The sequence below is a fragment of the Streptomyces sp. NPDC001606 genome (assembly GCF_053596835.1).
Genome location: NZ_JBSFHC010000020.1, coordinates 1 through 55415 on the forward strand (window position 1 = coordinate 1; position 55415 = coordinate 55415).

Consider the following 55415-nt stretch of genomic DNA (forward strand, 5'->3'; position numbering starts at 1 on the left):
TCGTGGCGCCTGGCGACGTCCTCAAGACAAGCAGCCCGCACAGCCGTCCGCAATGACCCCTTTTACTAGTTGTGGCCGGATCGAGCGGAAATATCAGCTCTGTGGCGTGGGTCTCAAAGTGCAGGTCAGAAGGGGTGCCCGAAAGGATGTATCGGACATTTAGGGCTACGGCCTCGGGTCGTAGGTGACCTGCGTCATGTGGGGTGCTTCACCGTCTCGCTCACGGCCCGCACGGAACCCGTCACCCACAGGTCGCCGCCCGGGACCCTCGAATGTGACCGCGGTCTCGAACGCGGCCCGCCGGGTGGCCCGGCGGGCCGCCCACACCGTGCCGCTAGCCGGCGGCACGGCGGACCGGAAGGCAAGGCGCCCACCACAACCATCAGCATGACGACCGCAAGCATCAGAGCCCCGTCACCGGGCCACCCGCCCCATCGGGACCGCGATGCGCTCCCCCCTCCCCCCGATCTCCGGCACCCCGTTGGCCTGGATCGGATCGTCTCGGCCGCCTCCACGATCGTGCGCGCGCACCAGAATGCGGCCGGAGGCCCGTCGAAAAGGGGCCCGGGCGACGAGCCAGGCCATCACACCATCGGACGCTCCCGCGGCGGACTGACCACCAAGATCCGCCTGGCCGCGGACGGCCGGTGCCGCCCGCTGTGCTTAATCCGAACACGTCATGGTCGCCCTACGCGTCCCCGGGCCATCGGCCATCCACGCACCTGGCCCCTCGCCGTCCTGGCCGACCGGGCCTACTCGTCGCGGGCCATCCGCCAGCACCTGCCCGCGGAGTCCGGGCGGTGATCCCGCAGCCTGCCGACCAGATCGCCAACCGCAAGCGCAAGGGCCGACGAGTCGGTCGTCCACGGCCCCTTCGTAAGCCGTCGGTACTCCCGGAATTCGGCGTAAGACCCGAACTTCGCGACGCTGCGGCTACGCTTCTGAGCACGGACAAGTGCCGTGGCCATCCCGTGGGCCGGTGTTGCTCAGCCGGCCGTCGTCCGCAGAGCCGCTTCGGCCTGGTGGATACGCCATTCCTCCACCGTGTCCTGCTGTCGTCGGGCCCGCTCCAGCAGCCTGTCGAGCAGGGCTGGATCGAGACGCTCCTGCGTCCCGGTGAGCCGGCGCAGGGTCTGCCATCCGGCTGCCTTGCCTTCCACGCCCAGCCGCAGCGCCTCCAGCTCCAGCAAGGTGCTCAGCGGTGAGCGTCGCACCAGGCGGCCGTTGCCCTTCAGCCGTGCCAGTTTTTCCGCGGCCCAGCCTGCGCACACCTTGTAGCGGTGTATGGGGACACCCAGGTCCCGCATGATGCTGACAAGCGCCCTACGGTCCTCGGCGATGTCGGCGGCGACAGGACCGAGCGCCCGGCCGAGCGCGGACCCGCGGGCGGCTCGGGCCAGGTGGCCGGCCCGCTGAGTGCCTGCTGTGGCGCCGGCGAGGTGGTCGTTCAGATAGATGGTGAGCAGCTTCATGTCAGCGCCGTGTGCCGGCACGCGGCGCCGAGACGAGGTCCGTGGCAGGGTGTTCATCAAAAGCCTCCTTCGTGTGCGCGTGATTCCCGGGGAGACAGGGACGACGAGAGTTCGGGTGTGTGCGGTGTGCTCACCGTCGTCGTGACGCGTACGAGGCAGGGCCTGCGGGGCGTGGAGCCGAAACCGAACCGTACGGGCGGGGCCACTACGGCAAGGGAGCCGGCGTCCTGCTCCCCGAGGACGGCGGTCGCCGCGGTGATCAGGTGCAGATCGCGGGCGCCGTACCACTCGTGTCGGCCGCCTCCGGCCGTGCCATGTGTGCGCACGCCCAGGAGGAGGCGGGCGACCGGATCCGTCACCGCCGTCCAGAAGGGCTGGGCGGCCAGGGCACCGGGGACCGCCCGCAGCATCAGCCCCACGGGGCTGCGCCGGCCGGCGGTGAACCGCAGGTCGAGCAGCGGGCCTGCGGTGACCGTCCAGTCGTCACCGCTGACGTGGACGCGTACGGGTGCGATGCGGACCTCGTCGAAGGAGTAGGTGACGGCGATGAAGTCCGCCGTCCGCCGGGTGGGAGCCAACAACAGGCGGTGGCCGTCGGCCTGTTCGAGCATGACGTCGCTGAACGGCCCGAAGGAGGAGCGGGGCCAGTGGCCGAGGATCAGGCGGGCGCCGCAGGACGTACCGATGCCGGCGATCCAGCCGTCGAAGCGCCACCGGGTGGTCCGGGGGGATCGGCGCATCAGGGTGCCTCGGTCGCGGTGCGGTTCGTCCGCGGTGCGGACCGCCCGAGGCGGCCGCATCGGCGCCATGCCAGCAGCCATCCGGCCTGCATCGCCGCGTCCAGAAGGTAGGTCGGACGGAGCCGGCCCACGGGCACGTACACCAGGTCGACCGCCAGAAGGGTCACGGCCGTGCCGAGGCCCGTGCGGCGGGCCTGGCGCACTCCGCCGGGCGTGGCCGCGGTGAACAGCATGCTCCAGCCCGCCGTGGCCAGCAGCCCGGCCGTGGTGTACTGGAGCCACTCCTCGGATTTGGGTCCGAAGACCCACTCGAAGCTGCGCAGGTGCAGCAGCGGCCAGCCGCCGCCGACCAGGTTGAACAGCCCCTGGGCCCGCGCCACGAGCACCGGGTTCATCGCCGTCTCCTCACTGCCGGCCGCACCGGGCGCGAGACACCGAAGCGGACCTTGTGGATCCCGTCGGAGAAGTGCACGAGCGGCTCCTGCGCAGGTGGCGGCAGCCCGGCCGCCCGAGTGAGGGTCTCCTCGAGATCTTCCAGGTGCGCAGCCCGCAGCGGCCAGGGTTCGTGCTCGACGGGCGTCTCCCAGAGCACGCCGCAGCCCCGCGTGAAGGCCCGCCACCGCGACGTCAGCCACACGTCCCGGCCGCTCGGCCGGAGCGGCTCGCCGGGACGGACCACCATGCGGTACGACGGCCCGCCACGCCCCCGCGCCCCTGTGTAGGTCAGTGCATCACCGCCGTGCGACAGCGTCAGGTGCCCGAGGTGGTACGGCGCTCCGATCGCACGGGCGGCCAGCATGAGCGGGTGGCCCACCTCGATGGACAGGAACCACAGCCCGTCCCGGCCGTCCCGCTCGCGCACGTATGTGCGCAGGTTGGTCTCCGGGAAGTCGGGCAGGGCGGCAGGGACACCCGGCGGGCGCACACCGGCCATCACAAACGGCGTCAGGCTGACCCACGCCCGCTGATCGCAGGTGTCCACCGTCAGCCCCTCCGGCAGCAGGCGCTGGACCTGGTCGGCTGAGTAGGGCCAGTGCACGAACGTCTGGGTGAGCCAGCGGGCGCGCAGTTCTGGCAGGTACACGTGCTGCTCGGGTCCATACGACACCACGCGCACCGACTCCCCAGGACGTCCGCGCCGAAACTTGGCATGACACCGAGCGGTCCTCACCCTGCGTCCGGGGGCGATGGCCAAGCCGTCACAGTGGGCCAGCAGCCCGCCGCCACATTCCAGAGTTCCAGCCGGTCCTGGAGCGCATCCGGGTACCGCGCATGGGTGTCGGCAGGCCGCGCTGCCGACCGGACCGGGTCCGGGCCGACAAGGTCTACGGCTCCCGAGTCAACCGCGGCTACCTGCGCAGTCGCGGTATCCGCTGCACGATTCCGGGCGGCGCGACGGCGGCCTGCAACTGTGGGACGTGCCGACCGGGCAACCGATCGTGGGGCTGCTCACCACTCCAGGAAACGCGGTGTACACCCTCGCGTTCGACGCCCGCGGCACCACCCTGTACGCGGGCAGCGCCCATCACCCCCTCCAGCGATACGACCTCGGCCCCGCCCACGCCTTGTCGCGAGTGTGCGCCGCACAGGCGGGACCGGCCTGCACCCGGCCCGGTGGCAGACCTACGTTCCTGACGCCCCGTCCCGGCGGGTGTGCAGCCCCGCGTGTGGATCAGCGGCCTCTGCGTTCCCGAACACGCTGGGGGGCTCCCTCCGGCAGGAGCGGATCTGGGCTGGAGCGAGGGAGGGTGTCAGCTGCTGGGTCAGACGGCGGAGGACACCGTCGGACGGCCCGTGACCGACCTGCCGGCCGGAGCTACGGCATCCGCACGACCCCCTCCGGGCTCATCTGCCTCGTCACCGGGACGGATCGTCGGTGGACGCCGTGGTGACGACGCACTGGTGGACAGCCGCGAGCGCGCCGTCGACCGGGAAATCACTGAACTGCTGCGGATCCTGCATCACACGATCACCATCCTCCCCGATCACCGCACCGGCGACGCCGGTCTGCTACTCGCTCGCACTCACGCGCTGCCACGGTGTGCGGGACGGTAGTGCGGACCCGTCCCGCGCATCGCGGGATGTCCGGGGCGCAGTCCCGGACGGCTGCTGAGGTGCGGTGGCGTCAGCCGAGTTTCCACTGCTGGTTGCTTTGTCCGGTGCAGGTCCACAGTTCGAGCTTGGCGCCGTCGGCGGTGGACGCCCCGGTCACATCGAGACAGAGCCCTGACTGCTTACCGGTGATGGTGCCGTCGGCGTTGAGGATCCACTGCTGGTTGGCGCCGCCGTTGCAGTCCCAGATCTCCACCGGGGTGCCGGGGGTCGTCTGGTTGTTGGCGGCGTCCAGGCACTTCGCGCCGCCGTAGACCGTGAGCTGGTTGGTCCCGGTGTGCGTCCAGGTTTGGTTGCTGCCGCCGTTGCAGTCCCATGTCTGCGCCACTGTCCCGTTGGTCTGCGTTGCGCCGGGCACGTCCAGGCACTTGTCCGCGCCGACCGCGTGGATGGGGCCGGTGGTGGCGCCGCCTGCACCGCCTGCGCCCCAGCCGTACTGAAGCCGGTCGAGGCCGGATTGGTTGTTGATGCTGAGCGTGTAGTTCGGCGCGCTGCCCTGGAGGGAGGTGATCGCGCAGGAGGCGTTCTCGCACGGGCCTGGACCCTGGGTCTGGTCGGCGAACTTCACGCCGGCCCACAGGATCGAGCCCATGCCCTGCTTGCGCACGGTGTCGGTGAGCGCGTAGAGGTAGGACACGTCGTTGACGCCGTCGCGTGGCCCGTTGTAGTTCACACCGGTGTTCATCGGGACGCCGAACTCGGTGAGTACGGCGCGGCTGTCGTATCCGCAGACGTTCTTCTCGAAGCTGGTGACCCATTCGGCCTCGGTGGGGTGGGTCTCTCCGCCGAGGGTGTAGTCGTGGAGCGACAGCAGGGTGCCGTCGAGGCGGGAGTCGGCGCCCACGGCGCACAGGTTCCCCTCCCAGGCGCCGGGCACCAGGATGCGCCCGCGGGGTACCTGGGAGAAGTGCGCCACCCAGGCCGCCGCGATGTTGTCCTCGTCGGTGGTGCTGTAGCCCCATGGCTCGTTCATGATGCCGAAGTACACCCGGCTGTTGCCCAGGTACTTGTTGATCACTGTGTTCCACATCGCGTAGAACGAGTTGGTGTCGCCGATCACACCGTTCTGCAGCCAGGGGGTGAGCACGACGTTCATGCCCAGCGCGGTGGCCGCGTCGAACGCGGCGGTATAGCTGTTCCACCACTTGCCGTTGACGGTCGCCTGGTTGAACGCCATGCGCACGGTGTTGGCTCCCAGCGCCTGGAAGCCCTTGAGGATGGAGGTGGCCTTCGCGTACGTCGTCGAGTAGCTGTCCGTGTTCGACAGGCCGACCGGCGTGATGTCCCCGGTGACGAAGTTGTCGTTGGGGTCGGCCCAGTTCACGCCGTGGAACTGGTTGGTGGCGGCGTGCGCTGCGGTCCCGGTGGCCGCCTGCAGTCCGAGCAGGCTCAGCAGCATCGCGACGACCAGGCCGACCGGGGTCAAGCGCCGGAGCTGGCTTCCACAGGTTTTCATGCACTCTCCTTCGGAAACAGGGTTCGCATTGCTCGGTGCGGGCTCCTCTGAAGGCGCGGCTCACCTACCGTGTCGTCGCAGCGGCCGGGCAGCGGGACCCGGACCGCGCCAACGTCACCGCGGCCAGACCTGAGCGCCAGGAGGTACTGCTGCCGGAGTGCCGGCGCCTGGGCGGGTCTGGCCGCGGGCCGCGTCGAACGCGCAGAAGTGGGTCGGGCAAGACCCTCGGAGTCGGCTGCCCGCCGGAGCCACGCTTCCGCAGCTGCGTCATTGCCGTCGGAGGCGCTGGGAGCGTGCCATACCGAAGCGGACAGTGAATGCTCGCGCGCGGGCCACGACCCGCGGGATGCCGGTCATGCCTTGCCACCGGTCGGCGTAGCGCGTGGGTACGCGCCGCACCGCTCGCATCTCCCCCAGCGCCGTGCCGCTTCGATCCGGACTCGTCCCCGGGCTCCGGGCCGGGGGCTGACTCTGTCGTTGAAACTCCTGTTCTGCGTGGGACAGCCGGTTCCGGCGGCAAGGCCCTCGTGGACACTGCGCGCGGCTCTGCTGTCATGTTTCCTCATGTTTGATTTTGCCTGTCGCGTTGCAGTGCTTCCCAAGAGACATCAGCCGCGATGGCGTGGATGACGAAGTCGATACATGGGATGAATGCAGTGAGGGCCGACCAGCCAACCCTCGGTGTGCGGTCCGGCGTGCCAGGCTCTGGGACAGCTGATAAGCAGGATGAGCATGCCCCGATCGAACGGGACGGTCAAGGGGTGCCGCGCAGACTGCTGAGGCCTACACATGGGGTGTCTCGCTCACTCAGGCGTTCGCGGCTCGTTGTCCGCTGGGCGCAGAAGAAAGGGCTGCCGAAACCCTTGACTGTGCACTTCTGGAAGTAGTTCGCTGCTCCAGCGTTTGATTGTGAGCCATTGTGATCGGATATGGTTGGCCGTAGTTGGCGGCCTGCGCAGCTCCATCGTGGCCAGCCTGCGGGCGCCCCGACTGCCGACGACCACGAGGATGGTGGCCCTTCTGTCGCTGGCACCCGGTGCGCGGAAGGCGTGCGAGCACCGGGCGCGGTGGCTTGGTCAGGTGGGCTGGGGGCGGCCGAAGAGCAGGTCGTAGCCTGCGGGGAGCTGGAGCAGCACCTGGCCCAGGAGGTCGTCGCCTGCGGCGTCGGCGACGGTGCTGAGCACGGCACTGACGTCCCAGGCCGCGGTCTGCTCGGTGGCTCCCTCGATCCAGGCTGCCGTCGCCCGCACGAACCTCTCCGGCGACAGCGGCTCCGCGCTCTGCAGGGGATTGAGCAGGATCAGGGCGAAGTCGTCGGGCAGGCGCGCCGCCAGCTGGGCGCGCACTTCGCCGACCAGATGGGCGCCCAGGAGGGCGAGGACCACGCGCGCCGCACGCTGTGCTTCCTGCTCGGTTTCGTACTCACCGCGTTCCTTCACCTGGCCGAGGAACGCTTCGCGTCGCAAGGCCACGTCGGCTACCACCCTTCTTCGGCATCTTGGCTGCGGGCGTGCGGGCGGGGGGAGATCAGGTGCCCGGGCACGGAAGCCCCTCAGCTCCGTGCGACAGGCAACGGCGGCCTCTTGGCCGGGGCCGATGCCTCCCGCAGGCCGCGCTCCGGCGCCGATCCGCTCCTTGCCGGCGGAGCCGGCCCGGTCACCTCCACCGCGGCCGGGCGCAGCAGGCTCTCGCCCAGGCGGTAGCCGGGGCGCAGGACCGCCGAGCACACCAGCCGCTCCGCGTCGGGGGCGACATGGTGTGTCAGGGCGTCGTGGCAGGCGGGGTCGAACTGGTCGCCGACCTCACCGAACGCCGTGACGCCCAGCGAGCCGAGCTGCTCGCGCAGGCTGTCGGCGATGTCCCTCAGACCGGGCGTGAGCGGCTCGTTGGCCAACGCCCGGTCGACGGCGTCCAGCACGGGCAGCAGCGCCTTGAGCACATTGGCCACCGCGATCTCGCACACGGCCAGGCGGTCCCGCCGCACCCGTTTGCGGTAGTTGTCGTACTCGGCCTTGACCCGCTGTAGGTCGGCGGTCCGCTCCTGAACCAGGCGCCGCAGCTGCTCGAGTTCGGCGCTTGGCGGCCCGCTGCTGGTCATATTCAGCCAGCCTCCGGTTTGTCGTCGTCGACGATCTCGGCATCCACCACTTCGTCCTCGTGCCCGCCGGCCACACCGCCCGGTGACGCTCCGGGCGTGCCCGCCGGTTGCTCGGCCTGGGCCTGCTGGTACAGGGCCGTGCCGATCTTCTGCGCGGCCTGCGCGGTGCGGTCGATGGCCTGCCGGATCGCGGCGGTGTCCTCGCCCTTCAGCGTCTCCTTCAGCTCCGTCAGCGCCGTCTCCGTCTCGCTCCTGGCATCGGCCGGGATCTTGCCGTCGTTGTCCTTCAGCAGCTTCTCGGTGGAGTAGACCAGCTGCTCGCCCTGGTTGCGGGTCTCCGCCGCCTCGCGCCGCTTGCGGTCTTCCTCGGCGTGCTGCTCGGCCTCGCGAACCATGCGGTCGATGTCGTCCCTGGGCAGCGCGGACCCACCCGTGACGGTCATCTTCTGCTCCTTGCCGGTGCCGAGGTCCTTGGCGGAGACGTGCATGATGCCGTTGGCGTCGATGTCGAACGCGACCTCGATCTGCGGCACCCCGCGCGGCGCCGGTGCGATGCCGGTCAGCTCGAACATGCCGAGCTTCTTGTTGTAGGCGGCGATCTCCCGCTCGCCCTGGTAGACCTGCACGGTCACGGAGGGCTGGTTGTCCTCGGCGGTGGTGAAGATCTCCGAACGCCGGGTCGGGATCGTGGTGTTGCGCTCGATCAGCTTGGTCATGATGCCGCCCTTGGTCTCGATACCCAGGGACAGCGGGGTGACGTCCAGCAGCAGGACGTCCTTGACCTCGCCCTTGAGCACACCGGCCTGGAGGGAGGCACCCACGGCGACGACCTCGTCAGGGTTCACGCCCTTGTGCGGGTCCTTTCCGGTCAGCTCCTTCACCAGCTCGGTCACGGCCGGCATCCGGGTCGAGCCTCCCACCAGGACCACGTGGTCGATGTCGGACACCTTGATCCCGGCATCCTTGACCGCGTTGTGGAACGGCGCCTTGCACCGCTCCAGCAGATCGGAGGTCAGCTGCTGGAACTGGGCCCGGGTCAGCTTCTCGTCCAGGTGCAGCGGCCCTTCGGCCGAGGCGGTGATGTAGGGCAGGTTGATCGTCGTCTCGGTGGACGACGACAGCTCGACCTTTGCCTTCTCCGCCGCCTCCCTCAGGCGCTGCACGGCCATCTTGTCCTTGGCCAGGTCGACGCCGTAGTGGTTCTTGAACTGCTTCACCAGGTGGTCGACGATCCGCTGGTCCCAGTCGTCACCGCCCAGATGTGTGTCACCGTTGGTGGCCTTGACCTCGATGACACCTTCACCCATCTCCAGCAGCGACACGTCGAACGTGCCGCCGCCCAGGTCGAAGACGAGGACCGTCTGGTCGTTCTCCTTGTCCAGGCCGTAGGCCAGTGCGGCCGCCGTCGGCTCGTTGATGATCCGCAGCACGTTCAGGCCCGCGATCTCGCCAGCCTCCTTGGTGGCCTGCCGCTGGGCGTCGTCGAAGTACGCGGGCACAGTGATCACCGCGTCGGTGACGTCCTCGCCCAGGTAGGACTCCGCGTCCCGCTTCAGCTTCTGCAACACCCGCGCGGAGATCTCCTGCGCGGTGTACCGCTTGCCGTCGACGTCCCCGTGGTCCGGGAACCGCCAGGCGTGGTCGCCGATGTGCCGCTTCACGGACCGCGCGGTGCGCTCCACGTTCGTCACGGCCTGCCGCTTGGCCACCTCGCCGACCAGCACCTCGCCATTCTTGGAGAACGCCACCACCGACGGGGTCGTCCGCGCGCCCTCGGTATTGGTGATGACGGTGGGCTCGCCGCCCTCCAGGACCGAGACCACCGAGTTCGTCGTACCCAGGTCGATACCAACCGCGCGTGCCATCTTTGGTCTCCCTCCTCGTCCTCACCTCGTTCTTCGTCTCACCGGCCCGGAATCCACCGGACCGGACCCGCACGCAGCGGCGGCTCGAGGCGGACGTCCTCGAACACCGCGGCGTGCCGCCACTCGGGGCGCGCGGGCTCCGAGGAGGCCACGTCCCGGCAGGACACCGGCGCCGGCTGGTGCTCGTCGCGCTGGTCGTAGGCCGCCCGCAGGACCGGATCGCGCAGTGTCTCGTACGCCGCCCGCACCTCGCCGAACCGGGCTGCGGTGGCCGCGTCCACGCGGGTGTCGGGACGCAGCTCCCGCACCCGGGCGCGGAACGCGGAGGTGATCTTCTCGGCCGTCGCCGAAGACTGCACCCCCAGCACTGCGTAGAGATCGGATTCCGGTTCCCGCACCGACACGTCCGGCCACCTCCTCGCCCGGGGTGAGCTGTGGTTTCTCCTCGACTTGCCTGCCTTCTGAGATAAAACCTGAGCCTTGTCCTGTCAAGTCGGGGCGAGGTATATCGGGAGGTGCCCCGAGTGCTCCGGGGACCCGGGACTGGCGGGGGCAGTACCGGTGGACGAAGCGGTCGGACGAGACAGTCGGCCGCCGGCGTGGCGGTCCGTGCGGGTACGGAGAGGCACCTCCTTGGACGCAACTGTGCCACCGCCCCGGACCGCGCCCGTAGACCGGATGGGAGGTGCAGTGCAGTGATCACCGAACTCGCTGTCGAACGCGTGGAATTCACCTGCGGCTCGTGCTGGCACAGCTGGAGCGTGGACTACGACGTACAGCGCTACCGAGATGCTCTCGACGCCGAGTGGGAGGTCTTCTACCGCGACAACACCGCCGTACCCTCCCCCTACACACCGCAGGGCGCACCACCGTGCGAGCACTGCGGCCGCCGCTGGGTCGGGCGCCTGGTAGCGCGCCGCCCCGTGCCGCTGCCCGGTGACACCGAAGCGCCCCGCAGCCGCGTACCGGCCGAGGGCGGCCACCGTCACGAGCGGCACACCGCGCCGATGCTGCACGCTGACGGTCACCCGCAGCCGCCGGCCGGTGCGCAGGCATCCCAGGCGACTGAGCCGCCCGGTTGATGCGCGTGGCCACGCGCCCTCCTTGCCAGGCGTGCGCGTATGTGTGCCAGAAGGCGGAGCGCGGCGTTGTGCGGCCCGCGGCGCCATGGCGCCGCGGGCCTTTTCAGACAATGGCGGACATCACGATCGACCCTGACGTGAACTGCGACATTGTCGGCTCCCATGACCGGCCCCCACCATGACCCGACAGTGATGTCAAAGAAAGCAGCTCCTCATGGGTGAACATGTGCACGTGCGGCTCAGCCAGGGGCTGAGTGTGTCGGCCGACGGAGAACTGATCGAGCACTCCCGCTGTCAGTGCGGGGCCACCTTCACGAAGGTGTTCGATGCCGGCAGTGGGGAGCCCGAACGTCCTGCCGGCTCGTGATGCGATGTGCGTCCGCTGCGGCACAGTGAGGCTGAGCGGCCGCCGCGGGCCTTGGACGGCTTCAGGGCCCCGGGCTGATGCCCGGGGCCCTGAAGCGATGGTGTCGCCGTGGGGTCAGCTACCCAGTTCCTTGCGGTCGCTGCCGCCACTGATGGCGATCTTGCGGGGCTTGGCCTGCTCCGCGACCGGGATGCGCAGCTTCAGCACACCGGCCTCGTAGGAGGCTTCGATCTTCTCGGTGTCGAGAGTCTCGCCGAGGAACAGCTGCCGGCTGAACGTCCCCGCGGGCCGCTCGGTGACCACCGTTTCGGTGTTCTCGCCGTACGTCGGCTTGCGGTCGGCCTTCACTGTCAGGACGTTGCGCTCGACATCGAGATCGATGGACTCCGGGTCCACGCCGGGCAGGTCCAGCTCCACGAAGAACGTCTCACCCTCACGCCAGGCGTCCAACGGCATGCCTGCCGGGTGTGCGGCCGTGCCCCAGACCCGCTCGACGAGCCGGTCAAGCTCGCGGAAGGGATCCGTACGCATCAGCATCTGTCGTCCCTCCTTCACGTCGTTCCCCCATCCACTTCGCTCTTCTTCTGATGTACCACTACGCCGGAAAGTTGACAACCCACGGCTCAAGTTTTCGGCGCGCCTTGGACGCGGGTGGTCATGGCGGGCGCCTGGGCCATCGTGACGGGCTGGAGTTGTGGGGCGCCCCGCGGTTACGGCACGAGCTCCACATGTGTGGTGTGGCGAGAAGGCGGTCGGTGATCGTCGTTTCGTCATCGGACTACGTGGAAAGTCACGGCTTCGGCACCAGACCTGTCGACGCCGATGATTCCCGGCCCGTGCGGGAGTCTGTCGTTCGACAGCGATCTTCTGGAAGGTGGCCTCATGACGACCCTGCACGACTTGCTCGAAGCCTACGTCCGTGCCGGTGCGCTGTCGGGAGCGGTCGGCCTCGTGGCCCGGGGTGACCAGGTCGAGGTGGCGGCCGTCGGTGCGCAGGACGCCGGCGCCGGCGCCCCGATGGCGAGGGACTCCATCTTCCGGGTCGCCTCGATCACCAAGTCCGTCACCGCCGCCGCACTGCTGATCCTCGTGGAGGAGGGCAGGATCGCATTGGACGACCCGATCGGGCCGTGGCTGCCGGAGCTGGCGAAGCCGGTGGTCGTACGCACGCCGGCGAGCCCGGTGGACGACGTGGTGCCGGCCGACCGGCCCATCACCGTATTCGACGTGCTGGCCTCCCAGGCCGGGTACGGATTCCCCTCCGACTTCACACTGCCGGCGGTGCAGGAGTTGTTCACGGTGCAAAAGGACGGCCGGGTGCCGAGCACCTTCCCGCCGGCCGATGAGTGGATGGCGGCGCTCGGCCGCATCCCGCTGCTGTACCAACCGGGCGCTGCCTGGCTGTACGACACCTGCTCCGTCCTGCAAGGGGTACTGATTTCGCGGGTCACCGGACAGCCGCTGCCGGAGTTCCTGACGGAGCGGATCTTCGGGCCGCTGGGCATGGTGGACACCGGTTTCGAGGTGCCGGCCGCCAAGCGGGGCCGGTTCACCAGCTTCTACAGGCCAGGCGACGACGGCAGCCTGGAGCTCGCCGACGGCCCGGACGGCGAGTGGAGCAGCCTGCCCGCGCTACCGCTCGGCAATGGCGGGCTGGCCTCGACCGCCGACGACTGGCTGGCCTTCTGCCGGATGTTGCTGGCGGGCGGGGTGGCGGCCGACGGCCGCCGGGTGCTGTCGGCCGACTCCGTGCGCATGATGACCACCGACCACACGAATCCGGCGCAGCGCGACATCGGCCGGCTGTTCCTGGAGGGTCAGGGCTGGGGCTTCGGCGGCTCGGTCGACATCGTCCGGACCAACCCGTGGAATGCCCCCGGCCGTTACGGCTGGATCGGCGGCACGGGCACAGCGGCGCACGTCATCCCGGCCACGGGTGCGGTCACCATTCTGCTGACTCAGGTGGCAGCGATGGGTCCCGTGCCGGCACCGGTGATCAGGGAGTTCTGGCGGTACGCGGCGAACGCCTGACACACGCATCTCACGCCCTGGATCAGCAGGTGAAGGGCTGGCCGAGCCTGGTGGGGCGGGTCGTGGCCGTCAGGGGTGACCTGCCAGGGACGGCCTCGCGCCCATCGAGGGTCCAGGCAGGCCAGACCCGATCCGCCGCAAACATCTCACCGTGAGAGCCCTGCCAACCTGGGCGTGCCCGGCTGTCAGCTGAAGATGTCCAGGAGATCCGGCCAGGAGCCTGTGTCGGCGGCGGGGCGGGGGCGCATCGGGCGCGGCTCCGGGTAGGTCGCCGCTGCGGCCCTCGCCCGGACGATGTCGGCACCGCCGCATGCCTCGACCGCGAAGGCGCCGAAGACCTTGGCGAAGGCGGCCGGGTCGCGGAATTCCACTCCCAGCGCCCGGCCGTCGAGCAGCGGCACCCAGACCACCCGGTCGAGCCGTCGCCACTCCCCCACCGGCTGGTCGTCCGCGGTCGAGCGGCCCTCCAGCCACAGCTGCGCCGCGTGCAGCAGGTTCACCTTCTCCATGGGCAGCCGCTTACGCCGTACCCGCAGTTCACGCGCGGTCAGCTCGACGCGTTGGTCCTTCTTCGGGTACCAGACGACACCGATCCCGAACGGCACCCACAGCAGGATCCCGATCATCGGCCAGACCAGAGCGTCGCCCCACGAACGGAACAGCCCGCCGTCCAGCAGGTACAGGACCCCGAAGACCAGAACCCACTTCGCCGTCATCCGCCAGAACCCGGTGCCCTGCCGATACAGGATCCGTCGCTTGCCCGTCATCACGCCAACACGCTATCGCCGCCCTGACCTGGAGCACGACCCGCTCTTGTCGAGGGGCGGGGAAGCATCGCCGATCGCGCAGGCCACGGGCGGCCGAGGGGCCGATGGGGCCGGCACCCTCCGCCCTCCGAGGCTCCCCGCCCCGGGCCTCGCGGAGCGCGGACTGCCGCGCAGCCTCCCATGCCGTGGCCAGTTCGGCGAACAACTCGCCGGAATGTGCGCGTGAGACGCCGGACAGGGCAGGATGGGAACTGGCCGTACGGGCCCAGGTCAGTGTCACAACTCACCCAACCCGTGCGGCCCTTCTCATGTCACGGCCCGATCGGGACGATCACCATGTCCGCCGAGACCGTACAGCTACCCGGCCTGGATGGCGTCTGCCGGGACCTCGAAGATGATCGTGAGTCCGTCGCGCTCGTCCCCCTGCTCGCCGATGCGCGTGAAGCCGAAGCCCTCGATGCACGCCAGGGAGGCGGTGTTGTCGGATCCGATCCTGGCGCGCACGGTCCTGACGTCGGGGTCGGCCGCGGCCCTGACGAGCAACGCCCTCAGCATGGCGCGGGCATAGCCCTGGCGGCGGTACCCGGGCACGACGGTATAGCCAACCTCGACCATGCCGGCCTCATCGGGCGGCCCGTGGAACCCGGCGTCGCCGACGACGACCCCGTCCGGCTCGGACACCGCGGCACGCGTGATCCAGGGTGCGGCAGAGGGGTCCTTGGCGAGCTGGTCGGCGCGGTAGCCGAAGATCCAGCGGGCTCGCTCACCGACGAAGTGTTCGTCAAGGGCGACCCCGGCCTCGGCGCTGCCGCCGGCGAGGTCACCGTCGGCAAGCGCCCGCAGTGCCTTTGCGCTGAGCTCGACGAATCGGACGCGTTTGGGGGCGGAGAGGGGTTCGTTGTTCATCGCGGTGATGCTCACCCAGAGCCGGAGAGCTGTCCACCGGTTTATGGGGACGAGCACCGAACTCGTCCTCGTCCGCGACACCGCCTGCTGATCACCTACCAGCCCAGCACGCCCGAGGCTTCCCCAGGGCCCGTTAGCCTGGCCCGGATCAGGTCAGCGCCGACGCGATGTGAGGAGAGGTATGTCGGAGCCTGTCATCGAGGTCCTTGCGGACGCCGACGACGCCGTGGTCGGGGCGTTCCGGCGGCTGCTGCCCCAATTGGGTAAGGAACTGCCCGAGTTGACTGCGGAGTATGTCCGGGGCGTCGTGACGCATCCGGCGAACCTGGTGCTCGCGGCGCGTACCGGGCAAGGTGTGGTGGGGCTGCTCACCCTGGTCGTTCTCGTGCTGCCGACCGGGATCACCGCCCGCTTCGAGGACGTGGTCGTCGACGAGTCGGCGCGCGGCAGAGGCATCGGTCTCGCCCTCGTACGGCGGGGACTGGAGCTGGCTCGGTCGCAGGGGGCCCGGCAGGTCGACCTGACATCCCGGCCGAGCCGTGCGGCCGCCCACCGTCTGTACGAGAAGGCCGGTTTCGTGCGGCGGGAGACACATGTGTTCCGCCATCACCTCGAGCACACCGCCGCCGCGGTTCAGTCCGCCACGGGAGTCAGCTCGAACAGGTAGCCGTTGGGCGGAACGGTGGTCGGCCGGACGGTCCGGCACTCCCAGCCGGACTCCTGGAACGCCTCCCGCCACTGGTCGAGGGTGGGGAGGTAGTCGCCCATCAGTGCGTGTACGGCCTCGAAGCCGAGGGTGAAGAGGGTCGTGTCCGGGCCGGGCAGTTCGCTGGTCCGTACGACGTCGCAGATGAACAGGCGGCGGGCCGCCGGAAACGCGGTGCGCAGCCTGCGCAGGGTGCGCACGCAGCTGTCGTACGGCCAGAAGTCGTGTCCCATGAAGACGCAGGTGACGGTGTCCACGTCGGCGAACTCGGGGCGCGGTTCGAGATGGAGGACGTCGCCCTGGAGCAGGGTGATCCGGTCGGTGAGACCGGCGGCCTCGACGGACTCGCCGGCCAGCTGCACCGCCGCGGGGGATATGTCGACGCCGACTCCGCGTGCGCCGGGGTGGTTGCCGAGGATCCGGATGAGCCGCTGCCCGGACCCGCAGCCGAGGTCGGCGACCTTGCCGACGGGCGGGTCGGCCAGGATGCGGTCGAACAGCGGCTCGACCTCCTCGTCCCCGATCAGCCGGGAGCCGATGGCCACGGCCCGCATGTCGCGATGGTAGAAGTCGCCGGTCCTGCGCTCGGTGCGGGCCACGTCGGGGGCGATGCTGAAGAGCTCGCCGCAGCCTTTGACCAGCCAGTAGAAGTAGCCGCGGGCCGCGTACGCCTCGGTGAAGAGCGCGCCGGGGATCACCACCTCGTCGTCCTTGACCTCGACGACCCGCGCCCAGTGCAGGGTGCGGTGCACGGCGCGGACCACGGTGTCGGAGAGGCTCTCGTCGCCGCCGTTGCCGAAGGGCGCCTGACCGTGCTCGGCGAGTCGGTCGAGGATGCCGAGCTGGTGGGCGGCGGACAGGGCGGCGGTGGCGACGTAGGACGAGAAGAGATCGGCGACCGGTCCGCGGACCCAGTCCGCCGGCGCCGGCGAGGCTTCCTTCGGTGAAGGCATGACGTTTCCCCCTCTTGTTCTGGTCGGTCCTTTGCTTCCGGCGTGTGTGCCTGGCGTGGTCAGTCGACGGGTGACACCACGGGGGTCATGTGCCGGCCCACGTGGTCGAGGCGCCGGATCACCTCGTCCTCGGAGTCACCGCGTACGGAGACGATCGCCACGGCGTCGTTGCAGTTCTCGGGGCGGGTCAGGCGGTCGCCGGGCCGGGCGAGCACCTGGCACTCCAGCACCCATGGCTCGTCCGGGGGCGTCAGGGGCCGCTGGAGGACGCCGGCGCCCGCGTAGAGGACGGTGAATCCGGTGAGATGGCGGGCGGGGGCGGCGGGTACGGGTACGGTCCCCTCCAGCTGTGCCTGGATGACGGCCTCGTCCAGGTTGACGCCGGTCCGGGAGAGGAAGCCGGCGATGACCCCGCCGCCGCCCGCCCGGGCCCCGATCTCGCAGAAGACGAGCTCGCCGTCACGTACGAACATCTCGTGGTGGGTGACGCCTGTGAAGCCCGGGTGGGCCGCCAGGACGCGCTCGTTGAACTCCAGCAGCGCGTCGAGCAGGGGGCCGGGGCTCACGGCCACGTCACGGCAGGGGCGCAGTTGGGTGTAGGAGGTGGTCTTGTCGATGTACCGGGCGGCGACGGCTCCGAGCACCTTGGAGTCCTGGACGACGCTGTCGACGTGGAAGAGTTCGCCGTCGATGAACTCCTCGACCTCGAACTCGTCGATGCGGCCGGCCTGTTCGCCGGTGAAGGAGGCGACGTCGGCCGGATCCCGCAGGACGAAGATGTCCCGCGCGCCGCTGCCCAGCCGGGGCTTGGCGACCACGGCGCCGGTCCGGGACAGCAGTTCCAGGGCGGCGGCCTCGTCGAACGGAGCGAACTCCGGGACGCGGATGCCGTGCGCGCTCAGGTGCTCCTTCATGCGGACCTTGTCGCGGAAGAGCAGTGCCTCCCGTACGGTCTGGCCCGGCAGGCCGTGCTCCTCGCGGAGTTCGGCGGCGCGGAGCAGGAGCCGTTCGGTGATGGCCACCAGCCGTTCCGCTCTGCGCCCGTTGAGGCCGATCTGGTGCTGGACCGCGTCGGCGAGCGCGCGGTTGTCGTAGACATCGGCCGCGACCACGGATTCCAGTTCTTCTCCGGTGGCTTCGCCGACCTTGTCGGGGGAGGTGACCAGACGTACCGAGTAGCGGTCTTCCGGCAGAAATCTGCGTCCGTCTCTGTCCCGGTAGAAGGAATAGCCGATCCGGTCGAGCAGAAGGACGGGAATCCTATGCCGTGGATCACTCATGTTTGTCACTGCCCCCGGTTTGAGTGCGCATGCGGCCGTATGTGCCTGGTATGTGCCGCGCAAGTTATTTCGGGTGCCTCGGGAAGTCCGCGTCCATCCGGTCGGACGGCTGCCCGCAGAAGTGGACGGAGAAGTGGAGAGGCATGACATCGAAAACCGGAGCCCACCGTAGGCAGGCGACTCGGCCAGTGTCCAGCCCTCATTACCGAAGGCGGAAAACTGCGGGGTACTTCCTTGGGCAGTGCCATCCTTTGTCTGGTTTGCGGACGGCGATTCGCGCGGGCTGCCGCTGGTTAAGCGTACAGTTTCAGCCAGTTTCTTGGTCAAGATCGTGTCATCTTGACGACCGGTTGTCTGCGTGTTTTGATCGGTGAATCTCTGCTGAACACAAGGAACGCCGTGGGTTTTTCCGACGGTGCACGGGGCCTTGACCCGGGTCTTCCGGGCATGGCGGAGAAGGGGGAACGTGGTTCTCGTGGAACGTATTTGGTCTGCCCTGGAGCAACCCCGGACGGATGTGCCGGGAGACTTACCCGGCTGGGTTCCACACGCATACGAGACCTTCACGGCAAAGCTGCTTGATCAGGAACGCCCGTATCCCTGTTACTTCGGAGTGCAGGGTCAGCAGCGTGGAAACAATTGGTTCACCGTATTCGACCCCTCTTTTCCGGAAGAGCACGGGGTACGCGCCCTGGCCGACGCCCTGGTGGAATTCCGTGAGCGGGCCCGGCGGGGACCCAAGCGGCAGACGCTGATCGTTTTCGCGGGTGCGCCCGAGCCGCACGCGGAGCTGGCCGATCACCAGGCGGCGTTCTGGACGCTGCTGAGAGAGCTGAGCGCCCTCGACACCGAACCGTGGCCGGAGGGCTTTCCCACCGACACCGCGGACCCCGCCTGGCAGTGGTGTTTCGCGGGCGAGCCGTGGTTCACCTTCATGGCCAGCCCCGGCTACCACCACCGCGACAGCCGCAATCTGGGCCCCTGCCTGACGCTGGTCTTCCAGACCCGGCGCGTCTTCGAGGGCCTCAGCGGCTCCACGGTGGCCGGTCAGGCCGCCAAGCGGCGCATCCGGGCGGACCTGGAGCGCTACGACACGATCCCGCCGCATCCCTATCTCGGCGACCCGATGTACTCCTCGGTCCACAAATGGCGGCAGTACGCGCTGCCGGACGACCAGTCGGTGGGCAGACCCGAGAAGTGCCCCTTCGCCGGCTGACGCCGTCCTCCGCCCGGCCCCGTCAGCACGCGTCGTGAACCCGCCCGCGTGCCGACCCGGCAGCGCCGCACCGCGTCGCATGCCTGCCTCCTGAGTGCTCCTCTCCGATCCGACCGGTCGAAAGGTGACTCCGCCGTGCCCGACTCCGACTTCTGGTCCCGTCATGTCTTCGTGCTCCTCAGCTCCGACGCGCCCTACCGGAGCGTTCACACGGACATGGTCAAGCGGCTGCGCAAGGAGGGATTCCCGCCCGTCGCCGCACGCGCCCTGCACGCCGACCCCGAGCTGATCGACGACCTGTACGCGGACCTCATCGCCGGCCAGTGGCAGACCTGGCGGTACCGGCTGGTGGACGCGGTCCTCGCGCTCGGCCCGGCCATGGCCCTGATCTGCCGGTACGAGGGGGACACCGGACCCGGACCGGACGGCGGCGGTGCCCATGACCTCCTCGCCCTGCGCAAGGGCTACCAGCACCCCGAGCAAGCGGAACACGGCACCCTGCGCCGGGACTTCGGCGCCATCAACAGCATCGTCGGGCTGATGCACAGCTCCGACGGGCCGGTGGAGTCCGAGCGCGAGGCCGCCATCTTCGGGCTGACCGCGGCGGACGCCGCCGCCGATCCGGAGGCCGCCGCGGCCGAGATCGACTACCTGTGCCAGGTGATCACCCCGCACACACCCGAACACCGGGACTTCGACCAGGTGCTCGCCGCCGTCCGCACCCGGGTGCTGGCCGCCCTGTGGCAGGACCTGCCCCTGGACGTCCGCCACCGAGTCCGGGACCGGTTCCCGGAGACCGCCCGGCTGGGCGACGTGGGCGCGGGAGCCGAACTGGCGGCGCTGCTCGCAGGCCACGCCCCCGAGCCGCTGCTGCCCTTCCTCGCCTGCGAGTTCGAGCCCTCCGCGGCCGGCGACATGCGCATGTCGGTGGCCGAGCAGGCGCTGCGGACCACGGGGGTGGTCCTCGACGCCTGGGAGCGGGTGGTGCTGGAGTCCTCGCTGCACTTCCAGCCACTGCGCGCGAGCCGGCAGGCCGTCCGATGACGGTCACCGGCGCCGGCGCACGGATCCGGATCACCGTCACGGACTCCCTCGACTCCGTGGGCCGCGAGGCCTGGACCGAGCTGGCGGCCGCCTGCGACGCCAGTGTCTTCCAGTCCTACAACTTCCTGCGCAGCGTCGAGTCCGACCCGCTGACGTACCCATCGACCGCGTCCTACCTGCTGGCGCGCACCGACGCGGGCGAGCTGGTCGCGGCCCTGCCCGTCTACCTCCAGCGCACCCGCGATCCGTTCGCGACCGGCCCCGGTGCCGACGCCGTACTGAACGCCCTGATCGGACACGTCTGGCACTGTTACGACACCCGCCTGCTGCACCGCGGGGAGCTGACGGCCTGGCTCGTCGAGCAGTTCTGGCAGGCGCTCGGGGACCTGGCGGCCGAGCACCGGGCCGAGATGTGGGGTCTGGTCAACGTGCCGCTGAGGGAGCCGCTGGCGCAGCAGCTCAAGGCCATCGGCGTACCGGTGGAGGAGACGGCGTCGCGCTACCGGCTGCCCATCGCGGGCGGACCGGCGACCCTGGACGAGCACCTGGCCGGCATCGGCCGGGCCTCGCGCAGGTCGCTGCGGCAGTACGCGCGCCGGGCCGAACGCTCCGGCGCGCGGATCACCCTGCGCACCGGCCGCGACGTCCTCGACCAGGACGTGCTCGATCTGTGCCTCGGCACGGCCAACAAGCACGCACCGGGCTACTACCCGCCCGACCGGCTCGGCGCACTGATCGAGCGGCTGGGGGATGCCTGCCGGATCCTGCGCATCGATCTGGACGGCACGCTCCTGGCCACCTCCATCTGCCTGTACGACGACACGCGTATGCACGCCTGGGCCGGCGGCTGCCTGTATCCGGCGGAACTCAACTGGAGCCCGCAGTACGTCCTGTTCGAGGCAGAACTCAGAGCGGGCTTCGGCTCGGGTCGGCCGGTCCTCGAATGCGGCCGGCGCAACGACGAGTTCAAGCTCCGCTACGGCCTCCAGGCGTACCCCCTCGGCCGCGCCGTGCAGCGCGGCTGAGCAGGGGCCTTCGTCCGACGACCCGGAGACCCGGAACTCCGGGCCTCAGCCAACGACTTGGGATTCGGGGAACCACACCATGTCAGCCTCAGTGGGAGAGGGATTCGACCGCAGGGCCGGCGCACTGCTGCGCGCCGCGGCCAACGACCTCAAACGCGACGACGACAACGCCGAACGCGACCTCGGCCTGGCACCGGGCACCTTCGCCGAGTACACCTCCGGGCGGCGGCCGGTCGACTGGGCCCTGCTGCGCCGGGCTGCCGAGGTCTGGCCGCTCAACGAGCGGGACCTGCTGCCCGTCCACGACGACTGCCCGACCGGTCTGACCGTCCTGCGGGCCAAGGAGTCGCTGGCTAGCTCCCGGGTGCTGGCCCGGGGCGGCACGGACTACTACGAGTACCGCGACACGGCCATGTCCCGGATCGCCTCCTACCGGCCGGAGTGGATCCGGATGCTCCAGGTGGTGGAGGACGACCGGGCGGACAACCCGAAGGTGCAGTGGAACCGCGGGCACCTGCTGTACCAGTTCACCTATTTCGTCGGCCCCGTCAACTACTACTACCGCTGGCAGGGCGAGTCGTACTGCGTCCCCATGCGGACCGGGGACTCGGTGTGGGGCCTGCCCTTCGCCCCGCACTCCTTCACCGCCCGCAGCGACGCCGAGCCGGCCTACATCCTCGCCCTCACCTACGGCGGCGGCCTGACCGGGGACGCCCAGCGGGAACTGGCGGTGCTCGGTCGGCGGGCGGCCCACGACCTGGCCCTGCCCGTCACGCCGGACGCCTCGTCCGTCGCCGGACCGGTCCGCTCCTTCATGGCGGCGGGCTGCGTCACACCCGCCGAACTCGCCGCCCGCACCGGCCTCGCGCCCGAGCGGATCCGGCAGCTGACCGACACCGGCCCGGACGCCGCGCCCACATCGGAGGAACTCGCCGTACTCGCCGAAGCGCTGGGGGTCTCCGTACGGGACCTGCTGCCGCCGCGCAGCACCGCGCGGCACGGTGTGGCCATCCAGCACGCCCGCGACGCGCGCAGCTGGGTGTATCCGGACGACGGCCGGCCCGCCTACCGGCTCACCCGGCTCGCGGGCGACCCGCTGCACCCCCACACCTCCTCCCTCCAGCTCGACGTGCTCGCCACGGCGGACGCCGGCAGCGCCCCGCTGGCCACGTACCAGCACCAGTACCTGTTCGTGCTCGGTGACGCGCCCGTGCGGGTCGGCTGGGAGCGGGACGGTGAGCGCCGTACCGACGTCCTCGAACCGGGCGACTCCGCCTACACCGAGCCGCTGGTCCCCGTCACGTTCTCGGCTGTCACCGGCACCGCCCCGCGGGTCCTGCTGCTCCGCATCGGCGGACATGTCACCCCCGAGGTGCGCCATGCGCTGGGCGCCATGGCCGAGGGGGGAATCGACCGCTACATCGCCGAAGACCGCCTGTGGTACAGCAAGGAAGGAAACTGATCGCCGTGCCGGACACTCAGCCGATCCAGGCCCAGGGCTCCAAGGCCGCCCGGCTGCGCGCGCTGCTCGCCGGAACCTCCGTGATCCGCGCGGTGGGCGCGCACGATGGCCTGACCGCCAAACTGGTGCAGCGCGCCGGGTTCGAGGCCGTGTGGGCCTCCAGCTTCGAGATCTCGGCGAGTCACGGGCTGCCGGACGCGAGCCTGGTGACCATGACGCAGTACCTGGATGCCGCGGTCGCGATGGACGCGGTCACCGACATCCCGGTCATCGCCGACTGCGACACCGGTTTCGGCGGCCCGATGAACGCCGCCTACGCGATGCAGCGCTACGAGCGGGCGGGCATCGCCGCGCTCTGCATCGAGGACAAGCTCTTCCCGAAGATCAACAGCTTCGCCGACGCCGCCCAGGACCTGCTGCCCACCGAGGACTTCGCCCTGAAGATCAAGAACGCCAAGGAGGTGCAGTCCGACCCCGACACCGTGCTGATCGCCCGCACCGAGGCGCTGATCGCCGGGCATCCGGTGGCGGAGGCGCTGGAGCGCGCGCACGCCTACGTCGCGGCGGGCGCCGACGCGGTCCTCGTGCACAGCAAGAGCCGCCGTCCCGAGGAGGTGCTGGAGTTCGCCTCCCGCTGGCAGTCGCCGGTGCCGCTGGTCGCCGTACCGACCACCTACAACACCGTGACCGAGAGCGAGCTGTACGACGCCGGGTACCGCCTGGTGATCTACGCGAACCAGGGCCTGCGGGCCGCGGTCAAGGGCGTGCAGGAGGTCCTGAAGGATCTCGGCGGGGCCGACCGGGCCGCCGCGATCGAGGAGCGCATCGCGCCGATGGCCGAGGTCTTCGCGCTCCAGGGCATGCCGTCGACGTTCCGCACGAAGCCGTGACCGGCCGGGTGGCCGGCGGGTCCGAGGCCTTCCTCGCCGGGCTGGAGGACATCGGGGTCTCGCTGGTGTCCGGGGTGCCCTGTTCCTACTTCAAGGGGCCGATCCGGCGCCTGGAGCGGCACCCCCGGATCCGCTACGTCCCGGCGGTGAACGAGGGCAGCGCGCTGGCGATCGCCGCCGGTACCCGGCTCACCGGCGAACCGGCCGCGGTGGTCGCGCAGAACTCCGGTTTCGGCAACCTGGTCAACCCGCTCACCTCGCTGGTGCTGCCGTACCGCATCCCCCTGCTGGTCTTCGTCAGCATGCGGGGCTGGCCCGAGGCCGACGCGGGCGAGCCGCAGCACCACTGGATGGGCAAGGTCGTGCCCGCCTGGCTTGACTCGCTGGAGGTGCCGTACTGGTGGCTGACCGCCGACGGCCCCTCGCCCGACGCCGTCGTCAAGGAGGCGGGCGCCGCCCTGGACGCCGGGCGCAGCGCGTTCGTCCTGGTGGGCAAGGGCGCCCTCGCGGACACCGCCGCGGCGCCGGAGGCGGCCGCGGCCGACGCCTCGCTCCCCGACCGTGACGACCTGGTGGACGCGGTCCTCGCCGAGGTGCGCGGGGAACGGATCCTGTCCACCACCGGATACCTCTCCCGCACCCTGTACAACCGGGGCGGCCGGCCCGGGAACTTCTACATGCAGGGCTCGATGGGACACATCGCGGGCCTCGCCCTCGGCGCGGCGCTGGCCCGGCCCGAGGAGCGGTTCGTGGTCCTGGACGGCGACGGCTCGGCCCTGATGCACCTGGGCTCGCTCGCCACCGTCGGCCACTGCGCGCCCGCCAACCTGGTCCATGTCGTCTTCGACAACCAGGCGTACGACTCCACCGGCGGGCAGCCCACCACGTCCGGCACCACCGACTTCGCCGCGGTCGCCCGCGCCGTGGGCTACCGGCAGGTGCGCCGGGTGGGGACGAGGGCCGGGCTGCGCCCTGCTCTGCGGGCGCTGCTGGACGCGCCGGGGCCCGGCCTGCTGGCGGTGGACGGGAAGGTCGGCGGGGCGCCGGGGGAGCGGGCCTCCAGCAGTCTGTCCGTCGCGGACATCGCGGCGCGCTTCACCGCCGGGCTCACGGCGGCCGTTCCGCCCGGCGGCCACCGGGAGGAGGCGTGACCAGCACGACGCTGCCGGCGCTCCCCGGCACCTGGCCCGGACTGACCCGGCTGCCCGGCCACCCGGCGGCCCATATCGGCCCGGGCGCCGCGGCGCGGCTGGGCGACGCGCTTGCCGCGCTCGGCGCCGAACGGGTGCTCGTGGTGCACGGCAGGACCTCCTACCTGTGCTCCGGCGTCGACCGGAGCGTGGCGGCCCTGCCGGAGCGTCACACGGTGGAGCACTTCGACGGAGTGCGCCCCAACCCGCGCATCGAGCAGATCCGGGCCGGCATCGACGTCGTACGGCGCTTCGCGCCCCACGCGGTCGTCGGTATCGGCGGCGGCAGCAGCCTGGACGTGGCGAAGGCCATCGCCGTGCTGGCCGCCCAGCGGCACGACGCCGAGGAGTGCCTGCGCCACCCCGAGGCTGTGACCGAACGCCGGGAGTGCGCCCTCGTGCTGCTGCCCACCACCGCCGGATCCGGCAGCGAGATGACCCGCTTCGCCACCGTCTACATCGAAGGGCGCAAGCACTCGCTCGATGTCGACCAGGCCCGGGCCGACCTGGTCCTGGTCGACACGTACCTGACCGCGTCGCTCCCGCTGGGCGACTCGGTGGCCAGCGGCCTGGACGCGCTGAGTCAGGCCGTCGAGTCGTACTGGTCCGTCGCGGCCACCGGCGCCTCCCGGGAGCTGGCCCTCGCGGCCCTGGACCGGCTCGTGCCGGCCCTGGCCCGGGCGGCCGACACGGGCACCTTCACGGACCCGGCGATCCGCGTCGGCACCGCGCACGGGGCCTCCCTGGCGGGCGCGGCGATCGACCTCACCCGCACCACGGCGGCGCACGCCCTGTCGTACGACCTGACGGCGCGCCTGGGGCTGGCCCATGGCACCGCCGTGGCCCTGCATCTGCCCTGGCTGCTGGAGCGGCACGCGGCGGCCGACGCGTCCGACTGCCGCCATCCGCTGGGCGCCGCGGCGGTGCGGGACGCCGTGGCCGTCGTCGAGGACACCACCCGTACCCGCGGCGGCCGGAGCGTACGGCAGCTGGTGGAGCAACTGCTGACCCGCGCCGGGCAGCCGGCCCGGATCGAGGACCTGGCGCTGCCCGCCGAGCACTGGCGCGAGCCCATGACGAAGGCACTCACCTCCGGCCGGGCAGCCAACAACCCCTGCGTACTGACCGAAGCCGACGTGCTTCGGCTGCTCCGCTGAAGCCGCACGCACGAAGCGTGACGAACACACCATCTGACGCACGGTCTGACGCATGACAGACACACGACTGACGTACGACGAAAGGCGGACGACGATGGCCACTGGCCGCGTGCTGTACACCGACCCCGCGTGGCTCGTGGAGGACGGCACCTGGAGCCGCGAACGGGCCACGGTGGAACGGGAGATCCTCGGACCGGACGTGGAGTTGCGCTTCGGCCCGTACGAGAACGGCCGCTACCTGGTCGACAGCCCGGCGATGCGCGAAGCCGCTACCGGGTGCGACGTGCTGGTGGTCTACCGGACCCAGGTCACCGGGGAACTCCTCGACGCCGCCGGGGACCGGTTGCGCATGGTCGTGCGCCAGGGCGTCGGCGTGGACAACCTCAACGCCGATCTGCTCGCCGCCCGCGGCATCCCCGCGTACAACGTGCCCGACTACTGCGTGGACGAGGTCGCCGCCCACACCTCGGCGCTCGCCCTGGCGCTGGAGCGGCAGCTGATCCCGCAGCACCGCACGCTGACCGGGGGCACCTTCGACATCTACGCCGGCGGCGTCCCGCACCGCACCAACCGGCGCACCCTCGGCATCGTCGGCTTCGGCCGGATCGGCCGCGCCGTCGCCCGGCGCCTCGGCTCCTTCTACGGCGAGGTCCGGGTCTACGACCCCTACCTCGGCCGCGACCTCGCCGAGGGCTACGGCGCCCGCGCCGCCGACACCCTCGAGGAACTGCTCGCCGAGTCGGACCTGGTGACCCTGCACTGCCCGCTGACCCCCGAGACCGAGCGGCTGATGGACGCCGACGCGCTGCGCGCCATGAAGCCGGGCGCCTTCCTGGTCAACGCGGCCCGCGGCAAGCTGGTGGACCCCGAGGCGCTGGGCAAGGCGCTGGAGCAGGAGTGGATCGCGGGCGCCGCCCTCGACGTCTTCTTCCCCGAGAACCCCCATCACGACCCCCGGTGGGAGCCGGTGCTCCGGCATCCCCGGGTCGTGGTCACCAGCCACCGCGCCTTCCTGTCCGAGGAGGCCGAGGCCAGCAGCCGCCGCCGGGTGGCCGAGCTGGTGCGGGCGGCCCTGGTCGGACGCGTCGACGGCCACCCCGGGCGGGTCCCGGGACAGGGGGCGGGCCGGTGACCGCCCTCTCCCCCACGGCCGCCGGGGCCCACAGTCAGGACGTCGTCGTCCTGTCCACCGGCGACGTACGCGTCCCGGTGCACCCGGCCGCCTCCGCCGTACGGGTACGGCGGGCCGACCAGCACTACCGGACCCCCGCGGGCGACCCCGACCTCAGGTCCCTCATCGCCCGCCACGCCACCCCGGAGGGCGCCTCGGCCCCCTCGGCCGAGCAGGTTCTCGTGGCGCCAGGGGCCAGGCAGGCCCTGGTCGCGGTGCTCGGCGCGGTCCTGGGCGAGCGCCGCGAGGTGCTCTTCGCGACGCCGTACTGGGCCAGTTACCCGCACCTCGTGGAACTCGTCGGGGGCATCCCCGTGCCGGTGCCGGGACGGGCCGGCGAGGACGCCCTCGACCTGGAGGCGTGGGAGGCGCGGCGCACGCCGGACACGGCCGCCGTCATCGTCAACTCGCCCCGCAACCCCGACGGTGCCGTCATCCCCGAGGACGCGCTGTGCGCCCTGGTCGAGTGGGCCGGCCGGCACGGGCTGACCGTGATCTGCGACGAGGTCTACCGGGGGGTGCCCCTCGGCGGCCGGACGGCGCCCTCGGTGCGGGACGTGTTCCCGGAGCTGCCGGAGCACTGCGTGGTCGTCGACGGGCTGTCCAAGAGCCACGCCCTGGCGGGGTTGCGGCTGGGCTGGGCGATCGCCCCGGCGGACATCCACGCCCGCGCCGTCGCCGTGGCCTCCCATCTCATCGGCAACACCAGCAGCCTGGTGCAGGACGCGGCGGCCGTCGTACTGGCCGAAGGAGAGCCGGAGCGGCAGCGGGTCGGCGCCGAACTCACCGCGAACCTGGATCTGGCGATGAAGGTCCTCGACTCCGTCGAGGGGCTCGTCTGCCCCCGTCCGCGGGGCGGCATCTTCCTCTTTCCCGACATCCGGACGCCGCTCGCCGGCCTCGGTCGGCTCGGTGAGCCGGGGGACGAGGCACGCCGTGCGCCGGCCGCCTGGCTGAGGGACCGGCACCGGGTCGCGGTCGTGGACGGCTCGGCGTTCGGCGCGCCGGGCCATCTGCGGCTGTCGTTCGCCCTCCCCGCCGAGCAGCTCACCACCGGACTGGAACGGCTGCGGCACGCGCTGACCACCGCGTGAACCGCGCCCGACCTACCGACGCCCCAACCCGTTCTGATCCTTACTGGCCGCTGTGATCAGTCATGACCCACAGTGATCTATCGTGAGAGGAAGCCCTTTCGTGGATGTCTCCGTGCTGGATCGGCTGCCCGCCCCGGTACGGGCCGAGCTCGACCGGCGGCAGGCCGCGCTGCCCGCGATAGCGGCCCTGGTGGAGGCCGACGAGGACGAACCCGTGCTGCTCGCCGGCTCCTACGCGACCGGGGAGTGGAACCCCACCTCCGATCTCGACCTGCTGGTCCTCACCCGACGGCACCGCCCGCGCCGGACGCCCGGCACCACCAACCACCCGTCGATCCTCGGGGACAGCTTCGACGGACGGGCGGGCGATCTGCCGGTCAACGTCGAGTACGTCTCCGCGGAGCGCCTGCACGACCTCGCCCGGATGCTGGAGGACGCCGCCGGGGACGGCGGCACGGTCGACCTGCCGAATCTCCAGGGACTCGAAATACGGCTCGTGCAGCGCGTGCACCAGGGCATCGTGCTGAGCGGTGCCGGGGAGCTGGACCGGCTGCGTGCGGGCCTCGACCTCGACGCGGTCCGCTCCGCGGCCACCGCCCTCGCCTTCGTCGGCACGCTCAGCCTGCTCGAGGACACGACGGTCCTGGCGAGCCCGACCCGTGAGCTGATGTGCCGGGGCGCGGCGGAGTCCCTGCTGATGTCGGCGGTGAACGCCTTCGGCCCGCTCACCCACGACGGCAAACACCTGCTCACGCGGGCGGCCCGGATCGCCGAAACGCCCCGTGCGCCGCGGCTGTTCGGGCGGATCGAGCCCCTGCTGTTCGCGGAACGCCTGCCGCACGAAGAGGCGCTCGGCCTGGTCCTGGACCTGGCCCAGGACCTGTACCGCTCGTTCACCGACCCGCGCTGCCCCTCGCGCGTGCTCCCGATGCTCGAGCCGTTCGTCCCGTCCTGGGCGTGGACGGGACGAAGGTGGGCGGCGACGGGACACGGCCTGGCGGGGACGGAGCGGGCCTTCGCGGAAGAGGGCGCGTGACGGGCGGCGGCACCGGCCGGGCGGCCGACGAGGCGTGGGGGCTGCTGGACCCCGATCCGCCGCTGTTCGCGTCCCAGGTGTGGCTGGAGCTCATGGCCGGCCGGATCGAGGGCACCCACCGCCGCTTCGTCAGCGCGTCCGGAACGCCCGATGCCACCGGCTTCTTCGGCACCGTCGTCGACAGCGGGGTGTCCGAGAGCAAGAACCCCTGGCAGCTGTTGTTCGAGCCGTGCAGTGTGCGGACGCTGGCCCCCGGGGCCGCGGCGGCGCAGGCCGCGGCCCGGGCCGGAGGACCGCCCCGCGAGGCCTGGTTTCCCTCTCTGGTGCTGACGTACCCGGGCCTCGAATGCTTCCCGGCCGGTCCGGGCCGCCACCGCCCTGCCGCGCTCGACCGCGCGGTCGCGGCCCTTGTCGGTCAGGCCCGGGACGAGGGCCTGAGGTCGGTGGCCTTTCTATATGTGCAGCCGGAGGAGCAGGTGCTCGCGGGGGCGCTGCGCCGCGCCGGGTTCGTGGAGTTCCCGCTCGCCCTGCGCTGCAACCTGCGCCCGCCCGGGACCTCGTTCGCCGACTACCGGGCCATGCTGAGCCGCAGCGCGGTGCACAGCATGGACCGTGTCCGCCGCCGCATGGCCGAACGGGGCGTGTCCTTCGGCCGGTTCTCCCTGAGTGAACTCGACGACACGGGCGTCGAACGGCTCGTCGACCTGCGACTCCAGCACCGCGCCAAGTACGGCCGCCGCCCCGACCCCTCCGGCGAGCGGGACCAACTGACCGTCCTGCGACGTCATTTCGGTGAAAGGGCGGAGGTCGTGGCTGCCCTGGCCGACGAGCGGATCATCGGGTTCTGTCTGTTCCTCGATGCCGGAGACGTACGGCACGCATGGTCGAACGGCACCGACTACACCGAAAGCCGTTCCAAGGACACCTACTTCGAGGTGTGTTACTACCGGCCGGTCGAGGACGCCTATCGCACCGGCCGCAAGGAGCTGTCCTTCAGCTACGGCGCGGAGAGCACCAAACTGGAGCGGGGCTGCCGCCTGGACGAGGTGAGCGGCTTCGTCCTCCCGCTGGACGACGGCGACCTGGAGGCGGCGCGCCGCGCGGCGCAGGCCCTCGCCGGGGGGCTCGCCCGTCCGGGCACGGGGACGCACCGTACGACGACAGGAGAGTGATGGACGCCGACGCCGGCAACGCCCGCAAGGGGCTGGGCATCTTGCGGGAGCGGGGCTTCCGGTACTACTGGACGGCCCGCGCCCTGTCCCTGATCGGGGACTACGCCTTCCGTACCGCCTTCGCCACGTACATCATCAGCGTCAGCGGCTCGGCGTCCACGCTGGCCACCGCGACGGCCGTGCTGCTGGTGCCCTCACTGGTGTTCTACCTGGTGGGCGGCGCCGTCGGGGATCGGACAGGGTCCCGGCGGGCGGTCATGGTCGGGGCTGACATCGCCCGGTTCGTGATCCTGCTGCTGATCGCTGGGGTGACCTACTGGACGTCCAGCGTGACGCTGCTCGTCGTCCTCGCGGTGCTGATCGGCGTGGCGGACGGCTTCTTCCAGCCCGTGTCCTTCGCGTACATGCTGGAGATCACGCCCAAGGAGCAGCTCGTCGCCGCGAACTCGGCACTCTCCGTCGGCCAGCAGATCGGACTCATCGGCGGCCCGCTCGTCGGCGGGTTCATGGTGAGCATGGCGGGTGCCTCCGCGACGTTCGCGTTCGACGCCGCCACCTTCCTGCTCTCGGCGGTCCTGCTCCTGCTCGTCCGCACGTCCCGGAACACCGGCGGGGAACGCGGCTCCGGCACCACGCAGCCGGACCCTTTGGCCGAGGACGGCGCGGCCGACGAACCGGTGACCGGTGTCCACCGGCTCCGGCAGGTCGGCGCGGACGTCGCCCAGGCGGGCCGGTATGTGGCCGGGCTGCGCTGGCTGCTGGTCTCCCTGGTGGTCGGTGCCTGCACCAACGCCGTGTACGCGGGCGTCCTCGATGTGTCGGTGCCGCTGATCATGGCACCGGGAGGAACGTCCGAGGGCCGGTCGCTGGGCATGTTCTACGCGCTCCAGGGCATCGGCGCGCTGGCCGGCGCGGTGGTACTGGTCAGACTGACGGTGCGCAGGACGGGTCCGGCCCTGTTCCTCATGCTGGCCCTCATGGCGCTGGCCCTCGCGGCGACCGGCGTGATCGGCCGCGGGGGCGCGCTGGCGATGGCCTTCGTCTACGGCATCGGCCTGCACTTCTTCAATTCGCTCTTCCCCAGCCTGTTGCAGGAACAGGTGCCGGAGTCCCTGCTCAGCCGCGTGGGCAGCCTGGCGTTTCTCGGGTTCAACGGCCTGATGCCGCTCGGCGCCCTGCTGATGGGCCCGCTGGTGGCCGCGCTCGACGCCCGTGGCGCGGCCACCGCAGCGGGTCTCGCCGCCGCTGTCGCGAGTCTTGCCGCCCTGCTGTCCGGGGATGTACGCGACCTCACCGCACGCGGCGCGAAGCCGGACACGGATGCGCGGCCGGATCCCGCCGACGGCGACAAGGACACCGTCGGCAGGGTCTGAGCCCTCCGTCCTCAGGTGCCGAACCCGACAAGAAGAGGAAGATCATGCACAGGACGGAAGTGACCCCGCTGTCCGGGCCGTTCGACGGCGCCGGATGGGACCGGCTGGGCCCGGGCGCTGCGGTCCAGGGCAGCCGCTGGCTGCGATCGATGATCAGCCGGCTGCCGGGCGAGCCGGTGACGGTGCGGTACGACGGCCCGAACGGCGCGCTCGCCTTCACCGGTGCCGTGGTCCGCGACGGCGACGCGTACGAGGCGTACAACCCCTGGGCGATCCTGCGCCGCAAGGACCCCGTCTTCCCCGAGGCGGAGTGCTCGGCCCGACGCGTCCTGCCGCAACTCGGCGACGGACAGGAGGAGATACTGCCGGGACTGCTGCTGGTGGCACCCGGGTACCTCGGGGATCCGGTGGGGCCGGCCGCGCACCACCCCGAGAGCATGCGGCAGTGCCTCGCCGACGTCTGCGCCTGGGCGCGCGGGGCGGGCCTGACCACCGTGTCGGTGCTGTACACCACACCGGCCGCCTCCCGGGTCCTGGCCCCGGCGGTCGGCGCCCTGGGCGGTGACAGTTTCGATCTGACGACGCGTTCGATGATGCCCGTGACATGGGACGACGAGGAGGGCCTCGCAGCCGTCCGGTCGAGGCGGCGGCGCTTCGAGGTGCAGCGTCAGCTGCGCCGCCTCGCGGAACACGGTTGTGTCATCGGGCCGGGAGACCCCGACGAACTGTTCGACGAGGTCGTCGAGGCCAGGTGTGCCCTCCTGCGCTGGTACGGGCAGCCTGCCGACGAAGCAGCCGAGCGGCGCCGACTGCGCACCCTCATCGACTCCTTCGGCAAGGACCTGTTGCTCTACACCGCCCACCATGACGGCCGGCTGATCGCCCACGCGCTGTTCGTGTCCGACATGAGGACATTGCAGAACGTGTACACCGGTACCACCGAGGCCGGCCGCGCCATCCCGTACGCGCCGCTGGCCGTGACCTATCACGAACCGATGCGGTGTGCCACGCGGGAGCGCTACGACTGGATCGACTACGGGATCGGCCATGGAGACACCAAGCGGTTGCAGGGCTGTGACGCCGTACCGCTGACGGGACATGTGATCCCGCTGTAGTGGCGACCGTCAAGGTGGTGGACGTTCACACACCGACAGAGCTGCCCCCGCGGGCGAGTTCCCCGACCGGCGCCAGCACATGTCCGTCGTTGCCGGCGCACCACCACACAACCTCGCCGTCCCGCTCCGCACCATGGACGCCGAGGCCATGCCGGGGACACACCGGCCAGACCTGCCAGGTCAGTTCGAGCAGGCTCTCCTGAATCAGGATCGTCAGGCTGGTCAGTGCCGTGGTCAGGTCGTCGCACATGTTCGGCAGGATGGGGCCGTCCCAGTTGAGCCTCGTACCGTCGGGGAGACGGACACCGGCCCCCACCGGAAACAGATCATCCAGGACCTCGATCTGCGGTGCACCTTCGATGCCACGTGTGCGCAGGTCGCGGGCCACGATCCGCAACGCGTCGCGCAGCGTCTCCAACCGCTCGGGGGCGAGGTCGAAGCCCGGCTCGAAGCCCACGTCGTCCAGGATGCGCCAGGCCAACGCCGCCATCTCCGTGCGGGACACCTCGGCCGGATCCCGCTGGACGACCTCCAGGATGGCGTCGGTGTAGTGGAACCAGTCGAGCAGTTCGCAGGCGAGGGCAACGACGTGGTGTGGATCGAGGCGGTCCTCACGCAGGCCGAGGTAGACCCTTTGCATCAACTGCTGAGTATTCGCTTCGTGCTCGGCCGTGGTGTTGCTCATCGGCACAGTATGGAGGCGGCATCCTTGCCGGTTGCGCCGAGGCCCAGCGTCAACTCACTTCCGACGGGCAGAGAGTCGGCGGCAAGGCCGAGGTATTCGGCAACCAAGTAAAGGGAGTGGAGGTGCCCACGGTCGTCGGCGGAGAGGTGGACCACGGCCTCCACCCCCGGCCCTCAGATCTCCACCCGATGACCAACCCAGGGGTCGAGGTCGGGGCACGGCGTCGCGGCGAGGGTGGGTGCATGACAGCGAACATCGTGATCATGCAGTTGGCGATCCTGGCCGTGGTGCTCGAGTCCGATCTCGGCCGCCGCAGGATCGGCTGGTTCCGGGTGGGACGGCCGATCATCGGCGTCGCCCTGATCGTGCCCTTCTTCTTCACCTCGCTTCCCACCGGCGGCAACGACCTGCTGCTGCAGGGTGCCGGCGCGGTGGCCGGAGCGGCGCTCGGCCTCTTCTCGGTCTGCCCGCTGCTGGTGTCCGTCGACTGCGCCCCGGAGTGGCGGCGCCGTTGGCCGCGCACCTCGCCCACCCCGGGCAAGCCCGTCGCGATCAGCCGCTCGGGGGCCGGTTACGCCGCGGTCTGGATCGCCGTGACCACCGCACGGCTCGGCTTCGCCTACGGCGCTCAGCACGCTTTTCCAGTAGGGCTCGGCGTGTTCCTGACCACCCATCATCTCAGTGGCACCGGCCTGTCGAACGGCTTCATCTTCCTCTCCGTGAGCATGAGCCTGTGTCGCAGCCTGGGGCTGTGGGTGCGAGGCCGAGCGCGCCTCGCCCAGGCTATGACCGTCCTGGACACCACGCGGGCGACGGAAGCCGCGCGGTGATCCGCATCGCGCGGCTCGCCCCCGGTCATCCGAACCGTCCGCAGCCCCGTGCCACCCGCGTCCTTCGTGCCGAAGCTTCTGGCACGCGTCCTGGATAATCAGAGCCGATGAGCATCGTCAGAAGGTTCAGCCCGGCTGCGGAGCACCCAGGGGTCGGCCTGAGCGGCATGATCCAAGCCCCCCGGGCGCGCGCAGTGGCCATGCTGGTAGGCCTGGGCGTGACCGTCCTCATCAACGTTGCCGCGCTCCCCACCGACCCCGGAATCGTGGCACCTGCGGCCCTGGCTGCCGCCGCGCTGGCCTGGCTGGGCACGATCGCCGGAATCAGAGGTACCCGGGTGGCCGGGGTCGTCGCCGTGATGGGCGCGGCCGGGGCTGTGCTCACCATCACGGATACCAACGGGCTGATCTTCACCGGCGTCGCGGCGAGCACGGCCGCCGTCGCATTTGATCCCGTGGCCGCCCTCATGCTTTCCACCGCCGGCCCCTTGGCCTACTGCCTCGCAGCGATCCCTCGCGGGCCCTTCCCTGGACACCTACTCGCCACCGCCACCGTGGCCCTCGCCGGACTGGCGGCCGGTGCGAGCCGACGCGAGATCGATTTACGCGCCCGGCACAGGACCCTGGTCGCCACCGAACGCCGGCGTGCCGAGCTCGCCCGAGCCGAGACAGAACTCGCCAGTGAGCGCATCCGACTCGGCCGCGAGCTGCACGACGTGCTTGCCCATACCCTGGGTGCCCTGTCCATCCAGCTCACCGCGATCGACACCCTCGCCCGCACCGACGCGCCGCGCGAAACGCTCATCACCCAGATCGAAGTCGGTCACGAGCTGGTCGGCACCGGCCTGGACGAGGCGCGCCAGGCGGTGCGCGCGCTGCGCGGTGAAGGCGAACCACTGGCCCAGCGGCTCGGCCGCCTCTGCGCACTGCACCAGGCTGAATTCGCGTTGAAGGGTGACTGTCGGGAACTCGATGCCGATACGACGCTCACCCTCTACCGACTCGTCCAGGAAGCGCTGACCAACGCGGCCAAACACGCCCCCGGCGCACACGTGAGCGTGCGCATTGGCTTCGGCCCCGAAGAGGTGACCGTGAAGGTCGCCAACACCCGCCCCGCACCGGCCCCGTGTCCGGATGCCCCGGTGCCGCACGCCTTGGACCCGGAGGCTGCTGCGGCGCCGCGCACGTGCGGAGGGCGGTTCGGGATCCAGGGCATGAGGGAACGCGTCCAGCAGGCGGGCGGCGACCTCCAGATCGGCCCCACGCCCGACGGCGGCTGGCTGGTCGCCGCACGCGTCCCCTACCGACACGGCAACCTGGCCCAGCACAACGCCGAGAGTGACGGGAGCGACCGATGAACCACACGCCGATCTCGGTGATCATCGCCGACGACCACCGCGTCGTACGCGAAGGCCTGGCCACCATCCTCGGCGCCGTCGAAACCGTACACGTAGCTGGGTTGGCAGCAGACGGCGCCCAGGCCGTCGACCTCGCCGTGGCGCACGACGCGGACGTGGTCCTGATGGACCTGCACATGCCCGGTGCCGACGGCGTCGAGGCCACACGCCGGCTCAGGACCGAAAGCCCGGCCACGGCCGTCGTAGTCCTCACCACCTACACCGACGACGACTCCATCCTCGCCGCACTCGAGGCCGGCGCCACCGGCTACCTCACCAAAAACGCCTCCGCCGCCGACATCCGCCGCGCCATCGAGGCCGCCGTCTCCGGCCACGCCATGCTCGACCCGCTCGCCGCCGACCGCCTGATCCACGCCAGCCGCCGCAACGACCCAGGCCACCGCGAGAAGGACGCCCGCCTCCCCGACGGCCTCACCGAACGCGAGGGCCAAGTACTCGGCTTGATCGCCCAAGGGCTTTCCAACGCCGAGATCGCCTCCAGGCTGTACCTGAGCCGCTCCACCGTGAAGACGCACATCAACCAGATCTTCACCAAAACCGGCAGCCGCGACCGCCCCCAGGCCATTGTGTACGCACACCGTCACGGGATCCACGCCGAGGACGACCCACACCGGGCAGACAGCTGATACTCCGAGCCTCTAGAGGGCCGCCGGTCCGAGGAAGTCAGGCGGTGGCGAGGCCGGCGTGTAGCAGCGGCAGTTCCTGAGAACCGGAGGCCCAGGCGGTCAGGCCGCCCCGGATCACGCCGCGCTCCATCCTTGCCCGCCAGTCACGGCTTTTCCGCCAACCGTTGGATCTCCCTCCACCGCGGGGCGTCGTCGTCAGGGACGTCCGGAGACGCGAAGTGGAAGGGCACGTGAAGGTGTTCGGCCAGCTCCCGGCCGGCCGTGGCGGCGGCAACGCCCGGTGGAGGGCCGTCACGTCGGTGGTGGACGGTCGCCAGGTGGCCCTGCCCCTCGGGGGCATCCAGGACCGCGACCAGGAGTACGAACCAGTCGTGGACCGTATCGCCGTCCCAGAACGCTTCCACGGCTGCCACACGGCCGGGGAGAGCCGCGGCGCGGGCTGCGAGGGAGGGGAGGCCCAGCGGATCGGGCGGCGTGCGCTGCACACGGTCGCCCAGAGCCTCGTATCGCGCGTGGACCACGCGTTCTGCGTCGTGCAGGCCCACCCCCAGCGGTCGCAGCGCCTCCACAACGGTCCTGATCGCAGGCAGCCGGCGGTCGCGCAGCACGTCGGCATCGACCTCTCGGCAGGTTCGTTCCTCCAAGTAGTCCCACCAGCCGCTCACTCGGCCACCAGCCAGGACTTCAGGGTGCGCGTCATAGGTGCGAACGTACGTCATCCGAAGGCTCGTCGGTCTGGTGGCGGACGATGCGTACGGCCGCCTTGCGACACCCGACGCCGAGGCTCTCCACGGGAAGGGGACATTCCGGTCCCTGTGGCGAAGGCGTTACATCTCCGTGACGCCCATAACGAACGAAACCGGCAGGTTTCGTGGCGTCAGTTATTCGGGGCGCGGCCCCACCGACCACAGCCAGACACGGAGAGTCGACCATGGGTAAGGCCACCACGTTCATGATGTCAGTTGCCGGCGTCGTACTGGCGGGAGTCGCCGGTGCGGGTGTCGCACAGGCATCCACCATCGCGCATCCGGCCGGCTCCGGCGCACCGTCCTCATGTCGCCCCGCCAACCTCACGACGAAGATCACGCCGGACGCCGGCAGCGCCGGGCACCGCCACTACCGGGTCACGCTGACCGCCGCCCCCAGGACCAGCGCCTGCCAGCTGGCCGGCTCTCCCCGCGATGTGAAGTTCTACAACCACAGCTCTCTGAAGGACATCACCGCGAAGCCCTACGGCTCGCAGGGCACCAAGGTGACCTTCGGCCCCGGCCACCCCGTCCACTTCGACATCCAGGTGCCCAGTGCCTCCAAGGGCACGGCCGCCAACCGGGTCGTCTTCACCCTCAGGACCCCCGGCGGCGGGATCATCCCCGGTGACCAGGAAGCCGACGGCAAGCTGTCCGTGGGCTCCGGCACCCGAATCGGCCCCGTACAGCCCGGCGCCTGACCGACGCCTCAGAGCGAGGACTTGCCGGCCGAGGGGGCGGTGACGGGCGCCTGTGGCCGTAGCAGGTAGCACGGACTCGGCCAACGCCTCGGAGCACCCGGCAGCGCACCCGGAAATCCGCCAGAGAGTTGCCTTCTGCCAGCGGCAGAACACTGGCTCCACCGGGCTCGGCGATCACTAGAGTCCAATCTCATGACGACGGTGACAACGCGCACGATCGAATACGCGGCCGACGGTCTGACAATGATCGGGCACCTCGCGCTCCCGGGCGGTGTCGACCGCCGGCCCGCGGTCCTGGTCGGGCCCGAGGGGACAGGGCTCAGCGACGTCGAGCGCCGCCGGGCCGATGCGCTCGCCGAGCTGGGATACGTGGCGCTGGCCTTCGACCTCCACGGCGGACGCTATTTGGATGACCCCGAGGAGATGCTGGCCCGTTGCATGCCGCTGCTCGCCGACCCCGACCGGATGCGAGGCATCGGCCACGCGGCGCTCGACGTGCTCCGCGCCGAGCCGCGGACCGATCCCGACCGGATCGCCGCCATCGGCTATGGCACGGGAGGCGCAATCGCGCTGGAACTCGGGCGCGACGGCGTCGACCTGCGCGCGATCGGGACAGTCAACGCACTCACGACGGGCCGGCCAGGCGAGGCGGCGCGCATTCGCTGCCCAGTGTGGGCCGGGGTCGGGTCGGAAGACCCGATCATGCCGCCCGCTCAACGGAGCGCATTCACCGCCGAGATGCAGGCTGCGGGCGTCGACTGGCGCCTCGTGGTCTACGGCGGCGCGTTGCACGCTTTCCATCACCCACCGGTCGCCCACACCGTGCGCCCCGGCGTCGGCTACCACGCCCGGCACGCGCAGCGAGCTTGGCGTGACATCGTCGATCTGCTCGCCGAGTGCCTGCCGACAACGGAGTGATCCGGTCGGCAACCGCGATCTCGGACCGCAGACATGGTGTCGGGCGCACCCTCGCCCAGGTGGGAATCGACACCTTCTCCCCCAGCCTGCTCGGCTACGGCCGCTCCACGTGGTTCCGCCACGGACTCGACGAGCCCGGCAACGCGAGCCTCAGGCCGTACCAATCGGACGGCTCCTGTCGTCAGCGGCAAGGTCGGCAGGACAGCGGGACCGCGGCATCAACGTTGCCGCTTTCCCCACCACTGCCGAGGCTGACCTCGTCGACAGCCTGCGCGCCGACCCAACCGCCTGGATCGAGGGTCTCTCCCTCGTCGCAGCGGACGAGACCGGCCGCCCGGTGGGCCACGCGCTGCTGACCCGCTGCCACATCGACACCACGCCGGCCCTGTGCCTGGCCCCGTGCGCTGTCCGACCGGAGCAGCAGCAGAGGGGTGCGGGTACGACGGCGATCCGTGCCGCCCTGGCCGCAGCACGCTCCCTGGGAGAGCGCCACGTGGTCGTCCTCGGACATCCGGCCTACTACCCCTGGTTCGGTTTCACCCGTGCCTCGAACCACGGCATCGGCCTGACCATCGATGTCCCCGACGACGCCCTGATGGCACTCAGCCTCGACGCCGGCCATCCGCTCCCCAGCGGGACCGTCCACTACGCCGCCGCGTTCGGTATCTGACCCAGCCCGTGCCGCGCGGGGCAGTCTCCCGCGTGGCACACGCATCACGCGGTGGCTGCCGCGGCGATCTGCTCGATCTCGGCGGGGGTGCCCGCCATGATGGTGCGCAGGTGTTCGGTGACCCGTTCCACCGGCCAGTCCCACCATGCCGCGCGCAGGAGCCGCTCGATGTCGGCGTCGTCGTAGCGGCGGCGGATCGGGCGGGCGGGATTGCCGCCCACCACGGTGTACGGCTCCACGTCGGTGGTGACGACCGCGCCGGCCGCGATGATCGCGCCGTCGCCGATCCGCACGCCCGGCATGATCAGCGCCTGGTAGCCGATCCAGACGTCGTTGCCGATCACGGTGTCGCCCCGGCTGGGCATGCCGGTGACCAGGTCGAGGGTCCGTTCCGTCCAGCTGCCGCCGAACATGGTGAACGGGAAGGTGGAGACGCCCATGGTGGGGTGGGCGGCGCCCGCCATCAGAAAGCGGGTGCCGGCGGCGATCGCGCAGTACTTGCCGATCACCAGCCGCTCGGGCCCGTAGCCGTAGAGCACGTTGCGGCGCTCGAAGTCCGTGGCGCCGTCGGGGTCGTCGTAGTAGGTGTACTCGCCGACCTCGATCCGGGGGTCGGTGACCAGCGGGCGGAGCAGGACCACCCGGTCATGCCCGGGCAACGGGTGCAGCGCCTCGGGGTTCGGGATCGACACGGTCATGGTTGGGGTCCTTCCTGTCACCACACCATCTAATGCGACCTGAGTCGCGTTAATATCCTGGCAGTAGATCCACCCCACTGGCAAGCCTTAACGCGACTGGAGTCGACTTTGACTGGGAATCCGGAGACACCGAAGAGCAGGACGACAGGCACCAGGCCGGGAGGGCGAAGCGCGCGGGTCCGTGCCGACGTCGTCGCCGCGACCCTCGCCGAACTCACCGAGCACGGCTACGACCAGCTCACGGTCGAGGCGATCTGCCACCGCGCCGGCGTCCACAAGGCCACCGTCTACCGGCGCTGGGGCGGCATCGACGGCCTGATCGCCGACGCACTCGCCCTCTCCGCCGACCAGCCCTGGCCCATCCCCGATACCGGAGACGTCGACGAGGACATCCAGTTGCTGGCCCACGAGGTGTACGCCACCTTCACCGACCCCGAACAGGGCGCCACCCCGACGGCCCTCATCAGCGCCGCACTCCGCTCCGACCAGGGCGCGAAAGCACTCCACGCCTTCTTCACCGCCCGCCACCAGCAGGCCGCCGAGGTCGTCACCCGCGCCATGGCACGGGGCCAGCTCCCCGACGACGTCGACCCGGCAGAACTGATCCGGGCCGCCACCGCCCCGCTTTACCACCGCCTCTTCATCACCGGAGAACCCCTCGACGAGCAGGCCGCCCACCGCTCAGCCGCCGCAGCCCTCCTCGCCGCCCGCGCCGGCCTGTTCAGTGCGCCGGCACCCTGACCCCACCCCCAGGACCAGCGACCGATGGCGATGCCGCCGACGGCGACCGCGTCTCCGGCCGACCCCGGCGCCCGGCCGGCACCGCAGGGTGATCAGCAGACCTTGCGGGGCGGCGGCGCCCGGCGCATACATTGGTCGCCCGCGAGGTGAACTCGCGCGCACCGCACGAGGGGGGAACGGATGATCGGAACCGTATTCCGCAGCCAGGACGTACCCGCGGCCGACCGGCTGGAGCACTGGCGGCAGACGCTCGACCGTATACGCCCCAGTGACGTCACCAGCACCCACGGCGCCGACTTCCGGGCAGAGGGCCGCCTCATGGAGATGGGGCCGGTGACCGTGCTGCCCGTGTCCTTCATGTCCTCGCGCTACCGGCGCAGCGCAAAGGCGGTACGCAGGTCCGATCCCCAGCACTACCACCTCACACTGCTGCTCCAGGGGGAGATGGGCCTCGAGCACGCCGGGCACAGCGCGACCCTCCGTCCGGACAGCCTGCACCTGGTCGACAGCTCACAGCCGTTCAACCTGTCGGTGACAGGTGCCGGACCGGACGGCCACGCCAAGGGAATCGGAGTGGACCTGCCGAAATCCCTCCTGCCGCTGCCACCGCACCGAATCCGCGGCGCGCTGGGCCAGGCACTGCCGGGCAGGGAAGGCGCCGGGGCCCTGCTCACGGAGTTCCTCCTCAACCTGCACCGGCAGGCCGACACTCTCCGGCCGTCCGATGCCCCGCGCCTGGGGACGGTCGTACTGGATCTTCTCTCCACCTGGCTCACGCACCTGCTGGACGCCCGGTCGTCCCTTCCCCCGCAGAGTCGCCGTACAGCGCTGCTGCGGTCGGTGCTGGCGTTCGCCCAGCAGAACCTGCACGACCCGGAACTGTCCCCCTCCCTGATCGCCGCCGCGCACCACATCTCCCTCAGCTACCTTCACAAGGTCTTCCAGGAGCAGATGCCGGGCCAGACGGTGGCCGCCTGGATCCGCGACCGGCGGCTGGACGGCGCCCGCCGAGACCTGGCCGACCCGGCGCTGCGCCACACACCCGTGCACTCCATCGCCCTGCGCTGGGGACTCCCGGACGCCTCCGGCTTCAACCGGGCGTTCCGCACCGCCTACGGGCTGCCTCCCGGCCAGTACCGACGCCGGGCCCTGTCCGGCGGAGCCTGAAAGCTAGTCGCCGGCGTGTGCTGGAGTGTGCACGCACCGACAAGAGGATGTGCACTCCATGCCTATGGCCGGCGCAGCATCTCAGGGCATTCTCGATCACGCGCCAGACCGGGAGACCGGGCGCGCTCAGCCGTTACGGTCCATACGGCGGTGACGGGCCCCGGCGCCACGACCGGCCTCGGCCACCGGGGCCGGCCGCGCCGCACCGGGGCACGCGACCGGCGTCCCACAGATGCGAACGATGGGGGCAACAGCATGAACAAGCACCTCAAGCTCGGTGCCGTCACCGCGGTCACCACAACCGCTCCGGCACTCTGCGCGACACGTCGACAGCCGCCCCCGCAGCGGCACTTCGGGAGCAAACTCCAGGCGTACTGACGGACCGCCTTGTGCCACCCTGCGGAGCGACCGGCGGCCGGCCGTGGTGCTGGCTCAACGCCTCCGACGGTGGCGCATGTGACTGTCTTCTCGCCCGGACCCGCGCAACCGGACGAGAGGTGAAGCTGACCGGCGGGACCAAGGGGATGTGACATCCCGTCCCGGCCTCACGGGGGTGGGCCAGGAAGACGTCCCGCCGGTCACCAGAACACATCCGACCGTTGGGGCCCGGCCCAGGGCGCCGATCCGGTCTTCCAGGCGCTCGATCGGACGAGGTCGATCCGGCCGCGGGCGGCGTCCGGGAAGGCGACGTAGTCGGCCGTCCGGTTGCCTTTCCCGGCCCGCCCGGGGGTCAGCCGTTGAGGTTCCGCATGAGCTCGGGGGCGTAGCGGTCGCCGGAGACGATGCCGCGCGGGGCGACGGCTTCGAGGGCGGCCACGTCCTCATCGGTGATCGTTACGGTGGTGGCGGCGACGTTCTCCTCCAGGTAGCGGCGGCGCTTGGTGCCGGGGATGGCGACCGCGCCCTGGTGCAGGACCCAGGCGAGGGCCAGCTGGGAGGGCGAGACCTGCTTGGCGGCGGCGATGCGGCGGACCTCGTCGACCACGGCCAGGTTGCGGGCGAAGTTCTCGCCCTGGAAGCGCGGGTCGGTACGGCGGAAATCGTCGGCGGCGAAGTCGTCCGGGCTGGTGATCGCACCGGACAGGAACCCGCGACCGAGCGGCGAGTAGGCGACCAGGCCGATCCCGAGCTCGTTCAGGGTGGCCATGACCCCGTCGTCCTCGATGCCGCGCTCGAAGAGCGAGTACTCGGTCTGGACCGCCGTGATCGGGTGGACGGAGTGGGCGCGGCGGATGGTCTGCGGGGCGACTTCGGACAGGCCGATGTAGCGGACCTTGCCGGCGGCCACCAGCTCGCCCATGGCGCCGACGGTCTCCTCGATCGGCACCTGTGGGTCGACCCGGTGCAGGTAGTAGAGGTCGACGTGGTCGGTGTCCAGGTGACGCAGGGAGCGGTCCAGGGAACGCCGGATGTACTCCGGGCGCCCGTTGTGGCCGACGAGCGTGCCGTCGTCGGTGAACTCGATGCCGGTCTTGGTGGCGACGACGGCCTGCTCGCGGCGGCCGGCGAGGGCCTTGCCGAGGAGCCGCTCGTTGATGAAGGGGCCGTAGCTCTCGGCGGTGTCGAGCAGGGTCACGCCCAGTTCCAGGGCGCGGTCGATGGTGGCGAGGGATTCGGCCTCGTCGGTGCTGCCGTAGAAGGCGCTCATGCCCATGCAGCCGAGTCCTTCGGCGGAGACGGTCAGGCCCTGGCTGCCGAGCGTGCGGAGTTCCATGGTGATCTTCCTTGCTGGTGCGGGTCGTCCCGCGAGGTGCGGCTGGTTGGCTGTGTGTCCGGTCCGGTGGGTGGCCCTCTGCCGGGGACCGGGTGCGGCCCGACGCCGGGTGCGGTGGCGGTGTGGCCGGGCAGTCAGGGTGCTGTTGCGGTCGCCGCACCCGGCGTCGGTGGTGCACCCGGTGCGGGCCGCGGGGCGGGGGCGGTCAGCGCACCCAGGAACCGGTGAGGGCCTGGACGGCGGAGCCGTCGAGGTCGGCGAGGGTGGTGGCGACGAAGTCACGGGCCCACTGCGAGGTCTGGATGCGGAAGGGCGGGTGGGCGACGGTCAGGGCGTCGACGATCGGGGCGGCTGCCTCGGTGGGGGTCTGGGCGTCGGCGAACGACTTCTGGGTGCGGGTGATGTAGGCCTCGAGCGCCGGGCCGTAGGGACCGGCGGCGGAGAGCAGCGCCGGGACGTCCAGGCCGAGATTGGCGACGAACTCGCTGGCCACCGCGCCCGGCTCCACCACGGCGACATCGACGCCGACGGTGGCGGCGACCGGCGCGAGAGACTGCATGAAGCCCTCGACGGCGAACTTGGCCGCGCAGTACGCCTCGTTGAAGGGCTGGCCGACGACGCCGCCGACGCTGGTGACGGTGATCACCCGGCCCTTCGACGCGCGCAGGTGCGGCAGGGCGGCCCGCGTCACCGCCACCACGCCGAAGAAGTTGACCTCCATGGCCGCGCGGACGTCGTCGACGCTGCTCTGCTCGATGGTGCCGACCTGGGCGGCGCCGGCGTTGTTGACCAGTGCGTCCAGGCGGCCGTGCTCGGCGACGACCTCGTCCAGGCAGGCGGAGACGCTGGCGGCGTCGGTCACGTCCAGGCGCTTGACCTGGATCCGGTCCGCGACACCCGCCTCGGCGGCGGCTTGGAGCAGGGCCTCGGCCTTGCCGGTGTCACGCATGGTGGCGATGGTCGTCCAGCCGGCCCGGGCGGTGCCGATGGCGGCGGCCAGGCCGATGCCGGAGGACGTACCGGTGATCAGAACCGTTTTCGGGGAGGTCATGCGGGTCTTCCTTGCCTGGGAGGAGAACGGGTCTGCGCCCGTAACTGGGGAGTTCCCCGGTTATCTGGGGACGGTAACCGGGGAACTCCCCGGTTGTCCAGCTAGACTGGTCCCCAGATGAAGGGAGCAGCCTTGACCAGCAAGCCGAGCGTGTTGCGCGCCGATGCCCGCCGCAACCGGGAGCGCATCCTCGAAGCGGCCGTGCGCGCCTTCTCCGAGAAGGGCCCGGACGTCGCGATCGACACCATCGCCAAGGCCGCCGGCGTCGGCTCGGCCACGCTCTACCGCCACTTCCCCACACGCGAGGCGCTCGTCGAGGCGGCCTACCGCAACGAGCTGGCCCGGGTCTGCGACAGCGCCGCGAAGCTGCTCGCCGACAACCCGCCCGACCGGGCCATCCGCCTGTGGATGGACGACTTCATCGACTATGTGGCTGCCAAGCAGGGCATGGCGGACGCGCTTCGGGCCGCGGTCGCATCGGGCGCGGACCCCTTCGCCGAGACCCTTGACAAGCTCGCCAACGCGATCGGCACCCTGCTGCGCGCCGGCGCCGACGCCGGTCTCCTGCGCCCGGACGTCGACCCCATCGATGTCGGCTTCAGCCTGGCGGGTGTCGCGCTGATCACCAGCGCTCCCGACCAACGCGAACGGGCCGGCCGCCTCCTCGACCTGCTCCTCGACGGCCTCCGGTACGGAGCGGACGGGTAGACGCCCAGCTCGTGACCCGACTCCGGCCGTATTCACCGGCCGCACCATTGCGCAGCGTCTAGTGCCGTGACCGGGAAGGTTCACCCCTCTCGGTCACGGCTCTGGCAGGTCCGCCCACCCCTGGGCAGCCCGCGCGAACGGCTTCCGGGGCGACGGACGTACGACCCCGGCCCCACGTCGCCCCGGTGTGCCAGCCGCCCCGGAAACCTCACTCGTTCGCCCGCCGGAGAATCGGTTCTGCCTGGGCTGGGCCGGTGACGGTACGGGACTCCGTCGGGGAGCGGGGAAGAGGTCCGGTGCCACACCACCTGAGCACTGGAGTCGACATGAAGCGTTTGGGGTTCTCCGTCCTGGCCACCGCCGCCGCCCTTGTTGTGGGCGGGGCCACGCTCGCGACCGCGCAAGGCGGTGACGCCGACAAGCCCGGCACGTCCGGCTCGCACGTCTCCGGCCGCGCGAAGCAGGCGACCGTCGGGCGCTACTGGGGTGACGACGTGATCGTCCAGCCTGGCAAGTACGGGACGGCGAGTGCGTCCTGCCCCGCGGGAATGGTGAGCACCGGCGGGGGCGGCTCCGAGGGCAACGCCAGCCAGAGCGGCGGCGAACCGTTCATGCTCGCCTCCTATGGCGGTCCCAACGGCTGGACGGTCGGTGTGAAGAACACAGACACTGTGGCGCGGCCGATCATCGCCTTCGTCGTCTGCATCACCCCCTGAGCCGCCCGGCGGCTGTACGGCACCCTGAGGGGTCTACCGAACTCTCGCGACATCCGGTGCGGCGCCTCGCAAGGCGCCGGATCGGCCTCGTACTGGGCCCACTCGGTCGATGCCCCAACGCCGCAACGGGTCATGCCGGGCGTCGGGAGCCGGTGAACCTTCCCGGTCACGGCCCTAGGCGGCTGAAGCAACGCTCGACCACGTTGCGGGCTTTGTAGAGCTCGAGGTCGAAGGTCGGTGGTCTGCCACCGGCTCTGCCGCGGCGCTGGCGATCGGCCCTCTGGTCGGCGCGCTCCGGGATGACTGCGCGGATGCCCCGACGCCGCAGGTCCTGTCGGACCTCCCGCGATGAGTACGCCTTGTCCGCGATGACCGTGTGGGGTCTTGGCCGCGGCCGCCCGGCGCCTGTCCGAGGCACCCGCACAGATTCCAGCACCGCTTTGAACACGGTGCAGTCACTGACGTTTCCGGGGGTGAGGACGACAGCCAGGGGCAGGCCCCGGCCGTCGCAGGCGAGATGGACTTTGGTAGTGGGCCCAGGTCCCGTTCCGCTCCCAACGGGCGAACCGCTCATAAACCGTCTGCCAGGGCCCGTAGCGTTCCGGCAGGTCACATAACGCGCCGTTGATCACCGTCCGGTGGTCGCGCCACCGACGGCCGGGTCCATCGGCAGCCGGCAGCAGGGGCTTCAGCGCCTCCCACGCCGCGTCCGTCAGCTCGCCGCGTCCTGTCACATGATCGGTCACGAACTGGGCCTCATGCAGCCGTGGTCGTCTGCGTCTTGGCCTGGCGCACCCCGCGCAGGGCGCCGGACCAGGCGATCACCTGGTCGAGCATGGCGTCCACGGCGGTGTCGAGACCCTCCTGGGGGACGAAGGTGCCGGTGTGGAACGAGGGGTGTGTCGAGATGGTGGGCTGGGCGCGGACCGTGGCCACCTGGAGTTCGGCGAGGACGAGCCGCAGCGCTTCGGCGGCCCGGGCCCCGGCGACCCAGCCGCCGTAGCTGATGATCCCGGCGGCCTTGTCGTTCCACTCCCGGTAGACGTAGTCCAGGGCGTTCTTCAGGGCTCCGGGGAAGGAGTGGTTGTACTCGGGGACGACGAAGACATAGCCGTCGAAGCTGTCGATCAGTGCGCCCCAGGCGCGGGTGTGGTCGTGCTGATACTGCTGGAAGTTCGGGTTGCCAGGCTCGTCGAGGTTGCCGAGGTCGTGGTCGGCGAGGTCGATGAGTTCGTAGTCGGCTCCACCGTGGGCACGGGCGGCCTCCAGTGCCCAGGCGGCGATCTGGTCGCCGCGGCGTCCGGGGCGGGTGCTTCCGAGGATGACTGCGATGCGAAGCGGCATAGACTTCCTTCCCAGAGAGTTGTCACGTCAACTCTAGGTCGGAGTGAGTTGAAGTGACAACTCTGCTGGTCGCGGTATCCTCGGCGACATGACGGAGATGCGGTCGCTGGAACCCGAGGAATGGGAGTTCTGGAATACCTGGATGCGCGCGCAGCGCCTGCTCACCAGGGAGCTGGAGCGCGGTCTGCAGCGTGACTGCGACATCTCGAAGGCCGAGTTCAGCGTGCTGGTGACGCTGTCGCAGGCCGCCGGCCGCGAGATGCGTGTCGGCGAGCTCTCCGCATCGCTCGACTGGGACAAGAGCCGCGTCTCACATCAGCTGACGCGCATGGAAAAACGCGGCTTCGTCAAGCGCACCCGATACGGGGCCGATGGTCGCCGCGCGGGTATCGGGCTGACCGCCGAGGGGCACCGCGCCGCCCAGAGTGCCATCCTCGTGCACGGCGGCAACATCCGCCGCCACTTCCTCGACTCCCTGACCCCCGAGCAGGCATCAGTCATCCGGGCATGGAGCGAGCAAGCAGTCGATCGCCTCGAGCCGCACCGCAGCGAGGCTGCCAGCGGCGGCGCGTCCTAGACCGCGCCCCACACCGCCCCTCATAGACGCCGCCGATACGGCCCTGGGCATTGTCAGACAAGCCCTAGCCGTGTCCCAGGTCCTCGGTGCTTGCGGCTGCACCACCAGATCGGGACACTCCGGCCATCTGGCGGGGGACCACACAGAGGCTCGGCCCTCCCGTTGTTGACGGGCCGGATCATCACCGAGACCCTGCGCCTGTATCCCCCGGGCTGGTTCCTCACTCGGACCGGCGCCCGCAAGTGCATCGGCGACCAGTACGGCATCACCGCAGCCACTCTCGCCCTGGCCACCATCACCGCCCGATGGCACCTTCGCCCCGCGCCCGGCACGCGCGTACGCCTTGTCGCGAGAATCAGCCTCACACCCCACGGCCTCAGCATGCTCGCGCCCCCCGCAGGCACTAGCGAGCAGGTCGGCGCTCCCGAACCCCGGGCGGGGCCAGGGGGGCGTCCTGCGGGAGCGTGCCGGTGCGGACGGCCGGCCGACCCGGGTCGAGAGCGGTCGGTGCGCGGTTCCTTGGGTGACCGGGCGTACGGCGGAGCCCGCGTGGTGAGGCCCAGGGTCAGGAGAGGAGCAGCACACGGTCCCAGACGGGTTCGTGCCGTTCGCTGCCCGGCCCGCCCGGGCCCGGCAGTACCGAGAGCAGTGCGGCGGCCACGCCCGCCGCGCCTTCCAGGATGCCGGGGTTGTCCTCGGCCGGTGGTCGGTCGTACTGCGGGCCGGTGGTGCCGCGGGGGCCGGTCAGGTGCCGGTAGCCGTAGTCGGTCTGCTCGTCCCAGGCTGCGGCGAGCCGGTCGGCCAGCCGGTCGCAGTGGTCGAGCAGCGTCCGGTCGGCGGCCTGCTGCCCGAGTCTCCACAGGCTCTGGAGGAAGCCCGCCTCGCCATGACAGACGGTGGGGCCCTTCAAACCGTCCAGGCTGTCCGGGCGGGCCAGTACCGCGTGGGTGCTCGCCAGCGCGAGCCGGCTCCAGGTCTCCTCGCCCGTCACCCGGGCCGCGCGCAGCAGGGCGCTTGCGATGCCCACCGTGCCGTAGCACCAGGCGGCCCCCGCGGCGCCGGTGCGGGGCGAGGAGGGCGGCGGGCGCTCGCCGCGGGCCCGGGCCAGTTCGTCGTCCAGCGGGAGCCGGCGCTCCCAGTACGGCCCGTAGACGTCGCGGTCGGCCCGCTCGGCCAGCCAGCCGCCGATCCGGCACAGCGCGGCCGGCTGTCCCTCGACCGCCACACCCAGCTCGGTACTGCGGGCGAGCAACGCCAGAGGGCCTGCGATGCCGTGGGCCGTCCCGAGGCTGAGGTCACCCCGTGGGAAGCGGGCCCGGTCCGCCTCGGTCGCCTGGCGGTGGCCGGGAACCCACCAGCCGGGCACCTCACGGCCGTCCACCCGCACCGGCCGGCTGACCGCGACGAGGTGCGCGAGGGTGGCGCGCAGCGCGGGCTCGGCCGCGGCCCGCTCCTCGGCGTCGCCGTCGGTGACCGCGCTGAGGAGGACCCGGCCGACGCCGGCGGTGCCGGTGATGGCGTCGTAGCCGGACCAGGACACTCCTGGTCCAGCGGGCTGGGCGGCGAGGCGGGCGAGTTGTTCGGCCGCGACGTGTGCGGTCAGGGTGTGGCGCAGGCCCGGATAGTGTCCGCCGGCCCGGGCAGCCGCCTGAACGGCCGTCAGCACCGCGGCCGGACCGTGATGCACACCGAACGAGGCCGTCTTGGCCAGGGCCCGGACCGCCGCCGCCAGCCGGCCGTGTACGGCGGGCAACCGGCCCGGATCGCGGCGCGCCATCTCGGCAAGGAGCAGGGCGACGCCGGAACCGCCCTCGAGCGCGACCGCGGGGCCGGTCGGGCGTGGCTCGTCGGTGAGGGCGGCAGCCACCCGGTCGACGACGGCCGCGATCCGCTCGGTGCTGCCGGGCACTGCTGCTGTGGTCATCGCTGGTGCCTCCTTCGGTCGGCGTTGCCGGTCACGCAGGCGCGGGCGAGGGCGTGGACGCGCAACTCGGCTTCCCGGTCGGGTCCGAGCAGCCGGTTGCAGGCCATGTGGAGCAGGCTCGCCAGCACTCCGGGCAGTGGCGACCAGTCGGCGCCGCGCGCGGCGAGCGCGTCCAGCTGCCGGCGGTAGGCGCGCAGATGTCCGGCCTGGTCGGCCAGGGCCTGCGCCAGTTGGTCGCCCAGTGGATGCCCGGCCAGAGCGGGCCAGCCGTCGGCCGGGTCGATCAGCCGCAGCCACTGTGTCCGGTGGGCCCGGAAGCCGGGGGGCGGCTGCTCGCCGGCGGCGCTGCCTGCCAGCCAGGCTGCGCCCGGCTCCTGGTAGCGGGTCGGTGTGTCCACCGCGGGGGGCGGGCCGAAGGCGTGCGCGATGGCGGCGAGCGACAGCGCGGCCAGCGTCTCCTTGCCCCACGGCACGTCACCGCCGGCGCCGTCGGCCTGCCGGGCGATCCGCAGCAAGGTGAGCGCGGTACGGCTGTCCGCGGCGAAGAAGCGCTCGACGGCTGCCTGGGCTTCGGGACCGCCGTAGCGCTCCCACTCGGGGTCGTAGCCGTCCAGCACGAATCGCCCGACGAGACCCTGGGACGTCCACTGCCGGACCGCGGAGTGCAGCGGCGGCAGCAGTTCGGGCCACAGGCCGTCGGCGGGGCCGTGGAAGCGCAGCCGGAGGTGGTCGTCGGGGTCCCGGTACCGGATGAAGAACCATCGGTCGAGCAACTCCCGGGCTGCTTCCGGGAGTTCGGCGAGGAACGGGGTGAGGTGGGTGGTCAGGAAGGAGTCCGTCTGCCGGCCGGCGAGGTAGAGCTTGGCGTACAGCCACTCGCCGCCGGGCTGGGCCAGCCGCGGCTGGGCCGGGTGCACCGCTGGGAGGCGGGGTGCGGCCGTCGGCAGCCGGACGGGGGGTACGGCGGGGGCGAGCGGTACGGCCGTCGGTTCCCGGACGAAGGCCAGCGCCAGTTCGCAGTGGTGCGGCCGCTCCTCGGCGTCCCGCAGCCAGCCGTCGGACCGTTCCTCCCCGCCGGGCAGCTCGACCGCGAGCAGATGGGGGTCCTTGGAGAGCGCGTCGCGCAGCAGCTCGCGGTGCCAGGACTCGGACAGATCGACCGGCAGCCGAAGGTCGGCGCGGGTCAGCACCAGCTGCTGCGGTGCCCGCCAGCGCTCCCGCCAGTGCCGTACGGCCTCGGCCCAGCGGGCCGGATCGAGCCCGGTGTGCTCGCGCAGCTCGTCCAGGCGCCAGGTGGCGGGTGCGAGCACCATCCGGCCGTACCGCACTCGGGGCCAGAACGGCGCGCTGCCGGCCGGTCCCCAGTCCCAGGGCGCATAGGGGCGGTGAGCGTGACGACCGACCTCGATCAGGAAGCGGGCGGCGTTCGGCGCCTGGCCGCGCAGGTCCATCGCGTGGTGGGCGTACGGCAGCAGCCGGCGCCCGGTCGGCAGGTGCACGAGATACAGGTGTTCGAGGGTGGCGGCCACACCGATCTCGTCCAGCCGTACGGCGGTCGCGGCGGGGTCTGGCGGCAGCCCGATGGTCACCTCGTGCTCCGCGGTGCGCGGGCTGTTGGCGACGTTGAGTGCCCGGGTGAGGCGCGGCTGGTAGGCGACAGCGAGGTGGATCGCGTCCGGCTGCTCGGGGAAGGCGAAGGCGGCCAGCTCCTCGTTGACCGAGCCGGCCAGTCCGGTGAACCGGCCGTAGGTGGCGCCGGCCTCCAGCGCACCCGGTCCGCCACCGCTGACCAGCAGGAAGTCGCCTTCGGCCAGTGCCTGTTCGTCGGCGGCGACCAGGGTGCAGAACAGCTCGCAGGAGCGCGGCAACAGGTCGCGGTCCGGCTCCCCGGGAGCCAGTCGCGCCACCAGGTCGTCGTCCAGCACCACCTCCCGGGCGCCGTCGCGTAGCGCCTCGGCGGCCAGTCGGCCCACCAGCAGCTCCCGCTCACGCGGCGGCCGCGGCGCGGGATCCTCGCTGCGGGACGAGGCCGGCCAGGTGTAGCCGGCCGGCGCGCCGAGGCCGACCGTGTCGTCCAGCACCTCCGGCACCGGGACGACCCGGTCGGGTCCGTAGCGCTCCAGGAAGTCGCGGTGGTAGCCGCGCAGCGGCGCCGGGCCGGGCGCGGACAGCCGCCACAGCACGCCGAGCCCGCGGGCCGCCTCCTCGGCGACCGTGTGCGGCAGCCGCACCTCGGCGGCCAGCGCCAGATCGACGTGGACCAGCCGGTCGGCGTCGGCCAGCTGACGCATCCTCTCCTCCAGCGCGGCCAGCACCGCGCCGCGCGCGCCCCAGGTGGCGGCGGCGTCGTAGCGGTCGCGGTCGGTGGCTATCGCGCGCAGGGCGGCCAGCAGCGGCAGCGGCCGGCCGACGGACCGCTCGGCGGCGGTCAGTACGTCGATCACACGGCTGAGCGGGTCGCCGCCGTCCAGTACCGGCCGCAGCCCGGTGATCAGGAACTCCTGGCGGACCAGCGTGGCCAGCAGGGCGGCAGCCGCACCGGGTGGGGCGGTGGGGTAGCGGCGCTGAAGCTCCGCGGCGGCCTGCTTGCCGGTTGTGCCGGCGGCGGCCAGTTCCAGCGCGGCGGCGACCACCGGCGTGAGCCGGACGGAGACCTCGCTGCGGGTGTTCTCGCCCGCCGCGGCACCGGGGTTGGAGGGCGCGGCCGTCACCAGCCGGCCGCCGCGCGGGATGGTCCCGGCATGGGCGTGCAGGCTCAGATGCGGGAGCAGGTCGCGGTCCTGCTCAAGCTGCTGGACCACGCGCAGCAGCCAGTCGAGGTCGACCCGGGTACGACTGCGGGCCGGCCCCAACCAGGACACCTTCGCCGCCGGGCCGTCGGCCGCGGTGGCGAAGCGGACCGGTGCGACGCCGGCGAAGCGCCCGAACGGGGTGCAACGCGAGCGCAGCCGGATCTCGTAGCGCAGCACGGAGACCACGGCACGGCGCAGTTGGGCATCGGTGCGACCGGCGAGAGCGGTGGGGTTGGTGCTCGCGGCCACGAGGCTCGCCAGGCTGGGACTGGCGACCCGGAGGGCGTCCATGAAGACGCCGTCGCCGGCCGCACTGCTCAGCAGTTGCTCGCAGGCCGCGCGGTCGGTGGCAGAGGCGGTGGCCCAGGCGGCGCGGTCCTCGTGGCTGCGGCTCGGGGCGCGCAGTAGAGCGACGGGGGCGGTCCGGAAGAGCGGTTGGGGGGCGGGCGGCAAAGGCATCAGCGGCAGTCCCTCGGTGACGGTCCCTCGGTGGCAGTCCCTCGGTGGCGATCGCGGGCGTGGTCGGCTGGTCGGGCGCGGTCGCGGCCGGACGCGCGGGGGTGGGAGTCGGGGTTGGGGGTCGACAGTCTTGGGGCCGCGGCCCGCGGGCGCTCAGCGGCCGGCTCCGTCTGGCATACGCCGTGGACGGAGCCGGCCTGCGACCTTCCCCCCTCAGCAGCCGCATTGTGTGGGGAAGGGGGATTCAGCAGGTGAGGCTGCTCAACAGCACCAGGTGGGGTAGCAGGAGGCGCAGGTGATGGAGGTGAACGCGGCCTCGGCCGCGTGGGTGTCGTCCAGCTCGATGCGGACGTCCAGGTCGAAGAGGTCATCGACCTCGGTGTCGGCGAGGACCGGAAGGGTGGCAGCGCTCATGTCGATCTCCTCGGAGTCGTTGTCGGAACGGTGAGCCGTGCGGCGGGAGGCTAGCCACGGCCCCCTGAGCGTCGCTTGACCCAAACGCGGCCGGGGCACTCCCTCGGTCCCAGGGAGTGCCCCGGCCGCGTTCGCCGGCGTGGTCGGTGTCAGTGATAGGCGTGGACGACGGCGTGGCCCTTGCCGCGGCCGATCACCCACTTGTTGACGGGAGTGGTGAGCAGGAAGGCGATGGCCAAGCCGCCCAGCAGCGAGGTCCAGAACAGGCTCTCGTCCAGGTGGGCGTCCATCGCCCCGGGGACCACCGCGATGATGCCGTTGTCGACCAGCTCCATCACCGCGATCGAGACGGTGTCCGCGGCCAGCGCTACCTTGATCGCGGTCTTGAGATCCAGGCGGGCGCGTCGTACGGCGAACAGCGTGAACGAGTAGCCGAAGACGAACGCCAGCAGGGTCGCGAGGACCATCGTCTGCACGTTGCCCCACATCAAGGCGGTGCCGATGGCCATGCCGAGGATCTCACCTACGGCACACCCGGTCAGGCAGTGCAGGGTCGCCTTCGCCGCCGTTCCCCACGAGGTGCCTGTGGGTCCGCCGTGATGGTCCTCGTGCCCGGCGTGGGCGTGGTGGGCTACGTGGTCGTGAGCGGCGCCGGCGTGGTGCGTGCTGTGGTCCATGACCTTCATCCCCAATCCCGTCGAGTGGGGTCCGTCCCGGCCCCCACACCACCTCAACCGTATACCCCCCTGGGGTATTCCTGCATCGCGGAACGCTTCGACGAGGCCGGCACGCCCAAGGTCGACCTCGGCCAGATCTGATGGATGCGACAAGGCCCAGCGGTGGCCTGGCGCCGGGGCTACGACGCTGCGGTGCCTGTTCTCATCAGCCAGTCCGGGGCTCGGCTCGGTCTTTGCCGCTGCCGCGGACGCAGGCGGGTCTCGTCCTTCCGGGATGCATTCCGGCGGGAGTGGTCATGTGCCGTGTCGGGATAGAACGGCGGCTTCTGCCTCCTCGGGCGTCCAGCCCGGTCAGTTCAGCAGGGCAGCCGTGAACGTCTTGCGGTGGTCCACCAGCCACGTCTGCATACGGTCCCACCGTTCCCATCCACCACGCTCGGTCAGCGCCTGAAGATAGACGGGGTCACCGTCCGCCACCCGGCGAGTGACAAAGGCCCGGCAAACCTCGGTGGCCTGCTCGATGACGCCGGGCAACTCCGCGCGGTCCCCCGCCGAGAGGCCATAGCTGTCGGCAAGGATCCGCAGCCGTGCGGGCGCATCCAGCCCGGAGGGGTAGTAAGCAGCTGCCGACCCGGGATCGAGCATGGGCACCCAGTAGCGTGCGGCCATGGCGATGTCCCAAAGGGGTCGGCCCGGGGCCGCCAAGTCGAAGTCGATCAGGGCAACGGCACGACCGTCACGGAAGACGACGTTCTCCGGGCACACGTCGTTGTGGCACAGCATCGTCCCCCCTTCCGGGTCAGCCAGGTCCGAGGACCACTCGGCTCGGGGGTCGACCGCCACGGCCGCGCTGGTCTCATGCAAGCGCCGCAGCAGGCTCCCCACCGATGCGAGAGCGCCCTTCGTCATCGCCCAGTCCGGGAACGGCGGCAGAGCCACATCGCCTGGGATGAAGGACAGCTGCTCACGGCCATCCGCAGTGAGACCGACAGGGGCCGGTGCCGCGTCGAAGCCGTGCTCCTTCAGCGCGAGGAGATAGGCATGAAGGGCGCGCGCGTT

At 71.2% G+C, this 55415-nt stretch carries 53 protein-coding genes and 2 pseudogenes (1 of these 55 running past the window's edge); 29 read left to right on the forward strand and 26 right to left on the reverse strand.

Annotated elements, in window-relative coordinates; translation table 11 throughout:
• Positions 1–591 precede the first annotated feature (591 nt).
• Positions 592–866, forward strand: a pseudogene (locus ACWCV9_RS29635) (IS5/IS1182 family transposase); the annotation flags it as partial.
• A 120-nt stretch (positions 867–986) separates the two neighbouring features.
• Here ACWCV9_RS29635 and ACWCV9_RS29640 read toward each other — a convergent pair.
• The 9 genes from ACWCV9_RS29640 to ACWCV9_RS29680 all read right to left on the reverse strand — a co-directional run bounded on the left by ACWCV9_RS29640 (position 987) and on the right by ACWCV9_RS29680 (position 10147).
• Entirely contained in the window at positions 987–1529 is a 543-nt protein-coding gene (locus tag ACWCV9_RS29640) for a hypothetical protein (protein ID WP_450791111.1), read from the reverse strand.
• Positions 1529–2212: a hypothetical protein gene (locus tag ACWCV9_RS29645; RefSeq protein ID WP_450791113.1), complete on the reverse strand. Its 684-nt coding sequence runs from the start codon at positions 2210–2212 to the stop codon at positions 1529–1531. Before ACWCV9_RS29645 ends, ACWCV9_RS29640 begins: the two co-directional genes overlap by 1 nt.
• The gene (locus ACWCV9_RS29650; RefSeq protein WP_450791115.1) at positions 2212–2607 is read right to left on the reverse strand and encodes a hypothetical protein; all 396 of its coding nucleotides are present in this window, start codon (positions 2605–2607) and stop codon (positions 2212–2214) included. The genes ACWCV9_RS29645 and ACWCV9_RS29650 overlap by 1 nt, the downstream gene beginning before the upstream one ends.
• The gene (locus ACWCV9_RS29655) at positions 2604–3323 is read right to left on the reverse strand and encodes a YqjF family protein (RefSeq protein WP_450791117.1); all 720 of its coding nucleotides are present in this window, start codon (positions 3321–3323) and stop codon (positions 2604–2606) included. Before ACWCV9_RS29655 ends, ACWCV9_RS29650 begins: the two co-directional genes overlap by 4 nt.
• A 1014-nt stretch (positions 3324–4337) precedes the next feature.
• Complete coding sequence (locus tag ACWCV9_RS29660) at positions 4338–5780, reverse strand: RICIN domain-containing protein (RefSeq protein WP_450791119.1); 1443 nt, start codon at positions 5778–5780, stop codon at positions 4338–4340.
• Positions 5781–6856: 1076 nt separating this feature from the next.
• Positions 6857–7252 (reverse strand): DUF2267 domain-containing protein, encoded by a 396-nt coding sequence (locus ACWCV9_RS29665; RefSeq protein WP_450791121.1) that lies wholly within the window; start codon positions 7250–7252, stop codon positions 6857–6859.
• Positions 7253–7332: 80 nt separating this feature from the next.
• Positions 7333–7878: a nucleotide exchange factor GrpE gene (gene grpE, locus ACWCV9_RS29670; protein WP_450791122.1), complete on the reverse strand. Its 546-nt coding sequence runs from the start codon at positions 7876–7878 to the stop codon at positions 7333–7335.
• A gap of 2 nt (positions 7879–7880) precedes the next feature.
• Complete coding sequence (gene dnaK, locus ACWCV9_RS29675; protein ID WP_450791123.1) at positions 7881–9743, reverse strand: molecular chaperone DnaK; 1863 nt, start codon at positions 9741–9743, stop codon at positions 7881–7883.
• Positions 9744–9781: 38 nt separating this feature from the next.
• Positions 9782–10147, reverse strand: a complete 366-nt coding sequence (locus ACWCV9_RS29680) for a J domain-containing protein (RefSeq protein WP_450791125.1) — start codon at positions 10145–10147, stop codon at positions 9782–9784.
• 291 nt (positions 10148–10438) lie between these two features.
• On the opposite strand from ACWCV9_RS29680, the gene ACWCV9_RS29685 reads away from it, so the two are divergent.
• Entirely contained in the window at positions 10439–10825 is a 387-nt protein-coding gene (locus ACWCV9_RS29685) for a hypothetical protein (RefSeq protein ID WP_450791127.1), read from the forward strand.
• Between the two features lie 481 nt (positions 10826–11306).
• On the opposite strand, the gene ACWCV9_RS29690 is transcribed toward ACWCV9_RS29685, so the two are convergent.
• Complete coding sequence (locus tag ACWCV9_RS29690) at positions 11307–11729, reverse strand: Hsp20/alpha crystallin family protein (RefSeq protein WP_450791129.1); 423 nt, start codon at positions 11727–11729, stop codon at positions 11307–11309.
• 345 nt (positions 11730–12074) lie between these two features.
• On the opposite strand from ACWCV9_RS29690, the gene ACWCV9_RS29695 reads away from it, so the two are divergent.
• Complete coding sequence (locus ACWCV9_RS29695) at positions 12075–13223, forward strand: serine hydrolase domain-containing protein (RefSeq protein ID WP_450791131.1); 1149 nt, start codon at positions 12075–12077, stop codon at positions 13221–13223.
• A gap of 185 nt (positions 13224–13408) precedes the next feature.
• On the opposite strand, the gene ACWCV9_RS29700 is transcribed toward ACWCV9_RS29695, so the two are convergent.
• Together ACWCV9_RS29700 and ACWCV9_RS29705 are read right to left on the reverse strand one after the other, a co-directional pair.
• Entirely contained in the window at positions 13409–13990 is a 582-nt protein-coding gene (locus ACWCV9_RS29700) for a hypothetical protein (RefSeq protein WP_450791132.1), read from the reverse strand.
• Between the two features lie 357 nt (positions 13991–14347).
• Complete coding sequence (locus tag ACWCV9_RS29705) at positions 14348–14896, reverse strand: GNAT family N-acetyltransferase (RefSeq protein ID WP_055709299.1); 549 nt, start codon at positions 14894–14896, stop codon at positions 14348–14350.
• A gap of 181 nt (positions 14897–15077) precedes the next feature.
• On the opposite strand from ACWCV9_RS29705, the gene ACWCV9_RS29710 reads away from it, so the two are divergent.
• Complete coding sequence (locus tag ACWCV9_RS29710) at positions 15078–15563, forward strand: GNAT family N-acetyltransferase (RefSeq protein WP_450791134.1); 486 nt, start codon at positions 15078–15080, stop codon at positions 15561–15563.
• Here ACWCV9_RS29710 and ACWCV9_RS29715 read toward each other — a convergent pair.
• On the reverse strand, positions 15530–16555 hold the full coding sequence (locus ACWCV9_RS29715) for an SAM-dependent methyltransferase (protein WP_450791135.1): 1026 nt from the start codon (positions 16553–16555) through the stop codon (positions 15530–15532). The genes ACWCV9_RS29710 and ACWCV9_RS29715 overlap by 34 nt on opposite strands.
• A 59-nt stretch (positions 16556–16614) precedes the next feature.
• Positions 16615–17835, reverse strand: coding sequence for an ATP-grasp domain-containing protein (locus tag ACWCV9_RS29720; protein ID WP_450791137.1), 1221 nt, complete (start codon positions 17833–17835; stop codon positions 16615–16617).
• Between the two features lie 475 nt (positions 17836–18310).
• On the opposite strand from ACWCV9_RS29720, the gene ACWCV9_RS29725 reads away from it, so the two are divergent.
• The 13 genes from ACWCV9_RS29725 (at position 18311) to ACWCV9_RS29785 (ending at position 32780) form a co-directional block, all read left to right on the forward strand.
• Positions 18311–19051: a YqcI/YcgG family protein gene (locus tag ACWCV9_RS29725; RefSeq protein WP_450791139.1), complete on the forward strand. Its 741-nt coding sequence runs from the start codon at positions 18311–18313 to the stop codon at positions 19049–19051.
• A 135-nt stretch (positions 19052–19186) separates the two neighbouring features.
• A complete protein-coding gene (locus ACWCV9_RS29730; protein ID WP_450791141.1) occupies positions 19187–20095 on the forward strand; it encodes a nucleoside-diphosphate kinase in 909 nt (302 codons plus the stop codon).
• Positions 20092–21120, forward strand: coding sequence for a GNAT family N-acetyltransferase (locus ACWCV9_RS29735; RefSeq protein WP_450791142.1), 1029 nt, complete (start codon positions 20092–20094; stop codon positions 21118–21120). The genes ACWCV9_RS29730 and ACWCV9_RS29735 overlap by 4 nt, the downstream gene beginning before the upstream one ends.
• Positions 21121–21199: 79 nt before the next feature.
• Positions 21200–22582 carry a hypothetical protein gene (locus ACWCV9_RS29740; protein ID WP_450791144.1) on the forward strand — a complete coding sequence of 461 codons (1383 nt, stop codon included), beginning with the start codon at positions 21200–21202 and terminating at the stop codon, positions 22580–22582.
• Positions 22583–22587: 5 nt separating this feature from the next.
• Positions 22588–23472: an isocitrate lyase/phosphoenolpyruvate mutase family protein gene (locus tag ACWCV9_RS29745; protein ID WP_450791145.1), complete on the forward strand. Its 885-nt coding sequence runs from the start codon at positions 22588–22590 to the stop codon at positions 23470–23472.
• A complete protein-coding gene (aepY, locus tag ACWCV9_RS29750; RefSeq protein ID WP_450791147.1) occupies positions 23469–24623 on the forward strand; it encodes a phosphonopyruvate decarboxylase in 1155 nt (384 codons plus the stop codon). Before ACWCV9_RS29745 ends, aepY begins: the two co-directional genes overlap by 4 nt.
• On the forward strand, positions 24620–25819 hold the full coding sequence (locus ACWCV9_RS29755) for a phosphonoacetaldehyde reductase (protein ID WP_450791149.1): 1200 nt from the start codon (positions 24620–24622) through the stop codon (positions 25817–25819). The genes aepY and ACWCV9_RS29755 overlap by 4 nt, the downstream gene beginning before the upstream one ends.
• A gap of 52 nt (positions 25820–25871) precedes the next feature.
• Positions 25872–26951, forward strand: coding sequence for a C-terminal binding protein (locus ACWCV9_RS29760; protein WP_450791151.1), 1080 nt, complete (start codon positions 25872–25874; stop codon positions 26949–26951).
• Positions 26948–28084 (forward strand): pyridoxal phosphate-dependent aminotransferase, encoded by a 1137-nt coding sequence (locus tag ACWCV9_RS29765; protein ID WP_450791153.1) that lies wholly within the window; start codon positions 26948–26950, stop codon positions 28082–28084. Before ACWCV9_RS29760 ends, ACWCV9_RS29765 begins: the two co-directional genes overlap by 4 nt.
• Positions 28085–28184: 100 nt before the next feature.
• Positions 28185–29120, forward strand: a complete 936-nt coding sequence (locus ACWCV9_RS29770) for a nucleotidyltransferase domain-containing protein (RefSeq protein ID WP_450791154.1) — start codon at positions 28185–28187, stop codon at positions 29118–29120.
• Positions 29117–30292 (forward strand): GNAT family N-acetyltransferase, encoded by a 1176-nt coding sequence (locus tag ACWCV9_RS29775; protein WP_450791156.1) that lies wholly within the window; start codon positions 29117–29119, stop codon positions 30290–30292. The genes ACWCV9_RS29770 and ACWCV9_RS29775 overlap by 4 nt, the downstream gene beginning before the upstream one ends.
• Positions 30292–31665, forward strand: coding sequence for an MFS transporter (locus ACWCV9_RS29780; protein WP_450791157.1), 1374 nt, complete (start codon positions 30292–30294; stop codon positions 31663–31665). The genes ACWCV9_RS29775 and ACWCV9_RS29780 overlap by 1 nt, the downstream gene beginning before the upstream one ends.
• A 44-nt stretch (positions 31666–31709) precedes the next feature.
• Entirely contained in the window at positions 31710–32780 is a 1071-nt protein-coding gene (locus tag ACWCV9_RS29785) for a GNAT family N-acetyltransferase (protein WP_450791159.1), read from the forward strand.
• A 25-nt stretch (positions 32781–32805) separates the two neighbouring features.
• Here ACWCV9_RS29785 and ACWCV9_RS29790 read toward each other — a convergent pair whose 3' ends face one another.
• A complete protein-coding gene (locus ACWCV9_RS29790) occupies positions 32806–33465 on the reverse strand; it encodes a hypothetical protein (RefSeq protein ID WP_450791160.1) in 660 nt (219 codons plus the stop codon).
• 242 nt (positions 33466–33707) lie between these two features.
• On the opposite strand from ACWCV9_RS29790, the gene ACWCV9_RS29795 reads away from it, so the two are divergent.
• The 3 genes from ACWCV9_RS29795 to ACWCV9_RS29805 all read left to right on the forward strand — a co-directional run bounded on the left by ACWCV9_RS29795 (position 33708) and on the right by ACWCV9_RS29805 (position 36339).
• The gene (locus tag ACWCV9_RS29795; protein ID WP_450791161.1) at positions 33708–34295 is read left to right on the forward strand and encodes a hypothetical protein; all 588 of its coding nucleotides are present in this window, start codon (positions 33708–33710) and stop codon (positions 34293–34295) included.
• Positions 34296–34402: 107 nt separating this feature from the next.
• Positions 34403–35653 carry a sensor histidine kinase gene (locus tag ACWCV9_RS29800; RefSeq protein ID WP_450791162.1) on the forward strand — a complete coding sequence of 417 codons (1251 nt, stop codon included), beginning with the start codon at positions 34403–34405 and terminating at the stop codon, positions 35651–35653.
• Entirely contained in the window at positions 35650–36339 is a 690-nt protein-coding gene (locus ACWCV9_RS29805; RefSeq protein ID WP_450791164.1) for a response regulator, read from the forward strand. Before ACWCV9_RS29800 ends, ACWCV9_RS29805 begins: the two co-directional genes overlap by 4 nt.
• Positions 36340–36482: 143 nt before the next feature.
• Here the strand turns inward: ACWCV9_RS29805 and ACWCV9_RS29810 are convergent, their stop codons facing one another.
• Complete coding sequence (locus tag ACWCV9_RS29810) at positions 36483–37058, reverse strand: hypothetical protein (protein ID WP_450791166.1); 576 nt, start codon at positions 37056–37058, stop codon at positions 36483–36485.
• Between the two features lie 212 nt (positions 37059–37270).
• On the opposite strand from ACWCV9_RS29810, the gene ACWCV9_RS29815 reads away from it, so the two are divergent.
• The 3 genes from ACWCV9_RS29815 to ACWCV9_RS29825 all read left to right on the forward strand — a co-directional run bounded on the left by ACWCV9_RS29815 (position 37271) and on the right by ACWCV9_RS29825 (position 39374).
• The gene (locus ACWCV9_RS29815; protein ID WP_450791168.1) at positions 37271–37786 is read left to right on the forward strand and encodes a DUF4232 domain-containing protein; all 516 of its coding nucleotides are present in this window, start codon (positions 37271–37273) and stop codon (positions 37784–37786) included.
• 192 nt (positions 37787–37978) lie between these two features.
• Complete coding sequence (locus tag ACWCV9_RS29820; RefSeq protein ID WP_450791170.1) at positions 37979–38704, forward strand: dienelactone hydrolase family protein; 726 nt, start codon at positions 37979–37981, stop codon at positions 38702–38704.
• Between the two features lie 163 nt (positions 38705–38867).
• Positions 38868–39374, forward strand: coding sequence for a GNAT family N-acetyltransferase (locus tag ACWCV9_RS29825; protein ID WP_450791392.1), 507 nt, complete (start codon positions 38868–38870; stop codon positions 39372–39374).
• A gap of 44 nt (positions 39375–39418) precedes the next feature.
• On the opposite strand, the gene ACWCV9_RS29830 is transcribed toward ACWCV9_RS29825, so the two are convergent.
• A complete protein-coding gene (locus ACWCV9_RS29830; RefSeq protein ID WP_450791171.1) occupies positions 39419–40072 on the reverse strand; it encodes a CatB-related O-acetyltransferase in 654 nt (217 codons plus the stop codon).
• 108 nt (positions 40073–40180) lie between these two features.
• Between ACWCV9_RS29830 and ACWCV9_RS29835 the strand changes: the two genes are divergently transcribed.
• From ACWCV9_RS29835 to ACWCV9_RS29845, 3 genes are all read left to right on the forward strand, one after another.
• Positions 40181–40813 (forward strand): TetR/AcrR family transcriptional regulator, encoded by a 633-nt coding sequence (locus ACWCV9_RS29835; RefSeq protein WP_450791173.1) that lies wholly within the window; start codon positions 40181–40183, stop codon positions 40811–40813.
• Between the two features lie 180 nt (positions 40814–40993).
• Positions 40994–41980, forward strand: a complete 987-nt coding sequence (locus ACWCV9_RS29840; protein ID WP_450791175.1) for a helix-turn-helix domain-containing protein — start codon at positions 40994–40996, stop codon at positions 41978–41980.
• Between the two features lie 255 nt (positions 41981–42235).
• The gene (locus ACWCV9_RS29845) at positions 42236–42358 is read left to right on the forward strand and encodes a hypothetical protein (RefSeq protein WP_450791176.1); all 123 of its coding nucleotides are present in this window, start codon (positions 42236–42238) and stop codon (positions 42356–42358) included.
• 352 nt (positions 42359–42710) lie between these two features.
• Here the strand turns inward: ACWCV9_RS29845 and ACWCV9_RS29850 are convergent, their stop codons facing one another.
• Both ACWCV9_RS29850 and ACWCV9_RS29855 read right to left on the reverse strand, forming a co-directional pair.
• Complete coding sequence (locus tag ACWCV9_RS29850) at positions 42711–43694, reverse strand: aldo/keto reductase (RefSeq protein WP_450791178.1); 984 nt, start codon at positions 43692–43694, stop codon at positions 42711–42713.
• A gap of 205 nt (positions 43695–43899) precedes the next feature.
• Complete coding sequence (locus ACWCV9_RS29855; RefSeq protein ID WP_450791180.1) at positions 43900–44745, reverse strand: SDR family oxidoreductase; 846 nt, start codon at positions 44743–44745, stop codon at positions 43900–43902.
• A 132-nt stretch (positions 44746–44877) separates the two neighbouring features.
• Here ACWCV9_RS29855 and ACWCV9_RS29860 point away from each other — a divergent pair, with 132 nt between their 5' ends.
• Both ACWCV9_RS29860 and ACWCV9_RS29865 read left to right on the forward strand, forming a co-directional pair.
• A complete protein-coding gene (locus tag ACWCV9_RS29860) occupies positions 44878–45453 on the forward strand; it encodes a TetR/AcrR family transcriptional regulator (RefSeq protein ID WP_385847282.1) in 576 nt (191 codons plus the stop codon).
• A gap of 326 nt (positions 45454–45779) precedes the next feature.
• The gene (locus tag ACWCV9_RS29865) at positions 45780–46169 is read left to right on the forward strand and encodes a hypothetical protein (RefSeq protein ID WP_385847284.1); all 390 of its coding nucleotides are present in this window, start codon (positions 45780–45782) and stop codon (positions 46167–46169) included.
• Positions 46170–46344: 175 nt separating this feature from the next.
• Here the strand turns inward: ACWCV9_RS29865 and ACWCV9_RS29870 are convergent.
• A pseudogene (locus ACWCV9_RS29870) lies at positions 46345–46903 on the reverse strand (transposase); the annotation flags it as partial.
• 22 nt (positions 46904–46925) lie between these two features.
• Positions 46926–47513: an NADPH-dependent FMN reductase gene (locus ACWCV9_RS29875; RefSeq protein ID WP_450791183.1), complete on the reverse strand. Its 588-nt coding sequence runs from the start codon at positions 47511–47513 to the stop codon at positions 46926–46928.
• Positions 47514–47601: 88 nt separating this feature from the next.
• On the opposite strand from ACWCV9_RS29875, the gene ACWCV9_RS29880 reads away from it, so the two are divergent.
• Positions 47602–48090 (forward strand): MarR family winged helix-turn-helix transcriptional regulator, encoded by a 489-nt coding sequence (locus ACWCV9_RS29880; protein ID WP_450791184.1) that lies wholly within the window; start codon positions 47602–47604, stop codon positions 48088–48090.
• A 565-nt stretch (positions 48091–48655) separates the two neighbouring features.
• On the opposite strand, the gene ACWCV9_RS29885 is transcribed toward ACWCV9_RS29880, so the two are convergent.
• The 5 genes from ACWCV9_RS29885 to ACWCV9_RS29905 all read right to left on the reverse strand — a co-directional run.
• Complete coding sequence (locus ACWCV9_RS29885; protein WP_450791185.1) at positions 48656–50014, reverse strand: lanthionine synthetase C family protein; 1359 nt, start codon at positions 50012–50014, stop codon at positions 48656–48658.
• On the reverse strand, positions 50011–53265 hold the full coding sequence (locus ACWCV9_RS29890) for a lantibiotic dehydratase (protein ID WP_450791187.1): 3255 nt from the start codon (positions 53263–53265) through the stop codon (positions 50011–50013). The genes ACWCV9_RS29885 and ACWCV9_RS29890 overlap by 4 nt, the downstream gene beginning before the upstream one ends.
• Positions 53266–53526: 261 nt before the next feature.
• Positions 53527–53679 (reverse strand): FDLD family class I lanthipeptide, encoded by a 153-nt coding sequence (locus ACWCV9_RS29895; RefSeq protein ID WP_385847291.1) that lies wholly within the window; start codon positions 53677–53679, stop codon positions 53527–53529.
• Positions 53680–53828: 149 nt separating this feature from the next.
• Positions 53829–54356, reverse strand: a complete 528-nt coding sequence (locus ACWCV9_RS29900; RefSeq protein WP_450791189.1) for a DUF4396 domain-containing protein — start codon at positions 54354–54356, stop codon at positions 53829–53831.
• A 351-nt stretch (positions 54357–54707) separates the two neighbouring features.
• Positions 54708–55415, reverse strand: partial view of a phosphotransferase gene (locus tag ACWCV9_RS29905; RefSeq protein ID WP_450791191.1) — the 3' portion only. Its footprint extends 93 nt past the window's final position; 708 of the gene's 801 nt are visible here — the last part of the coding sequence; its start codon lies beyond the right edge, outside the window — the gene reads right to left on this strand; its stop codon occupies positions 54708–54710.

Bases quoted from the DNA above. Each gene is read 5' to 3' on its own strand.
- ACWCV9_RS29640 (WP_450791111.1), bottom strand. From the start codon at position 1,529: ATGAACACCCTGCCACGGACCTCGTCTCGGCGCCGCGTGCCGGCACAC.
- ACWCV9_RS29645 (WP_450791113.1), bottom strand. From the start codon at position 2,212: ATGCGCCGATCCCCCCGGACCACCCGGTGGCGCTTCGACGGCTGGATC.
- ACWCV9_RS29650 (WP_450791115.1), bottom strand. From the start codon at position 2,607: ATGAACCCGGTGCTCGTGGCGCGGGCCCAGGGGCTGTTCAACCTGGTC.
- ACWCV9_RS29660 (WP_450791119.1), bottom strand. From the start codon at position 5,780: ATGAAAACCTGTGGAAGCCAGCTCCGGCGCTTGACCCCGGTCGGCCTG.
- grpE (WP_450791122.1), bottom strand. From the start codon at position 7,878: ATGACCAGCAGCGGGCCGCCAAGCGCCGAACTCGAGCAGCTGCGGCGC.
- dnaK (WP_450791123.1), bottom strand. From the start codon at position 9,743: ATGGCACGCGCGGTTGGTATCGACCTGGGTACGACGAACTCGGTGGTC.
- ACWCV9_RS29690 (WP_450791129.1), bottom strand. From the start codon at position 11,729: ATGCTGATGCGTACGGATCCCTTCCGCGAGCTTGACCGGCTCGTCGAG.
- ACWCV9_RS29695 (WP_450791131.1), top strand. From the start codon at position 12,075: ATGACGACCCTGCACGACTTGCTCGAAGCCTACGTCCGTGCCGGTGCG.
- ACWCV9_RS29700 (WP_450791132.1), bottom strand. From the start codon at position 13,990: ATGACGGGCAAGCGACGGATCCTGTATCGGCAGGGCACCGGGTTCTGG.
- ACWCV9_RS29705 (WP_055709299.1), bottom strand. From the start codon at position 14,896: ATGAACAACGAACCCCTCTCCGCCCCCAAACGCGTCCGATTCGTCGAG.
- ACWCV9_RS29710 (WP_450791134.1), top strand. From the start codon at position 15,078: ATGTCGGAGCCTGTCATCGAGGTCCTTGCGGACGCCGACGACGCCGTG.
- ACWCV9_RS29715 (WP_450791135.1), bottom strand. From the start codon at position 16,555: ATGCCTTCACCGAAGGAAGCCTCGCCGGCGCCGGCGGACTGGGTCCGC.
- ACWCV9_RS29720 (WP_450791137.1), bottom strand. From the start codon at position 17,835: ATGAGTGATCCACGGCATAGGATTCCCGTCCTTCTGCTCGACCGGATC.
- ACWCV9_RS29735 (WP_450791142.1), top strand. From the start codon at position 20,092: ATGACGGTCACCGGCGCCGGCGCACGGATCCGGATCACCGTCACGGAC.
- ACWCV9_RS29740 (WP_450791144.1), top strand. From the start codon at position 21,200: ATGTCAGCCTCAGTGGGAGAGGGATTCGACCGCAGGGCCGGCGCACTG.
- ACWCV9_RS29760 (WP_450791151.1), top strand. From the start codon at position 25,872: ATGACAGACACACGACTGACGTACGACGAAAGGCGGACGACGATGGCC.
- ACWCV9_RS29780 (WP_450791157.1), top strand. From the start codon at position 30,292: ATGGACGCCGACGCCGGCAACGCCCGCAAGGGGCTGGGCATCTTGCGG.
- ACWCV9_RS29785 (WP_450791159.1), top strand. From the start codon at position 31,710: ATGCACAGGACGGAAGTGACCCCGCTGTCCGGGCCGTTCGACGGCGCC.
- ACWCV9_RS29790 (WP_450791160.1), bottom strand. From the start codon at position 33,465: ATGAGCAACACCACGGCCGAGCACGAAGCGAATACTCAGCAGTTGATG.
- ACWCV9_RS29795 (WP_450791161.1), top strand. From the start codon at position 33,708: ATGACAGCGAACATCGTGATCATGCAGTTGGCGATCCTGGCCGTGGTG.
- ACWCV9_RS29800 (WP_450791162.1), top strand. From the start codon at position 34,403: ATGAGCATCGTCAGAAGGTTCAGCCCGGCTGCGGAGCACCCAGGGGTC.
- ACWCV9_RS29805 (WP_450791164.1), top strand. From the start codon at position 35,650: ATGAACCACACGCCGATCTCGGTGATCATCGCCGACGACCACCGCGTC.
- ACWCV9_RS29810 (WP_450791166.1), bottom strand. From the start codon at position 37,058: ATGACGTACGTTCGCACCTATGACGCGCACCCTGAAGTCCTGGCTGGT.
- ACWCV9_RS29815 (WP_450791168.1), top strand. From the start codon at position 37,271: ATGGGTAAGGCCACCACGTTCATGATGTCAGTTGCCGGCGTCGTACTG.
- ACWCV9_RS29820 (WP_450791170.1), top strand. From the start codon at position 37,979: ATGACGACGGTGACAACGCGCACGATCGAATACGCGGCCGACGGTCTG.
- ACWCV9_RS29830 (WP_450791171.1), bottom strand. From the start codon at position 40,072: ATGACCGTGTCGATCCCGAACCCCGAGGCGCTGCACCCGTTGCCCGGG.
- ACWCV9_RS29840 (WP_450791175.1), top strand. From the start codon at position 40,994: ATGATCGGAACCGTATTCCGCAGCCAGGACGTACCCGCGGCCGACCGG.
- ACWCV9_RS29845 (WP_450791176.1), top strand. From the start codon at position 42,236: ATGAACAAGCACCTCAAGCTCGGTGCCGTCACCGCGGTCACCACAACC.
- ACWCV9_RS29850 (WP_450791178.1), bottom strand. From the start codon at position 43,694: ATGGAACTCCGCACGCTCGGCAGCCAGGGCCTGACCGTCTCCGCCGAA.
- ACWCV9_RS29855 (WP_450791180.1), bottom strand. From the start codon at position 44,745: ATGACCTCCCCGAAAACGGTTCTGATCACCGGTACGTCCTCCGGCATC.
- ACWCV9_RS29865 (WP_385847284.1), top strand. From the start codon at position 45,780: ATGAAGCGTTTGGGGTTCTCCGTCCTGGCCACCGCCGCCGCCCTTGTT.
- ACWCV9_RS29875 (WP_450791183.1), bottom strand. From the start codon at position 47,513: ATGCCGCTTCGCATCGCAGTCATCCTCGGAAGCACCCGCCCCGGACGC.
- ACWCV9_RS29880 (WP_450791184.1), top strand. From the start codon at position 47,602: ATGACGGAGATGCGGTCGCTGGAACCCGAGGAATGGGAGTTCTGGAAT.
- ACWCV9_RS29885 (WP_450791185.1), bottom strand. From the start codon at position 50,014: ATGACCACAGCAGCAGTGCCCGGCAGCACCGAGCGGATCGCGGCCGTC.
- ACWCV9_RS29890 (WP_450791187.1), bottom strand. From the start codon at position 53,265: ATGCCTTTGCCGCCCGCCCCCCAACCGCTCTTCCGGACCGCCCCCGTC.
- ACWCV9_RS29895 (WP_385847291.1), bottom strand. From the start codon at position 53,679: ATGAGCGCTGCCACCCTTCCGGTCCTCGCCGACACCGAGGTCGATGAC.
- ACWCV9_RS29900 (WP_450791189.1), bottom strand. From the start codon at position 54,356: ATGGACCACAGCACGCACCACGCCGGCGCCGCTCACGACCACGTAGCC.